Source organism: Psychrobacillus sp. NPDC096623, from assembly GCF_044762655.1.
Lineage (GTDB): Bacteria > Bacillota > Bacilli > Bacillales_A > Planococcaceae > Psychrobacillus.
The window spans coordinates 1-57,671 of sequence record NZ_JBIWER010000008.1 but is presented as its reverse complement, the minus strand read 5'-3'; the positions used below and the strand labels follow the sequence as shown (position 1 = coordinate 57,671).

The window sequence follows — 57,671 nt, the reverse complement described above, 5'->3', positions numbered from 1 at the left end:
CATAAATTATCTAGATGACATGTTATTTTTTATAGGAATCGCATTTCCATTGATCGTCCTTTGGCGTCTGTTTCGTTGGAAGAAGAGAGGCTTTCAGCTGAAAGAGATTTTACATGAGCTTGGAATTTTAGTATTTTTCTCCGTGCTTGTTGGTCTATTTTCCCAAACTATAATACCTAAACCTGGTGACGTGCCTGCCTATACGACAGGTGTTAATTTGGAGTTATTTCGTGTGGTCGAAGAAACATATAAAGCAATTGTGTATCTAGGGTTTTGGCAGCCATTTTATATTAATTTTCTTGGTAATATTCTTCTTTTCATGCCGATTGGTTTTCTGTTACCGCTACTTTTTAAAAGGATGGAGTTTTTTATATTTCCTGTAGTTGCTGGATTGTGTATATCGTTATTTATTGAAATTATGCAGATTCCACAAAGCAGAAGTAGTGACGTCGATGATTTATGGTTGAATACACTTGGAGCTTTGCTTGGCTATATATGCTATTACTTTGTTCGTAAAGCTTTCCCATCTTTTACAGCTGCTTTCAAAAGAATAAAAAAGCAAGTTTATGAAAAATAGAAATGGGTAAATATAGGATGGAGAAAACTTTGCAAGGAGACATGAAATGATGATTATTAAAGAATCACAAACAGAGCAAAAACGTGATGTTATTATCGAAGAGTTTGTTAACAAAGGTGTATTTAAAATTGATGGAAGACAATTATATGAGTTAAACTTTTATGAATTAATGAAGGAATATACAACTGAAGAAGAAAGTAAATAAGTGCCTTATTAAAGGGCACTTATTTTTGTGTTGTTTAGAAAGTTATATAGTCTTTGGCATATTGATAACTTTCTACAAGTGATTCTCCGTCCAGACTCCAGTACTTGTCGGAGCTGACATAGGAACTTATGATTTTGTTCTATAAACCTCTATTATCTATAAATAATAGTCGATATAAAAAATATGGTACACTTGACTTAAATACGGATAAGGTGGAAACAAACTTGACTTTCATAACTAATTTAAACGAAACTTTACAAAAAAAATGGCAGGATGCAAATTTTGCAACTCCAATGCCAATACAAAAAAAACTAATCCCACATATGCTTGATGGTGCCGACGTCGTTGCAGAATCTCCAACAGGTACAGGGAAGACACTTGCTTACGTGCTGCCTATTTTGGAGAAAGTGGATCCGACTAAGAAACAAATACAAGCAATGGTTATTATTCCTTCACAAGAGCTTGGAATGCAAATTGTAGAGGTGTTCCGTGAATGGGTGAAGGATACAAACATTACGGTTGCACAGTTAATTGGTGGTGCAAATATTAATAGACAAATTGATGTGCTTAAAAAGAAGCCAACAATTGTCGTTGGAACCCCAGGTAGATTGCAGGAGCTAGTGAAAACGAAAAAACTTAAAATGCATGAGATAAACATCGTTGTATTAGACGAAGGGGATCAACTTCTAAGCAGAGAGCATCGCACAACTGTGAAAAGCTTGGTTGATGCAACAGTGGAAAGCCAAATAGTAGTTACATCAGCGACAATTACAGAGGAAATAGAGTTAGTTGCGGAGCGTATGATGAAAGATCCTGTTCGAATTCAAGTATCTGCAGAGGATGTTCCTTCACAAGGCGAAGTTGTACACAGTTTCGTGAAGACAGAGCCTCGTGATAAAACCGAATTGCTACGTAAAATCTCTTATTTAAAAGGAATGCGTGGTCTTGCATTTGTAAACAGTCTTGATCAGCTGCTTATGAAAGATGCAAAGCTTGCATATAGAGATGCACCGATCGTTTCTCTTCATTCAGAAATGAAAAAAGATGAACGGAAGAAAGCATTGGATGATTTTAAAAGCGGTAAGGTGAGTTTACTAATCGCAACAGATGTGGCAGCTAGAGGTCTAGATATTACCGGACTTACACATGTTATCCATGTAGATGTACCGCATTCAATTGAACAGTATTTACATCGTTCAGGACGTACTGGACGTGCTGGAGCAGATGGAGAGGTAATGACTTTATTAACTTATTCCGATGAAAAGACATATAAAAAATGGACAAAAGAGCTTCCTAAAAAGCCAGTTCAAAAAGTATGGTATCGCGGAGAATTAATCGAAGGGTCATCTAAAACAATTAATCAAAAGGGGAAATAAGGATGGATTTTCAACAAAAGCTGGAAGAGTATGCAGAATTAGTAGTAAAGGTTGGACTGAACATTCAGCCGAACCAACCACTTCTTATAAATACAACGACGGACACAATCGAATTTACGCGATTAATAGTGAAGAAAGCTTATGAAGCAGGAGCAAAACGAGTAGATGTAAACTATACGGATGAAGTAAACGCACGTGCATTTTATGATTTGGCTCCTGATGAAGCATTCCATGAATTCCCCAAATGGGCTGCTATGCAACGCGATGAGCTTATTGAAAATAACGGTGCACTATTATGGATTGATGCTGATAATCCTGACCTATTAGAGGGTGTTTCGATTGATCGTATTTCAAGCTTTCAGAAAGCAAGCGGCAAAGCGTTGGAGAACTATCGTAAAGCAGTGATGAATGATGTTATTACATGGTCAATCGTTGCGATGCCTTCTGAAAAATGGGCAGCCAAAGTATTTCCTAATATGAAGCCAGAGGAGCAAATGGAGGCACTTTGGGATTTAATATTCCAGGTTGTACGGATTGGTGACGGGACAGCTGTTCAAAAATGGAAAGAGCATATTGAAAACCTCGATAGCAGAGCAGCACTTCTAAATAATAAACGCTTCAAAAAAATACACTATAAATCGGAAGGGACAGATATTCAAGTCGAACTTCCAAAAGAACATATTTGGTTGTCTGGAGCGAGCAAAAATGGTCAAAACGTTCCGTTTATAGCAAATATGCCGACAGAGGAAGTATACACTGCGCCACTTAAAACAGGTGTAAATGGCTATGTGAAAAATACAAAGCCATTCGTTTATCAAGGAAATGTCATAGATGATTTTACTTTGACCTTTGAAAATGGAAGGATTACTTCAATAAAAGCAGCTACTGGTGAGAAACTATTGCAAGAGTTAATTGAAACGGATGAAGGAGCAAAGTATTTAGGGGAGATTGCTTTAGTGCCACATGAATCGCCTATTTCTGCTTCAAATGTTTTATTCTTTAATACGTTATTTGATGAAAATGCCTCAAACCATTTTGCAATTGGAGAAGCTTATCCAACATGTGTGGAAGGTGCACGCGGCTTAACACATAGTGAATTAGAGGACTTAGGCCTTAACACATCACTCGTACATGAAGATTTTATGATTGGTAGCGGTGATATGGATATTATGGGAGAACTAGCAGATGGGACAATGGAGCCAATATTCACAAAAGGTGCTTGGGCTTTTTAAGGGGTGATCAGCTTGAAAAAATGGCTATGTACTTTAATCATGCTAGTTGTTTCGTTTGGTACAATTACAGTAGAAGCTAAGGGATCAGAAGTTTATATAGCAATTGGGGATTCCTTGGCAGCCGGTCAAACGCCGAATCGGGCTATAGATACTGGTTACAGCGACTTAATTGCGCAGAAGCTAACTAAGTCTGGACAGCTTGCTTTTTATTCAAAAGCATTAGCCTTTCCTGGATATACAACAGTGGATGTTCTTGCTAGCGTTCAGACCGAAGAAGCGAAAAAACTTTTAAAGACCGCTAGTTTAATCACTATTTCGGCGGGAGCAAATGATTTACTGCAAACGGTGCAAGTGAATGCAGCAAATGGTTCCATTGCTTATCGTCAAATGAATGCTGATTTTGCGTTAAATAATGTTCGAAAAAATATAGAAGAAATTATTAAAGAAGTACAGACAATAGCACCACAAGCAAAAATCTATGTAATGGGCTATTATTTTGCCTACCCTCATGTGAGAGCATCTCAAAAGGAAGGTATTAAAAGAGAGTTAGATCGATTGCATGCTATTTTAAAAGCGCAGTCTGAGGTTAATGGAGCGCTATATGTGTCAGTGGAGGAATCATTTGGGTTAAATGCAACGACACTATTACCGAATCCCGCCGACGTACACCCAACAATGGAAGGCTATCGTGTCATGGCAAATGCATTCTTTTCGCAATACAACAATGGCATATTCGTAACACAAAGTGAGTTGCCAGCACCTAATCCACTTACTTTTGAACAGATATTAAATGCAAACAAAGAACAACAGAAATCCCCTGTTTCAAGAGTAGAAGGGTTGGACAATTTCTACTCGTTAACTGAATGGAAGGCATTAATATAGCATTGACTTTTGATATTATTAATGTTGATCAAACGACGTTAGATGTTGCGAATAAAGTGTCTGATGGTTCGCTAAGCACAACAATATAAAAAAGCTGTCCCCTACCAGGAGGACAGCTTTTTAGCGTACGTTTTTTTTAGATTTAAATACTTTGCGTATTATTGGATAAACGATTGGTGCCCATTTTATTGCTGTTTTAACTAAGTTTTTTACTTTCATCCTAATCGCTCCTTGGCTTCCGATATAAATAATTAAGTACCCGCAATTACCTAAACATAAACGTTACCGTAATACTTTAATGCCTTGGACGATATTCCAAATCATTACAATCACATACACTAGCATATAAGTAGCGATCAAGAGGAGCGGTCCAATTGCTATCCATAACGAAGGCTGATCATTAAACCCTAATGTAAGAGGAGTAAAACTTGAGAAGACACTAATGAATAAAATAACTAACAAGATGACAGGTATGATATGAGATATAAGCGATTTTTTTGCATGATATTTAACATTCGAATCCTGCGATATAAAATAAACGATTATGGGCAATAAAAATGGTGCAAACAATACACTGAAATAAGAAAGTGCTGATAAAATTTTAGGATTATCCAATCTTTTTAACTCCTGTCCTGTTTATATATAACTAAGCTATACATTTCATTTTCTAACTAGGGAAACTAAAATATTTTTGAAAGTTTCAGTTGAAGTAATAGATACATACTCTTTTTCACCATGCCAATCTCCTCCGCTCGGGCCAAATTCAATGGCACCTGCTCCGGTTTCTGCATAAAAGCGAGCATCTGCAGCTCCATGCTGTCCAAATAATACAGCAGGCTTTCCGATAAATTGTGAGGTGACCTGCGCAATACGTACTATATAAGGGTTTACCGCTTCTGTTGTAACGGCAGGGGCGGTCGTCTGAATTTTTAGCTCACTTTTCGGAAATTTATTTGCCAACTTTGTGAGATCCGCGATAATACCTCGCATATCCTGTCCAGGCACGTAACGAAGATCATAGCTAACTATGCACTCGTCAGGCACTACATTATAACGTTCACCTGCTTGTATTTTCGCCAAGTTTAAAGAAGGATAATCATAGAACTCATTGCTTGCAGTTAAAAAAGAAAGTGTACGGAGCTGTTGGTCAAAGAGAAATGACTGCTCAATCGCATTTATCCCTTCCCATGGACGACTTCCATGGCTAGGTTTTCCTTTTAGGATCACATCAAACTGAATAATTCCTTTTGCTTGTAAGCCAATTTTTAAGTGGGTAGGCTCACCACATATAACAAAGTCACCAGTATACCCTTGATCTACTAAAAATTGTGAAGTCTCACCGTCAGTTTCCTCATCCGTAACAATATGTAATTGAATTTTTTTAGTTAGATTTTCAGGTTCCTTAGATAGCTCATAAAACGCTTGCATCATCCCAGCGACACCAGCTTTCATATCAGCTGTTCCTCTACCGTATAAAAAATCACCTTCTATAAATGGCTCGAACTGCTCAGGATTTCCTGGAACAATATCTACATGACCATTCCAAATCATGCACTCATCCCCATCACCTATTTCAGCCACTAGCATTAGTTTTTCTTCATGCTTTAACACAGTGGTGATAATTCCTCTTTCCTGTAACCAATTTTCACAAAATAACAAAGCATTGTTGGCTCCTTCGATTGTGTCACTTTTAATTCTTACTAAATCTTTTAATAATGCAATCATGTGAACATCCCCTTGTGAATATAGTATTTTTACAAGTATAACAAAAGAATAAAAGAAGGTTGCATTAGTTATTTTATTGGGCTACAATGAATTCGAACTTAATAATTCAAACCACAAGGGGCGCCGCTTATGCGGCTGAGATAGTACCCTTCGAACCTGTAAGTTAATACTTGCGTAGGGATGTGGATGGAAACTGACAATCGCGCGATGTCTGGGTCTATCCCGGGGTCGTTTTTTTGTGGTCAAAAAAGGGGATTGTCATGAAAAATCAACGAGTATTAATATTAATGGAAATTGCTATTTTTGCAGCGTTAGGATATGTGTTAGATATGATTGGCTTTGGAATGCCACAAGGTGGATCTGTAACATTCGTTCTTGTACCAGTTATTTTAATGGCTTTTCGCCGTGGTGTTGTAGCTGGGCTAGCTACGGGTTTTCTAATAGGTGTGTTACAAGTGGTAACAGGTCGTTTTTATGCAGCACCATTATCATTTGAAATAGTTATCGCACAGGTAGCAATAGATTATTTTATCGCATTTATGGTTGCAGGATTCGCTGGCTTCCTAAGACCTGCATTTATACAAGCTTATGAACAAAAAGACAAGATGAAAATGATTAAAGCAGTTGTCCTTGGTGCACTTATCGCAGCTTTTCTTCGCTACTTAGCTCATGTGGCATCAGGTATACTATTTTTCGGAGAATTTGCTGGTGATAAAAATCCAATCTTGTATTCTTTAGTCTATAATTCTACTTATATGATACCTGTATTTTTATTAGCTGCTTTTATTTGCTCTGTTTTATTTGTTAAAGCTCCGCGCCTTGCACTGCCGAATTCTCACTAAATATGATATGATTAGAATACATTTAGTGAAGAAGGGATCTTGTTAAGATGATTGTACAAACTGACGAAGAGTTAGTCGCATTAAAAAAAATAGGGCGTATTGTTGCAGAAATTCGTGATGTGATGAGGGCTTCTACTAAACCTGGTATTACAACGAAAGAACTGGACGAAATCGGTGGGAAGCTTTTTAAAGAACATGGTGCGATTTCAGGACCAATGGGCGAATATGATTTTCCAGGTTATACTTGTATTAGTGTAAATGAAGAAGTAGCTCATGGAATGCCTGGCTCTCGAGTTATTAAAGATGGCGATATAGTGAATATAGATGTTTCTGGGTCACTTGATGGTTATTTTGCAGATACTGGGATTTCTTTTGTTGTAGGTGAGGGTTATGAAGAGAAAGAAAAGTTATGTGCAGTGGCAGAGAGTGCGTTTAACCGGGCTATGTTGAAGGTTAAAGCCGGTTCCCGATTGAACCAAATTGGAAAAGCAGTAGCTAGAGAAGCTAAGGATAATGGCTTGCATGTTATTATGAACCTAACTGGACATGGTATTGGAAAATCTCTACATGAAGCTCCTCAGCATGTTTTGAATTATTATGATGCTTGGGATCCGACCATATTAAAAGAAGGAATGGTTTTAGCAGTAGAACCGTTTATTTCTGAAAAAGCAGAGCATATTGTGGAATCTGGAGATGGCTGGACATTTGTAACTCCAGATAAATCATTAGTAGCACAAATTGAGCATACAATTGTTGTGACAAAAGGTGCTCCTATTTTATTAACTAAATTAGATTAAAATAAAACGCCATCGAAAGTTTACTCTTTCGATGGCGTTTTGTTTAAAAAAGAAGAAAGTATAAAAAATGTACCGTGAACACTGGGAATGGGAATGGGAATTGAAGAATGAATAATACTGTAAATTTCCATTACAGAGGTGGAGTACAAAAGAGAAAAGTAGTAAGTGTTTACTAATTAAAGTAATTAAATAGCGAATGAAATTGCATCTTGGAGAGCTTCCTCTATGAAATAGAAAGTATCTTTCCTCTAGTTATCCAAAAATGCATAAGGCTGTTTATTGAAGTTGTAGGATGGCGCTGAACTGACCAACACCATAAGATTACCTAAAAAAGTGATATTGGTTGTGACGTCTGTCATAACCAATATCACTGGTAATAATATAGCAAAACGTCTGTTCAAAGTCCTTCGAAAACATTTGAAACAGTTTTGACCTTAAAGGGTTTTCGCGCTTTTCTTTAAGAATATAATACCTACAATCAGGACACAGCTTAAAAAAAGAGAGGCTGTGGTTAGGAGTAGTTGACTAAAGTTATGGTGAATTGCTACTCCAAGGAAAGTCCAGATAAAAATAACTAACATAAGACGGTCGGAATAATGATAACGAAAATGAAGAGCTATGGCTGTCGCAATAGTTAAGAAAATAACTCCCCAAAGAGATTTTGTCATTCCAAATCCATCAAATTCATAAAACGTTAGGAGATAAGATAGATTTATGAAGAAACTGATAAATGTCCAACTCAAAAGGAAAGAGATTGGTAAACGATTTTTTCGATTTATATCATCTAAAGGATAGGTTAAATACAATATGAACAAACACCCAAGTAAAAGTGTGAGTGTAACAAAAGTATATAAAAAATGCTCATAATGCCAACTATATACACACAAAATATATAATATAGAGGCTACCCCAAATAAAAGAATGCGCTTTGAGGGTATGGGACGGGAGGATTTATAATCCATCGTCATATTCCAAATCCACCATGCTAATGATGCAAAAATAGCTATCCATATATAAAATACATAATTTGCAGGAGTGAAAAATACGGGAAGTCTTTTGAAAATCTCGCCACTAGTTTGATCATTTATAGGAAGAAAAGTAGATAATAATTTTACGATTACAGTAGAGATGAAAAATACCATTAAGAGGATTATTTTAAACATTCATCTGCCTCCTTCTAATTAATAAGTATACCTTTGAAATAATGCTACAACCAATTAGATTTTGAATGTTATGTGACGAAAATCGAACAATCTGCAATAGAAAACATGATATACTAGAATTCTAAAATAATTTTCAATATAGGAGGAATATTTAGATGATTGAACAAACTTATCCGGTTGTCTGGAATCTTGATCGCTTTTTTGAAGGAGGCAGTAGCTCACTATCCCTAAGAAGCCATTTGGATGAAGTAAAAGAAAAATTGAGCAGCTTTGAAGCTAAACTAAAAAACTTTGAATCACCAACATCTATTGCAGATGTCTCTAAAATCGAGCAAACAATTAATGAGCTAAAAGATATAGCAACTAATTTATCAGAAGGAGGAGCAGTAATAGGTTGTTTTTTAGCACAAGATACAACGGATAAGCAAGCAACGTTATTACAAGGAGAGGTAGGTTCGCTATATGCCAAGCTTTCTTCTCAAATGCTTACGATTCAACAAGTGCTAAGCAAAACAGAGGAATCTGTGTGGACAGAGCTACTTCAAACAGCTGAGCTTTCTCCATTTGCCTTTGTGTTAAATGAATGGAGAGATGAAGCAAAGAGAATGCTCTCTGAAAAAGAGGAAGACATTATTACGACACTTGGAGTAGATGGTTATCATTCATGGGGACAGCTTTATGATTTATTAGTAGGTGACATTCGCATTAAACTCACATTAGATGGGGAAGAAAAAGAACTGTCGGTTGGTCAAGCAAATAATCTTAGTTCCCATGAGGATGCACTGATTCGTAAAGAGTCATTTGATGCATTAGAAGCTGCTTGGACAGAAAAAGAAGAGTTCTTTGCGAAAACATTGAACCATATAGCGGGCTTCCGTCTTGCAATTTATGAAAAAAGAGGATGGAACTCCGTTTTAGAGGAGCCTCTACATATTAATCGCATGAAAGAAGAAACACTTCAGGCAATGTGGGGGGCTATATCCAAAAATAAGGCTCCTTTCGTCGAATACTTAAATAAAAAATCGGCAATGCTAGGCGAAAAGCAAATGCAATGGTATGACTTAGATGCACCAGTTAGCGCTTCTACACAGAAAATGGATTATCAGCAAGGTGCCGAGTTTATCTTAAAGCACTTTAAAGAATTTGGGTCAAAATTAGAATCATTTTCAAGAAATGCATTTGAAAAGGGTTGGATTGAAGCAGAAGATCGTCCAAACAAACGTCCAGGAGGCTTTTGTACAGGTATGCCTGTATCACAGGAATCACGGATTTTCATGACATATAGTGGGTCGATGTCGAATGTTTCTACCTTAGCGCATGAATTAGGCCATGCCTTCCATTCATATGCTTTAAGACCGGTACACTGGATGAATCGCCAATATGCAATGGGAGTTGCTGAAACTGCATCTACATTTGCTGAAATGATTGTAGCGGACGCGGCAGTAAAAGAAGCAAAAACAGATGACGAAAAAATTGCTTTACTGGAGGACAAAATCCAACGTAGTGTAGCATTTTTCATGAATATCCATGCTCGTTTTTTATTTGAAACTAGATTCTATGAGGAACGTAAAAAAGGAATTGTTTCTGCTACTAGATTAAATGATTTAATGGAAGCAGCTCAACAGGAGGCATATGGAGATGCATTAGACACAACACACCCACACTTTTGGGCATCAAAACTGCATTTCTATATAACGGAAGTTCCATTTTACAACTTCCCATACACATTTGGTTACTTATTCTCTTTAAGTATTTATGCAAAAGCTATAAGCGAAGGTGCAAACTTTGAGGAAAAATATATTGCGTTATTGCAGGATACAGCAGTAATGTCAGTAGAAGATTTAGCGATGAAGCATTTAAATGAAGACATTACTCAGGAAGCATTTTGGATAAAAGGTATTGACCTTTGTATTCAGGATGTGAAAGAGTTTATCCAATTAACTAATGCAAAAGGGTGAAGGTGCTTGATTTATCTAGAAGGGGATACATGCTATATACGAACATTAAATACGAAGGATGCACCAGCCCTAGCTGATCTAACTTATCGCAATAAGATGTATTGGTCCGTCTATGAACCGTTACATCGTGATGACTATTATACGACTTCTGTGCAACGTGAGAAAATTCGAGAATCTCTCATGCTATCGAAGGAAAAAAGAGAGTATAGCTTCGGTATTTTCGAGCATCACACTGATCGAATGATCGGTAATGTATCGCTATACAGTATCAAAAGAATGCCTTTTTCAAGTGGGCTAATTGGGTATTCTATGGATGAATTTTATATCGGAAAAGGAATTGCTTCCGAAGCAGTACACCTAGTAAAAATGTTTGGATTTGAGCATGTTCAATTAAATCGTATTGAAGCATATGTATCACCACAAAATAATGGCTCTATCAAAGTGTTGGAAAAAAATGGGTTCATACAAGAGGGACTGCTACGTAAACTTCTTTATATTAATGGTAAATGGCAAGATCATTTTATCTATGCAGTGTTAACAGATGAGCAATGAAAGATTAAGAGTGTAATCGACAAACTAAAAGAGGATGTACAAAACAACTTATAGGCATCCACTACAGTTGTTTTCCGTTCCGGCGACGTTTTCCGTGGGCACGGCTTGAGCCTGTACTCGTGCTGTTCGCTCTGGAGTCGCCGCCTGCACTTCAAACAAGTAGAATATTAATATTCTATAATTAATCTACTGGCTATATATTACCATAATAAAAAAACGTGAAATCAAATGACTGATTTCACGTTTTTAAATTTTAACACCAGTTATGACCCAACTTCTATTTAAAAAGATATGAAGTAATAAAAAATGTCACATGAACCCTAGGGAAGTAGCTTTTCACTAGTTATCCAAAAACGTCACTTACCTGCCTTTTAAGAATCTATCAGTAATAATATAGTAAAAAATCGGTCCAAAGCACTTCGAAAAAAATCGAAACAGGATTTACCTTAAAAGGACTGGGCGTTTTTTGTCCGGTTTTTTTATAATATACTGTCGATTTCCCAGGAAATAAATTATTTTTTGTCGATATTACCGTCAGTTACTAAATCTAAACGACCAGTTTCTGGATCAATAATTAGTCCATGCACTGGAATATCTGGAAGCATAAGTGGATGATTTCTAATCATATCTACACTATGTAATACACTAGATTCTACGTTTGAAAAACCTTCTAACCATTTTTCTATATCTACACCAGCATTGCTTAATACATCTAATACGCGCGGGTGTACGCCACGAGAGATCATCTTATCTACAATTTTGTCCGTTTCAATTCCACTCATTCCACAATCATGATGACCAATTACATATATTTCATCGGCCTGTAGCTCATAAACAGCTACAATCAGACTACGCATAATTCCACCAAATGGATGGTTGATGACTGCTCCAGCACTTTTAACAATTTTAACATCTCCATTTTTAAAATTCATGGATTTTGGAAGCATCTCCACTAAACGTGTATCCATGCATGTTAAGATAACTATACGTTTGTTTGGAAATTTGGTCGTTAAAAATGGTTCATAAAGTTTATTTTCCACAAAGTAATCATTGTATTTTAAAATCTCTTGTAAACTTGGCATCGTATTCCCCCTTTATGTTCTAATTATATTTTAAAGGAAATGAAAGAGAAATGCTTTATTTAACCCTTGAATCTGTTAAAAAAAGCATTGTCACTTACTTACAGATTAAATTCACATTATTTTGCTAGTTTTTGTTTTCGGTCTGCTATAAAAAAAGCTTTACCTGTTCCGATAGCTACTGATTGTAATGGTTCTGGGGCAATATGAACTGGTACTTCGATGACCTGAGTCAACCACTCAGAAATGTCTTTTAATAACGCTCCACCACCAGTTAAAATAACGCCGTGGTCAACTATATCACCTGCAAGCTCAGGAGGACAGGTTTCCAGTGTTGCACGAATAGCTTCTAAAATAGTTTCAAGAGATTCAGTAAGTACACCTTGAATTTGAGTAGAAGATAGATGAATTGTCTTTGGTAATCCAGTCACTACATCTCGTCCAGTTACTTGCATTTGCTCTACTGCATGAGGCACTAAAGCATGTCCGATTGTCATTTTAATAATCTCAGCTGTTGGTTCTCCGATTATGACATTATACTCTTTTCGGACAAAGTGAATAATAGCCTCATCCATGCGATCACCAGCAGCTTTAACGGTATTAGAAGCTACTACTCCACCGAATGAAATAATCCCCACTTCAGTAGTCCCTCCACCTATATCAACAATCATACTAGCTACGGGCTCGTCCACAGGAAGACCTGCACCGATTGCAGCAGCTACTGGTTCTTCCATTAACTGAACATCCTTAGCTCCACTTTGTCTCACTGCATCCTGAATCGCTCTTCGTTCAACAGACGTTGCACCAGAAGGGGTACATACGATGACAGTTGGTTTTCTCAAGGAAGTACCGAGTTTTTTTGCTGCTTTTTGCATAATAAGTTTCAATAATTGTGTGGTAATATCAAAATCGGCAATTACTCCATCCTTTAATGGACGAATTACCTCGATAGATGTTGGTGTTTTGCCAATCATTTTTTTAGCTTCTTCTCCAAAAGCTACAATTTCTCTTGTTCTTGTATTTACTGCTACTACTGTAGGCTCATTTATAAGTAATCCCTTGCCTTTTGTATAAACTAACGTATTTGCGGTACCTAAATCTATTCCAATATGTGAGTTTGAAAACATTTGTCTTCCTCCTATTCCAATCATACTTAGTAATTATAATAGATAAATTGGAGGTTGCCATTTGTAACATAATGGTAATTTACATATGTTTCAACGAAGTTTAGGAAATTTGTTATGGATCGAAGTGAAAAAATGAGTTAATAGTAACGGTTTGTCATCTAAATGTAATAGAATTGAAGTCTAATTGAAAAGAAAAAGAGAAGAGATAACATATAAAAAAACAACCGTCCAAGTGCTAGACGGTTGTTTTGTGAATTATTAAAAAGGTTTTGGATCAATTGTAGTTGAATCTTTTGAATTCATCGCTTTTCCAAAATAGTGTAAAATCGTATATCCAACGATACCCAACGCACCAGAAAATCCAAGTACTGTAACTGTGAATAAAGCCATTATAAAACACCTCACTAGTCTTGTTTGTATTCATTATAACCCAAATTTGAAAGAATAGTAACTAGTAATATATAGAATTTCCGTTAACTATTAAAATGCCCAATTTCCATTACGGAATATTGGCTCTGAAGTTCCGTCTTCTTTAATACCATCGATATCCATTTTATCAGAACCGATCATGAAATCTACATGCGTTATACTTTCGTTTAACCCGTTTTCAGCTAGTTCTTCTCGAGTCATTTTCTTGCCACCTTCTAAACAAAAAGCATATGCACTACCAATTGCTAAGTGATTAGAAGCATTTTCGTCAAATAATGTGTTGTAAAATAATAAATTCGAGTTAGAAATTGGCGAGTCATGTGGTACAAGTGCTACTTCGCCAAGATAATGAGAGCCTTCGTCCGTTGCAACTAAGTTTTCTAAAACTTCTTGCCCTTGCTCCGCTTCAACTTTAACGATTCGTCCATTTTCAAATGTGATTGTGAAGTTATCAATAATATTCCCGCCATAGCTTAAAGGTTTAGTGCTCGCTACATAGCCGTTTACACCAGTTTTTAATGGCACAGAGAATACTTCTTCTGTTGGCATGTTAGCCATGAAAGAAAATCCTTTTTCGTTTGTACTACCAGCCCCACACCATAAATGTCCTTTTGGTAATTCAATCGTTAAGTCCGTTCCAGGAGCCGTATAATGAAGCTTTTGATAATTTTTTTCGTTCAGATAATCTACCTTTGTGTGTAATAGGTTATCGTGTTCAACCCATGCTTCTGTTGGATTTGGCACATCAGCACGAACTGCTTGGAAAATTGCCTCCCAAAGTGCAGGTACTTGTTCTTCCTGGGATAATTCTGGGAACACTTTATTAGCCCAATCTTTAGATGGAGATGCAATTACGGACCAACTAATTTTATCCGATTGTACATATTGGCGATATTTGTTTAGAGCTTGACCGGCAGCCTTTTGGAACGCCGAAATTCTAGCAGGGTCCATTCCTTTTAATAGGTCTGGGCTTTGGCTAACAACGCTTATAAAAGCAGCGCCGCCTTCAGCTAATAACTCTTTCTCCTGAGCCTTCCAGGAAGGGAAAAATTCGAATGAGTCAGCAGGTGCAAGCTCATAGCGTAAGCGCGTGATTTCATCATCTGCAAAATCTACAAATACTTGTTTAGCCCCAGCAAGATAAGCTTTTTTTGTTATTAAACGAACTAACTCAACGCTATCAATGGAAGCAGCGATAAATAAATTTTGACCAGGTTGAATATTTACTCCTACTTCTACAGCAAGTGAAGCATAGTTTTCTAGTTTTGTATGGAATGATGTCATTGGGATACTTCCTTTCTATTATTAGTTCCATATTATCAGTAATGAGCTAGTCTTATCAATATTCAAGTTAGTATAAAAGTTAAAATTTGTTCATAATTCGGATACTTTATTAAATCATTTGGTAGAAATTTATTAAAAAAATCTTATTATAGCCGAAATAAAGTACAGAAATAGAATGTGGGGGAAATTGAATGGATAAGTCTACAATTTTTGGTTTAATAATAGGTTTTGTATCATTATTAGTCGGGATGGTGTTAAAAGGTGTTACAATGAGTGCATTATTAAACCCTGCGGCAATCTTAATAATCATCTTCGGTACAATTGCTACAATAGTTATTGGGTTCCCAATGAACGAGTTAAAAAGAGTACCTAAGTTATTTGGGGTTATTTTTAAAGAAGAAAAACTTGTTCCTGACGTGGAAGTTATTAAAATGTTCTCAAGCTTGGCAGACTTAGCAAGAAGAGAAGGATTATTGGCGCTTGAAAGTAAAACAACTGATGTAGAAGACCCTTTTTTAAAGAATGGTCTTACGTTAGCAATTGATGGACAAAATGCAGACTATATTCGAGATGTACTAACAGAGGAAATTGAGGCATTAGAGGAAAGACATTCTGGTGGTGCTCAAATTTTTACTCAAGCGGGGACATACGCTCCAACACTTGGTGTACTTGGAGCGGTAGTAGGGTTAATAGCTGCCTTAAGTGATATGAATGATATTGATAAACTAGCTCATGCTATTTCTGCAGCCTTTGTAGCTACTCTTTTAGGTATCTTCACTGGGTATGTTTTATGGCATCCATTTGCAAATAAATTAAAACGTAAATCTAAGCAAGAAATTAGACAAAAGACAATGATGCTAGAAGGTATACTTTCGGTATTAGAAGGAGATGCTCCACGAGTCATTGAACAAAAACTAGCTTCCTATTTATCTATGTCAGAACGTAAAAAAGTATTAGATGAAAGCGGGGAGGCTGACCTTGGCAAAGAAGCATAAAAAACATAAGCATGAAGAGGAAGTAAGTGAAGCATGGCTACTTCCATATTCAGATGTTTTAACCTTATTGTTAGCATTATTTATAGTATTATTTGCGACGAGTTCCGTAGACCAACAAAAATTGGAAAAAATGTCTCAAGCATTCAACGAAGTCCTTAATGGCGGAACTGGTATTTTTGAACAGCCCTCTCCTGTTGAGATCCCAGATGCACCTAACGATTCTGGTCAGGGTGAAGAGGGGGATAGCACTGCATATATGGAAGATCAACAAGCTCTTGCAGAGATTCAAGACAGTGTGGACGAATATATAGCAGTAAATGCACTCGAAAAACAATTCCTAACTAAATTAACAGACGAAGGATTACTCGTAACGATAAGAGACAGCATATTATTCGATACTGGAGAAGCAGAGGTAAAAGGAGAGTATCGTCAAATAGCAGAAGATATCGCCGATTTGCTTGTGTTTGATCCTCCAAGAAATGTAGTAATAACTGGTCATACTGATAATATTCCCATCTCTAGTAGTGAGTATTCTTCTAATTGGGAGTTAAGTGTTATGCGTTCAGTGAACTTCCTGAAAATATTAGCAGGAAATAATACGATTGATCCGCTATATTTTAGTGCAAAAGGTTACGGTGAATTCAGACCTGTAGCTTCGAATGATACTCCAGCAGATCGAGCGAAAAATAGAAGAGTTGAGGTACTAATTCAACCACTTGTTTTAGAAGATGGTACTTTAAACGATCAACCTGAATAAAAAGAAAAACTGACAACATTTTGATGGTTGTCAGTTTTTCTTTGACTTTTCAAAACAAAAGTTTATAATTAAAACAAAAGTTCAAAGTAATGGGAGGTGTAAGTAAGTTGAATGCAAAAGAAACTAGTATTTTAAAGTACTTGAGAGAAAATCCATATGCTACCCAAATGGAAATAGCAAATGAACTAAAAATGTCTAGACCAGCCGTGGCTAATATTATTTCCCAATTAATTAAAAGTGGATACATCACAGGAAGGGCATATATTTTACCCGAGAACAAAGAAATCGTCTGCATTGGTGGAGCGAATGTTGACAGAAAATATACGTTGAACAATAAGCTCCAAATGGGTACATCCAATCCTACATCAAGTTTACAAAGTGTAGGAGGGGTAGCAAGGAATATTGCAGAAAACTTAGGTAGATTAGGGCATACTGTGCGTTTGTTATCTGTTGTTGGAACCGATATGGAATATGAGGCCATTGAAAAGGTATCAAGTAATTGGATGAATTTATTTTCCATTGAAAAGCTACCAAACTACACAACAGGAACATATTCAGCAGTGCTAGATTCAAGTGGAGAGATGCTTCTTGCTTTAGCGAATATGGATATTTATGAGCAGTTGACTGTAGAATATTTAAAAAAACAAGAATCGCATTTGACGAATGCTCAGTTGATTATTATAGATATGAATTGCTCGAAAGAAGTGATTGAATATATCCGAACTGTTTCGATCGGACATAATATACCGATGGCTTTAATACCTGTGTCTTCTCCAAAAATGAATAGAATGCCTGAATCATTAGAGGGGATAGAATGGTTAATCGCCAATAAAGATGAAGCAGAAACGTATTTAGGTGTGAGTATTAAAGATAAAGAATCATGGGAAGAAGCAACAAGGCTATTTGTACAAAAAGGTATTTCACATGTAGTTATAACCTGGGGTAGTGAGGGCATAATGTATGCAGGCAGTGACATGGGTACTTCCTATTTCCCAGCAATACAAGTAGAAAACGTAATTGATGTAACTGGTGCAGGGGACGCATTTGTTTCCGCTACTTTATATGCTTGGTTGAATGGTGAGGAGATTCCAATTACCATACAAACAGGTATGATGAACGCAAGTAAAACCATTCGCTCAAGTGAAACTGTACGTACAGAGCTTTCCAAAAATAATTTAACTATCGAGATGGAGGAAAATACACAATGAAACAATACATCACTTATTCAGAAGAAGTAGCAAAAGGAATGCAAGAAGGGAAGGCTATCGTTGCGTTAGAATCGACGATTATCTCCCATGGTATGCCATATCCCCAAAACGTTGAAACAGCTAGAAAAGTAGAGCAAATTGTGCGTGATAATGGTGCAGTACCAGCAACAATTGCTATTATGGATGGGAAGATTAAAATTGGTTTATCCGATGAAGAATTAGAAACTTTGGGAACAAGCAAGGATGCTAGAAAAACATCTAGAAGAGATCTTGCTTACGTTGTATCTTCCAAAGAAATTGGTGCAACTACCGTAGCTACAACAATGATTTGTGCTGAAATGGCGGGCATCAAACTATTTGTTACGGGAGGAATTGGCGGTGTGCATAGAGGCGCAGAAACGACAATGGACATTTCAGCTGATTTAGAAGAACTAGCAAATACAAATGTTGCAGTAGTTTGTGCAGGAGCAAAATCTATTTTAGATATTGGTTTAACATTAGAATACCTAGAAACGAAGGGTGTGCCAGTAGTAGGCTATCAAACAGATTCGTTCCCAGCATTTTATACAACTTCAAGTGAGTTCAGTGCAAACTTCCGTTTAAACAATGAAAAAGAAGTTGCAGAAATGCTAAAAGCTAAATGGGAGCTTGGGTTAAATGGTGGAGCAGTAATTGCAAATCCAATTCCTACAGAGCACTCATTGGAGGATTCTTATATTAATAACATTATCCAATCTGCACTGCAGGAAGCAGAACAAAACGGCATTAAGGGAAAAGACGTAACTCCATTCTTACTAGGAAAAGTAAAAGAGCTGACAGAAGGTAAATCGTTAGATGCGAATATCGAACTTGTGTATAATAATGCTCGAGTTGGATCTAAAATTGCCGTTGCATTAAATAATCTATAAAAGTAAGTAAAGGCTATCTATTGTCAGTAAGTGACAATAGATAGCCTTTTTTTAACTCGTTTTCCAAAAGAATATGCAAGAAAATGGATAAAATTTTCGTTTCGCAAGTAGACCACGGTGGAGAGCAAGTAAACTCATTATTCATAGAGGAAGCTCTCGAAGATACAATTTCGTTCGCTATCTCGCTTCTTTAATTAGTAAACACTTACTATTTCTCTTTATTTCCACTAGTTTTAAAGAAATTTAACTTTTTTCATCCTTCCTTAAAGAGCAGTATCCCTAATACAACAGATGGATTAATTACTATATTAACTTTGCCTACTCTTATCATCAAAGCGTTAGACTATGCAATATCTTAAAGTTGAGTACCACTCACTTAATTGATTGGAGTGTAAGATGGCGACTCCAGCGGGAATAGCGTTAGGCGAAGACCACGCAGCGAAGACATTGGCCAAACTTTGGTTTGCCAATGTCTTTGCGACGAGTAATCGCAGGAGCATATGTTTTCCAGCGAGGAGGCTGAGGCAACGCCCGCGGAGGCCAACAGGAGGTTGGTTACGAAGGCGTTGCCACACGAGGTGGCGCTCTTAGCCTTTGTACTCCACTTGAAACGGAAATCAGTAGTATTATTTATTTTCAAGTTCCATGAACATAGTGTACAAGATACATTCTTAAATATTTTCTATTAATAAAAAAGTTGGTCCTGAATTTATTCAGGACCAACCAGTAAAATATTTATTTTCTTAAGTTTCCTAGTTCTGATGCAATTGCTTGCATTTCACTTGGACTAAAAGTATCTCGTTTTTTTACCATTTCGTATAAGTAAACAAGATCTTCATATTGTGTTGCATTGAAATCTTCTGATCTCATTGCGTCTACGTTGACCATACGAAGTTTCTCTTTTATAGTCTCAATCATAAACGTTATATTTTCTGCTGAGGGTTGTGATAGATTCATCCGTTGTAACCTGCCTTTCCTACATTAGAATTAATCATTTCACGCTACGCTCGCATTGTCAAACACTAAATAGATTTTTCAGCCTCTTTTTCTTCTTTTAACTTCTCTTGAATTTTTTTCGTTTCATAAATAATTACACCAGAAAGTCCGAGAAGACCGATTAAGTTAGGAATAGCCATTAATGCATTGGTAATATCAGAGAAAGTCCAGATTAAATCTAGTGAAATAACAGAGCCGATAAATACCATTATTACAAATGCAATACGGTAAACAATTAGAAGCGAAGGATTTTTGAATAAATATTGGAAACATTTCTCCCCATAATAAGCCCAACCGATAATCGTTGAAGAAGCAAAGAATATCAATCCAATTGCTACTACTATTGGTCCAAAGTCGCCTAAGAAGTGACCAAATGCACCTGTTGTCAATTCATTTGCTGCTAAACTTTTATCTGTATAGATTCCAGACATTACGATTGTAATACCCGTAATCGAACAAATGATAAATGTATCAAAGAATACTTGAGTCATTGAGATAAGTCCTTGGCGACCTGCAAGATCCGTTTTTGCCGCAGCTGCAGCAATAGGAGCAGAACCTAAACCAGCTTCATTGGAGAATACCCCACGAGCAATACCATATCTAATTGCAGCCCCTATAGCACCACCTGCAGCTGCTTCACCAGAAAATGCCATTTTGAAAATAGTAGCAAACGCTTCAGGAATAGCTGTAACGTTTATAATCATTACTATTAACCCAGCAGCTACATAGAAAATCGCCATGACAGGCACAAAAACTGCTGTAACTTTACCGATAGATTTAATACCACCTAGAATAACTAGTGCAGCAAAAACAGTTAGTACAATTCCAGTTATCCAAGTTTCAATCCCAAAAGTTGCATTAACTACACCAGCAACCGAATTTGACTGTGTTCCGTTACCAATACCGAATGCTGCAATTGCTCCGAAAATGGCAAATAACACTGCTAACCATTTTTGTTTTAAACCATGCTCTAAATAGTACATAGGTCCGCCGGCCATTTCACCGTTTGCATCTTTCACACGATACTTAACAGCTAGTACAGCTTCTCCATATTTTGTTGCCATTCCGAAGAATGCAGAAACCCACATCCAAAATATTGCCCCTGGACCTCCCAAAACTACGGCAGTAGCTACCCCAACAATGTTACCGGTACCAACTGTGGCAGCTAATGCTGTCGTTAAAGCCTGAAACTGTGATATATCTCCTTCAGCAGACTTATCATGGTTTTTGGAGAAAACTTGCTTTAAAGCAGCAGGTAACAAGCGTAATTGTAAAACTCCTAAACGCACTGTCAAATAAATACCTGTACCTACTATCAATACTAGAAGCGGAATACCCCATAAAAATGTTGAAACAGAACCTAAAAACTCATTCAATTTTTCCATCCACAATTACCCCCAAGTTTTTTGTCTATTGTCGAATAAAAATCTATCATCCTCTCAAATTATTTAACCTAATTACAATATTCGTAAAATTCAGAGTGTTAGTCAAGCCTAATTTTAAAAAACTAAAAAATTGTTTGATTCTATTTGAGTGAGGGTATAATTAAATCATCTATATAGTTGAACTTGGAGGTAATTTGGATGAGTGAAAATAAATTTGTAAAAGGTATAATATGTGGTGCAGTTGTTGGTGGAGCTTTAACGATGCTCGATAGAAAAACGAGAGATTCAGTTATGAACAAAACAAGATATGTTCGAAATGAAATTCAATATTATAGTAAAAACCGAGAAGAATTGAAAACAAATATCGAGCATCAAATAACAAAATGGAAATCTGTCTATGATCAGTTTTCGTCTGATGCGATGTATTTAACTGAAAAAGTGAATGAAGCAAAGGAAATTACGCCTCAGGTCAAAACATTATTAACAGATACAAAAGATGCATTCTCTCAGTCAAAAGAGGAATACAAATCAATCGTAGTTCCTGAAAAGGAAGAAAAAAGTATTTTTGAACCAAAAAAGCAATAACTGTTCAGAAAGGAGAGGGTGGAGTGAAAGAATTCCATGACATAAAAGATAATAAAAAAACTTCATCCTCCAAAAACAGCTGGTATGAAAAACTGAAATTTCTTAATGTAAGGAAGAAAGAGAAGAAAGAAGTAGACCATGATCTTACTACATGGTCAGGTTACATAAAGCATTTAATACTACATATTCAGCAAACGGATATTGCGGGTTTTGCAGCTCAATTAGCCTATTTCTTCCTACTATCGCTTTTTCCATTATTAATTTTCATCATAACCTTATTGCCTTACTTAAACATAGACGAGGCACAAGTCTTCCGTCTCTTAGAAAATTATGCTCCACTGGAAGTATATATTCTTATTGAAGATACATTATCTGAGGTTTTAGTAAATAAGAATGGTGGGTTACTATCCATCGGGATTATTGGTACTATTTGGTCTGCTTCAAATGGGATGAATGCAATTGTAAAGTCGTTAAACCGTTCATACGAGCTCGAAGAAACTAGACCATTTTTTATTGTTAGGCTTTTGTCCATCGTGTTTACATTACTAATGATTTTGTTATTTATGGTTGCGCTAGTTTTACCGGTATTCGGTCAACAAATTGGAACAATTCTATTTTCATACTTTGGTTTTGAAGAGAGCTTTGTGAAACTTTGGAATAGTTTGAGATGGACGATTAGTCCGTTAATCATGTTTATTGTATTAATCGCCTTATACTGGATTGTACCCAATAAAAAACTTTTCTTGAGAAGTGTACTCCCAGGAGCTGCTTTTGCGGCATTTGGTTGGATTATCGTATCATTAGGATTCTCCTTCTATGTTAGTAATTTCGCTAATTATTCTTCGACGTATGGAAGTATCGGAGGAATTATCGTACTAATGTTGTGGTTGTATATTTCAGGTATCATCTTGTTGGTTGGTGGTCAAATAAATGCAGTGATGCAGGAACGTAAAATAGCATTAGAAAAAAAAGAAACGGAAGGACATGCCTAATCGCAGTCCTTCTGTTTCTTTATATATTTCTATTTAGCATTCGCAAGCCATTTAGGATGACTAATATAGTACTTCCTTCATGCCCAATAACTCCTAAAGGCAGGTCAACTACTTGAAGGAAATTGGAGACAATTAAAAATGCGATGACCGATATGGAAAATACGATATTCTGTTTAACGATACGACGCATCTTACGCGACATTTTCACTGCATACGCAATTTTCGATAGATCATTTTTCATCAAAACGATATCAGCTGTCTCTAAAGCGACATCTGTTCCTTCTCCCATTGCAAAGCCTGTTGTTGCTGTTGCTAGTGCAGGAGCATCATTGATACCATCTCCCACCATTCCAACAAATTGATGTTCTTTTAGTAATTCTTTCATATGCATAACTTTCGTTTCTGGTAAGCATTCGGCAATATATTGATCGATTCCAGCCTCTTTAGCAATAACGCTTGCTGTCTTTTCATTGTCACCAGTTAGCATTACTGTTTTAATGCCTAGAGATTGGAGCTGTTTAATCGCGGCTTTTGCTTCTTCTCGAACTGTATCCTTTAATGCAGCGACAGCCGCAATTCCTTTGGCATCCCGCATAAAGATAACCGTTTTTCCTTCTTCTGTGAGGGATGAAGCAATTCCGTTATGAAAGATAAATGCATCATTTTTATTAACAAAATCTGGTTTTCCTACTAATACTGTTTCTCCATCAATGGATGCCTGTATTCCAAATCCAGGTTTATCTTCAATATGGATTAGAGGGAGGTTTTCTACACCTTCTTTCTTTGCAAAAGCTGTAATTGCCTGTGCAAGAGGGTGATTGGATTGCCCTTCGATTGTAGCAAGCTTCGTTAAAGTTTCTGTTCTATCTAAATCGGATCTAACTAAAAAATCTGTAACGATAGGTTTACCGTTTGTTAACGTTCCTGTTTTGTCTAAAGCAATTGCTTTCATCTCGCTGATGTTTTCTAAATGTACTCCGCCTTTAAATAATATGCCAACTTTAGCTCCGTTCGAAATTGCTGCTAAAGTGGCAGGCATAATCGATGCAACAAGAGCACAAGGAGATGCCACCACCAACAAAACCATCGCACGATAAAATGTAGTGTTCCAATCCCAACCAAGTAAAAAGTGAGGAAGGAACAGCATAAATGCTACCGTAATTAAAACAATTTTCACATACGTACTTTCAAAGCGTTCAATAAACTGTTGAGCAGGAGACTTTTCATCCTGAGCTGTTTGAACGAGATTAATAATCTTTTGAAAAAGAGAGTCCTTGTTTGCCTTCGTCATTTCCATTGTAATAGCACCGCTCATATTAACAGTTCCTGCAAAAAGTTCATCATTTACCTGTTTAGTTACAGGAATTGACTCACCACTAATGGCAGATTCATCAATTGCAGTCGTGCCAGTTATTATTTTGCCGTCTGCCGGAATACGTTCGCCTGGCTTAACAACAAGCTGATCGCCTACAATTAGGACACTCACTGAAACACGCGACGTAGTGCCATCACTGTTTAATCGTAAAGCCTCGTCTGGCTGAAGCTCCATCAAAGCAGAAATTTCTTTTTTGCTTTTATTCATCGTGTAGGTTTCTAGAGCACCACTGACGGCGAATATAAATATTAAGATTGCGCCTTCTGTCCAATAGCCGATGATGGAAGAGCCAATAGCAGCTAGTATCATTAGCAATTCTACGTTTAACTCTTTTTCTTGAAATGTTTCTATTAGACCTTCTTTGGCTTTTGCATATCCACCTATTACAAATGCTAATAAATAGAAAATAATTGATGCAGTTTCTTGCTGTGCATTGCCTAAAAACCAAGCAATGAGGATCAAAATACCGGAAAAGAGGGCAGCAAGTAATTCAGCGTTCGCCAAGAAGCCTGAAATAAATAGAGGGTTTGATTTCTTTTCAGTAATGGTTGTCATATAAAGACCTCCTTGATAATGAATTTCAATATTAATAGTCTGTATAAATGAAAGAAAATGGACTTCCAATAGGAAATCCATTTTACATTGATTACTAATTTATAATTATTATAATGTAGAGGTTTTTATAAGTCAACTAATTACCTTAGTTAAAAACTTTTTCTTTATATGCAGATAGCTTTTCTAGTGAAGACTTATCTACATCAGCATGTAGGCTGTTGCCATGGGAATCCATTGTTACTACTGCAGTGAATTTCTCTACACGAAGATGCCACATTGCCTCTGGAATACCAAATTCCATCAAATCCACACCTTCAACGCCTTTAATGCAATCTGCATAATACTGAGCAGCACCGCCAATTGCATTTAAGTAAACTCCGCCATGTTCAGAAAGAGCAGCAAGTGTTTTTGGACCCATTCCACCTTTACCGATGACTGCACGGATACCGAATTTTTTCATGATATCGCCTTGGTAAGGCTCTTCCCGTATAGATGTAGTTGGACCTGCAGCACGTACATGCCAGTCTCCAGCTTCATCTTTTTGCATTACGGGGCCGCAGTGATAAATAATCTGTCCATTTAAGTCAACCGGTGCATCGTGGCTCATTAGATGATGGTGTATTGCATCGCGACCAGTATACATGCGACCAGTGATCGATACGACATCTCCAACCTGTAGATCACGAATCTGTTCTTCTGTAATAGGAGCTTGTAATTCTACTACTTTTTTAGGAGCTTCTTCTGAAGATTGATCCTTGAATTCAATTTTCTCTCCATCTTGATAATGCCATTCAATAATTTCTCCAGTAGTTGGGTTAATATTGATCGCCATACGGCGGTAAGCCCAGCAGTTATAAGCAACTGAAACATAGAAGCTTGCAGGGATACGGTGCATTACACCAATTTTACAGCCAAGTAGAGTAGCTTCACCACCGAAGCCCATAGTTCCGATACCAAGTGTGTTAGCTTTTTCAACTATATATTGCTCTAATTTTGCTAGGTCAGGATTTGGATTTGTATCTTCCACATGACGGAATAATTGTTCTTTTGCTAAATCATAGCCAGAAGAACGGTCTCCACCGATTCCTACTCCGATGAATCCAGCTGAACAGCCTTGTCCCTGTGCCTGATAAACAGAATGTAAAATACATTTACGAATTCCATCTAAGTCACGCCCAGCACGACCTAATCCTTCTAATTCAGTTGGTAAGCTATATTGAATATTTTTGTTTTCACAGCCGCCACCTTTTAGAATAAGCTTCATTTCAATATAGTCTTTTTCCCATTGCTCAAACTTTACGACAGGAAGGCCATCCCCTAAGTTATCTCCGCTGTTAGCGCCAGTTAAAGAGTCGACTGCATTAGGGCGAAGCTTTGCATCTTTGGTAGCCGTAGCTATAGCACGCTTAATAGCAGCTTTAATTTCTAATTGGTTTACGCCAATGGGGGTTTTAATCTTGAACGTAGGTAAGCCGGTATCTTGGCAAATAGGAGACACATTATCATCTGCCATTTGAATATTATTTGTGATTGTATCTAGACTCATCGCAGCACGCGTACCAGCATTTTCTGCCGCTTTTGCTTTTTTGATCGCGCGACGAACATCCTTCGGTAAATTTGTAGAAGTTTCGGTAATCAAATCATAAATACTTTTTTCTAATCGCTCCAAGTGCATGATGCAAACGCTCCTTTTATATATATGTAGGTAACAAACATTACAAGTATACTATTTTATTAGCTTGAAAAAAAGAGTCGTTGAGGGAATAAATAATTGAGTAATTTAATGCGTACGAGAAAATCAATCTTCTGCCAACAAAACGTCGAACGCTCGAGGAGCAGGCGTACCGACCAGAGCACAAGAGCTATGCGCTAAAGCACACCCGCCATCCGCCCACAAAATAAAAAAAGTTCGGAATGAAATCATTCCAAACTGCTCGATTATTCATTTGTGTTTTTAAATTGCTCCATTTTTAACTCAAGATCATCCATCATTTGAATCAGGCGATCTATATCTTCAAGTTCTGTTGTTTCTGGCTCAATTGTGTCTAGTACTTCTAAAAACATCTGTAGTCGATCTTTTAAATAAGATACTTGTTGTTCTGGATTTGAAATCTGTTTACCCACAGAAAAACACCTCACTTTATAAGTATAGGATAAAGGAAATTGTAAAGAAAAGATAGGTCTAAAGAGTTAATTTAATGATTCGTATATTTACAATCTTTACAATATTCAGTTTACATGTTAAAGTATCAATAAGATACATAGAAGGGAGGCCGTAGTGAATAGTCGACCATTCTAATAGTTAGAAGGAGGGTGTTAAGACATTTCACCGGCAGATTGGCCGAAAATGCAGTTATGAATATACAAAAGAATAGTAATTATATGTAAAGGCTCAGTCATTATCTTACAGAGATATCGGCTGAGCCTTTTGTTGAGCAAAATTATCTATAAACGAACCAAGTTGTCTGCTAAACTAAAGCTATTAGCTATTAAGTTTAGACAAAATGAGGTATTGTTATGCATGAATTTACAATGGAAGAAAAAAGACGTTTTAAAATTCTTGTTATTATCGTTTCTATATCTGGATTTTCACAAGGGATGCTACTTCCTTTAATATCGGTTATCTTTGAACAGGATGGTGTTAGTGCAACATTAAATGGATTAAGTGCAACTGGATTATACATAGGTACGCTATTAATATCCCCGTTTATGGAACCACCTTTACGAAAATTTGGATATAAGCCGATTATTATAGTAGGCGGTCTTCTTGTAATTGTGTCCTTAATGCTATTTCCCTTATGGAAAAGTGTAGCCTTTTGGTTTGTTTTACGATTATTGATCGGAATTGGTGATCACGCTCTTCATTTTTCGACCCAGACTTGGATTACTAGCTTTTCTCCACAGCATCGATTGGGTAGAAATATAGCAATTTATGGATTGTCGTTTGGTGTAGGTTTTGCGGTAGGACCATTATTCGTTCAGTTGGTAGAAGTCTTTGAAGGTTTACCTTTCATCATTTCTAGCATTCTTTGTTTATGTGCTTGGGTACTAGTATTTTTCATCAAAAATGAAAAGCCAGAAGTTATTAGTGGTACTGCTTCTTTGGTAGGGACATGGAAACGTTTTGGAGCAGCATTTACTGTTGCTTGGATAGCGTTTATACCACCTTTTAGCTATGGTTTTTTAGAATCCTCACTAAATGCGATATATCCTGTATATGCACTACGCAATGCGCTAGATGTTACAGACCTTTCTTATATACTAGCCGCCTTTTCCATCGGTGGTGTTGCTTCGCAGCTTCCTTTAGGGGTATTAAGTGACCGAATTGGCAGACGAAAAGTGCTGATTTTCGCCTTAGCATTGGGTTCTGTGACATTTGGAGTCGGTAGTATGTTCGAAACCTCTGCGATCATTATCGGCAGTTTGTTTTTTATAGCAGGTACATTTGTAGGCTCTACATTTTCGCTTGGCATTTCGTATATGACCGATTTAACACCAAAACAATTACTCCCAACAGGCAATCTTCTGTGCGGAATTTTCTTTAGTATGGGAAGTTTATCTGGACCATTTTTAGGCGGTCTTTTTATTCAACTATTTGAAGGTCTAAGTTTCTTAATACTTATAGCTCTATTGTTGGGGTCATTGGCCATTGTTCTATTCATCTCAAATCCACAGAAAAAAGGTCGATTGGTTAGAAAGTAATCATTTTCTTGATTATGTATCAATAATAAAAGCACTATGCTATTTCTTATTTGGAATAGCCTTAGTGTTTTTTTTGTGTGAGTAGTGTAACTTTTCTGTGAATTATTCGTATGACAATGTGATGAACAATTTCGAACGAAAAGTAGGGGGAGGTATATTGGAACTTACTAAAAACCAGAAGTATAGAAATGTGCTTATATATTTGCTTATTGTAGTATTTGGTTTAGTAACTTATTCCTTTGATTTATATCCAGGTGGACATCAACTTGATCTTTTTAGTGATGAACAATCCTTTACATTAACCAAGAAAGAAATTCTTAACTCTGAGCACTATAAAATAGAAAGAACTGATGAATCTATATTAAAAGTCCTTTTGATAGATAATGAAATTAGTTTTCTAAAAGGACTTTGGCTGATGGGTATCAGTTTATATGCCTTTTGGTTTATTAACCTTTCTAATTTACTTAAAAATAAGAAAATAAAAACAGCTATTATTACATCAACTATATATACTATAATTTTTGTTATCGCTATTTTTGTCTATATGGAGAGATTAAATTTTATGAAGTCAGTAATTGAGGAGTTAATAGGATGAAAAAAACGTTTAAATTTATATTTTTAACAACCATTCTTATAATATTAGCTAGCTGTTCTAATGATACAGATAAAATTGAAAACGCTCCTATACCTATTATTAGTAGTCCGGAAATTTATAAAGAGAAAGAGCAGGAATTTGAAATCTATTCCTATTATCAACCATTCCTAGATTTTTTAGAGCAAGCGGAAAAACAACCAGATAATAGAGAAGAAATTTATCGAGAAACTGTACTGAACTCTTTTAAAGACAACGGATTTAGTTATACGGATTTTAATCAGTATATTTTTTATACTCCAAGTGATTTGGTAGAGCTTAGAAAAACTATTGAAGTATTAATCGATAAGCAAGTTGAACTGAATACATCTATTAAAGAAGCTTTAGCGACATCGGTTGATAATCTTCAAGGAGGAGACAAAAAGGTTCATATTATGCCATACCCTATGAATGATATGGGAGATACGTCAGGATACGCCTGGAATAAAAATAATATCGTTCTTTTAGTAGGACCATCTTTTCAGAAAGTCGATTTACAATATACAGTTGCTCATGAGTATCACCATGTTGTTTACATGGAAACTGCAGGTAGCAGTTGGTACACGTTGTTAGAACAAAGTGTATTGGAGGGTAAAGCAGATACTTTCGCAAGTATGTTATATCCTGAAGTGGAAGCACCGTGGATTGAACCATTTACAAGCATAGAGAATGAAAAAGTAATGACGATTTTCAGTGCTAATTTAGATTCGACTAACACGGATCTCACTCTAGATTTTCTTAATGGAAACCAGTGGAAGGGGATACCATTGTGGTCAAGATACAAAATTGGCTATCAAATTATGAAGGCATTCCGGGCAAATTATCCAAATATGGCAGTAGAAGAATGGACAATAATACCAGCGAAAGAAATACTGGAAAAAAGTAATCTTTTGAGTATGGAGTAGGAATGAAAGGAAAATGTGGACAGACATATCATCAAAGTCTGTCCACTGAAAACCTCAAAACTATTAAGGCTTCAGCACAAATTTAATGCTTTCCTCTTCATGATCATGAAATGTTTTGTAAGCATCACTTGCTTTATCTAGCGGCATACTATGTGTAATAATTTCTTTTGGATCGAATTCACCGTTCGTAATTTTATCAAACAAAGTAGGCATATAATGAATGACAGGTGCCTGACCCATTTTTAGAGTGACATTTCGTTCGAAAATATTACCTAATGGGAACATATTATATAAGGAGCCATAAACGCCAGTCAATTGAATCGTGCCAAACTTTCTTACTGCGTTTATCCCAATATCCATTGCACTTAGCGTTCCACCTTGGAGTTTTAGTTTTTGCTCTACTTTTTCGACCATCGACATTTTACCGTCCATTCCTACACAGTCAATGACAACGTCTACTCCGCCGTTTGTGATTTCTTTAATATGTGAACCCATATCTTCATATTGCTCAAAGTTGTACACTTCTACGTTATTCATCTTCACAGAGTGCTTTAAACGATAATCTAAGTGATCGACTGCGATTACTCGTTTTGCTCCTTTCATCCACGCAAATTTCTGCACCATCAGACCAATCGGTCCAGCCCCTAAAACTGCAACTGTGTCTCCTTCTTTCATGCCTGAGTTTTCAACACTCCAATAGGCAGTTGGAAGCACGTCCGAAAGGAATAACAAGGACTCATCCTCAAGTTCACATGACTCTGGTATTAAAAATGGCATGTAATTTCCATAAGGTACTCTCAAATATTCGGCCTGTCCGCCTGGGAAATTACCATAACGTTCGGTGAAACCGAAGTAAGCACCGGTGTCTAAAGCAGGATTATCATTTGAATTATCACATTGACTTTCCATCTCATTATTACAATAAAAACATTCCCCACATGAAATGTTGAATGGAATAACTACGCGATCTCCTTTCTTCACTTTCGTTACTGCTGGACCAACTTCTTCCACGATACCCATTGGTTCATGTCCGATAACATAGTCCTTTCTTGTGGGCATGGCGCCTCTATAAATATGAAGATCTGATCCGCAAATAGCTGTTGTCGTTATTCGCACAATAATATCATCTTGTTTCTCCAGTTTTGCATCGGGAACTTCTTTCACTTGAATATCCTTGGCTCCTTGAAATGTGACTGCTTTCAAATAATCTCCTCCTCCAATAATATGTTCACCTTTAATAATTCCCTCAAGGTCTTCAAATAAAACACAATATGATATTTTTAGATAAATGGATTGACTCTGTGGTGCACCCCGCAGTTTATACTAAGAAAAGGAGGCACAAAATGTATAAAATTAGTGAATTTGCTGATGTAACTGGGTTAAGCAAAGAGACCTTACGATACTATGCAGAAGTTAAATTACTCGAACCAGCCTACATTGATCCGGTCAATAATTACCGGTAGTTCGCTAACCTTGAAAAGCTATTGCAACAAAAAAGAAATACTATTTTGCTTCAAATAGATAGTCTAACAACCAAATTGGAAGAGCTAGATGAATTTTTAGTATCAGGAAGGGAGAATGAAGAATGATTAAGTGGAATGAAGAATTAGTAGTAAAGGCAAATATTGAAAAAGTATGGAGCTTATTCATGGATAAAAACATTCATAAAATAATGGATAAAGTGGAGGATCACGTTCTTATAGAAAAGCAGGAAAATGAATTAGGCGCGAAGCATAGACAAAGTTACCGGGAAGGGAAGCGAGTAGAGACATATATCGTGGAAACATTGGCATATTTGGACCGACCAATTAATTCCTGGATTAGTTCAAATACTGGGAAATTATTTATTTCTCGAAAAAGGTCGGAAGCAAAGGTTTCTTTGCTTCTTTTTAGTACATGTCCTTTGAAGTAAGTGAACCGTCCCTCCGTTTCATAATATTAAGTCAAATTTGATAGGATCTATTAAAAATAGATAAACAATCGGTTTCACTTGACTATTCATTAACATAAGATGTTAGGGAGAGGTTTGTTATCTACTCAATAAATATTATTGGAGAGTGATTCAATGGCGGGAAGATCAAAACTTATTGTAGAAGTAGTTCCATTTGGACCAGACCAAGAAACAATGAATCAATTAAAAAGTATCTGTGACAATCATCCTTCTATCCAACCGTTTTTACGTGGAACCAGGCATCTGTTGCTATCGTTTGAATTGCTTGATCTTGAGGATATTCCAGGAAACAGATCCATAAACCGCCCGAAAAGTTCTAAACCTACACCTCCAAGTAATTTTTTAGCGACATACTATGACTACACCAACAATCGTACAGTAATAGCCACCGGACCCATTCATGATCCTGGATGTATCAGTGCCTCCCAGTTAGATACGCAGCCGTTGCCAAGTACTGAGGAGTTTAAGTTAGCTGTAAATATTGTTCGAGATCACCCTGAGCTCGGCTGCTTAATTCGGGAAAATCTTGTGCGTCCTTACAGAGCAATGCCAGCACTCATCGATACAGAGCTTCCAGACGGCCGTATTGAAAGGACCCTCGCGGTTGGACTTCTCCCTGTTGAGGAAAATTCAGAGGATAGAACACAGAATAACGGAGAACCTCTACATCAAATTGTCGGAGTTAATATGATTAGACGTGAAGTAATCTTATATGAAACTGGTGCACCGCCATTTTCAACAGTAAGTGATCAAATCTGTGAGCCCCCGCCTGATGCCAATCAACCCACGGCAAGAAGAGGAACTTTGGGCCAATACCAAGTAAGAGTGTTGCAAGGTGATACTGAGATATGGAGTTTCCTTGCAGTGAGACCTGCTGCTTCTTCGGGTATAGTTGGTTCAGGTATCGAGCTTCGAGATGTGCTGTATCGTGGAAAAAAAGTATTATCCCGTGCTCATGTACCAATCCTTAATGTTCGCTACGATAATGATGTTTGCGGCCCTTACCGTGATTGGCTGTGGCAGGAAGGTAGGTTTGAAGCTATTGGAACAGATATTGCGCCAGGATTCCGTATGTGTTCCACCCCTGCACGAACCATACTTGATACTGGCTCTGATACTGGTAACTTTTTCGGTGTAGCGATCTATGTGGATGGGGAAGAAATAGTATTAGTTAGTGAATTGGAAGCTGGCTGGTATCGGTATATTAGTGAATGGCGTCTCCATAACAATGGTACGATTCGCCCACGATTTGGATTTAGTGCAATAGCCAATTCGTGTACATGCAACCCTCATACTCACCACGTATATTGGAGATTTGATTTTGACATTCGGACTAAGGGTAACAACGTTGTACAAGAGATTAACGAACGGCCAAGTACCGGAACTTCGATTTTTCGAACTTTGAATTACGAAATTAGAAGGTCCCGTGATTCTTTTCATAATAGACAATGGCTAATTTCTAACAAATCAACGGGTGAAGGATATACTTTGATCCCAGGTAAGAACGATGGTTCAGCAGATAGTTTTGGAGTTGGGGATGTATGGTTTCTTCGCTACCATAGTTCTGAGTTAGATGATGGACAGGGTTTCACAACAGATTTAAATAAAGCAAGAGCTAATTTAAACAAATTCCTTGATAAGGAGTATATTAACGGACAGGATATAGTGGTTTGGTATGCAGCACATTTCAGACATGATGAAACGAGTGAAGAGGATGTTGTGCACATTCTTGGTCCAGAGTTAAAACCTCGAAACTGGTAGTGATTGACAGTATGTAGCTGAATTTAAACTGGAAAAAGTAGGGCATTCAGCACTTGCACCTTTCCTCCTAGACAACCAATATGCGATAAGCTATTGTGTAGGAGTCAGGTGCATATTTTTGATAGAGCCTTTCTTATTTAAACATTTTTGCCATACCAACGATTTTAGCCCGATTCATACGTAAAATAATAGTAAAAGCAGACGGCCAATTAGAGATGCATTTTCGCGCTTCTAAACCGTCTGCTTTTTATGTTTCAACCAATATTAAATTTAGTACACATAAGTTGATATGATTCATTTTTTCTCTAATTTTTTAATCAACTGTATCTTTTAAAACAAGTTTCACTACTGCTTCTACATGAGCAGTTTGAGCAAACATATCAATAGGTTGGATGTACTTGATGTTGTAAATTTCTTTTAGTGCTGCTAAGTCTTTTGCGAGTGTGGACGGGTTACATGATGTGTAAACAAAACGTTTTGGCTTAATATCTAATATCGTTTTTAACAGCTCATCATCTAAACCAGCACGCGGTGGATCTACTGTTAATACGTCCGGAACAAAACCTTCGCTTCTCCACTTTTGTAACCAATGCTGTGCAGTGCCGTGTACATATTGTGTATTTTTAAAGCCATTACGTTTTGCGTTCTTTTTCGCATCTTGTACAGACTCCTGGACAATATCCATACCGCGAACCTCTTTTGCATTTTTTGCAAGCCACAGTCCAATTGTACCTACTCCGCAGTATGCATCTACAATTGTTTCTTCTCTAGTTAAAGCAGCAGCTTTTTCAATTTCATTGTATAAATGCACAGTTTGTTCAGGATTCAGCTGGAAAAATGCTCGAGCAGATAAATCAAAAGCTAGCTCTCCAAGTTTTTCGTGAATTGTTTCTTTGCCATGTAAGTTAAATGTCGTGTCACCAAATATTAGGGAAGTATCCTCTGCATTGATATTCTGACTAATGGACACAATATTAGAGTCAATTGCTCTGATTTTTTGTACAAGCTCTTCTTTATGTGGCATTTTCTTTTGAGTTGTCACAAGAGTAACTTGAATTTGTCCTGTTCTCATACCCGTACGAACAACAATTGTACGGACAATTCCTTTAGAATTTCTGCCATCGTAAATAGAAATTTTAAGTTCTTCCAGGAATTTTTTTATCTCATTTGTAATATGGGTTGTGATTGGATGTTGAACCGAACAATCGTTAATATCGATTAACATATTAGATTCTTCTGCATATAACCCAGCAATAACTTTATCGCCTAATTCTCTCACCTGGAATTGGCTTTTGTTACGGTAGTTCCAAGGATTGTCCATGCCTATTGTAGGTCGCACATCAATCGATGGAGCCAATTCTTTCACGTAACGCTCTAGTGCTTGTAGAACTAAATCTCTTTTGACTTGCAGCTGACTTTCATAGGTCATATGCTGTAATTGACAGCCACCACATGCTTCATATACCGGGCAGGGAGGATTCACACGATTTGGAGAAGGTTCTCTCAATGATTTAATCTCCGCCTGAGCGTACTTAGGATTTGCTACTGTCACTTTTGCAGTAATAACCTCTCCTGGAAGCGCACCTTTTACAAAGACAACATTGCGTTTAAAAAAACCTACACCCTCTCCGTTAATACCAATTCGTTTAATCGTAAGAGGGAATTCCTGTCCTGCTTCTATAATTGTTTTTTCACTCATATATTCACGTCCTTTATAATCTTCTTTCTATTATAAAGGAGATTATTCAGGAAGCAAAGTAAGCGGAATATCCAGATTATTCATGATTAAATCGTCTAGAGTTCCAAATGTATATCCCATTTTTTTAGCATCTTTGATAAACATCGGTAAGCCTTCCGCATTATCAGGAGATACTGTATGCATTAAGATGATGGCACCAGGATGGATTTGTGACATCAGTTGATCATAGGCATATTTGCCACCTTTTTTCTGATCCCTATGCCAATCAATAAATGCTACAGACCAAAATATATGCTGATGGCCTATCTCATTGGCAGCCTCTAGCACTTGTTCGTTAAAAATTCCCTCAGGTGGTCGAGTGACAGTAGTTCTTGTTAATGAAGTTAATTCACTTAGACGTTTATCAAATTTTTGTAATTCTTTTTGAACCCCTTCCTTTGAAAGCTTAGCTAAGTTTGGATGTCCATAAGAATGGTTGCCGATTTGATGTCCATCGGCGATCATTCGTTTTACTAGAGGGGTTGCACTTTCTAAGTAATGGCCAGTCAAAAAGAATGTAGCCTGAATATTCTCGGCTTTCAAAGTGTCTAAAATACTTTCGGTGTAGCCGTTTTCATAACCATTATCAAATGTAAAATATAGTATTTTTTTATCTGCCGGGCCTTTATATATCGCCCCATGCTTTTTCAGCATAGCATCCATTTCTCCGCCAGCTTCTGCTTGCTGCTGATTTGTCGCCTTTTTCAATCCCCAATGGATTTCTTCTGCTTGTGCAGAAAAAGGTTTATACATTAACCCAATACTTAAAATGATTGTAGCGATTAAAATTCCTACAAAATGAGATTTCCACATAAAAACGCAACCTTTCTTTTTTAGTAGGTTGCGCCAATAAGATTCAGTTATTCATCTATAAATATCGCGTAATGCACTTTCCAAATTTGGAAAATGAAAAGAGTAGCCAGCATCCAATAATACTTGCGGAATGACATGCTGCCCTTCTATTACAAGCTGACTTTTTTCTCCTAGTGCAAATTTCAAAGCAAAAGAGGGAACCGGGAAATAATAGGGTCTCTTTAAAACGTTTGCTAAAGTTTTTCCAAATTCATTCATCCTTTTGGCATGTGGAGCAGTAATATTGAAAGGTCCGCTAATAGGATGCTCTATTGCGAATAATAATGCATTAGCTACATCTGTCACATGCACCCAAGACATCCAATTATTTCCGGAACCAATTGGTCCACCGACAAAAAGCTTATATGGAAGTGCCATCAATGGAAGTGCTCCTTCTGACTTACCTAAAATAATGCCGAATCTTCCACAAGCAACTCTAAGCTGAAGCTTTTCGGCGCTTTGGGCTTTAAGCTCCCAATCTCGCACTGTTCTAGCTAAAAAATCGGTTCCTGTTTCTTTCGATTTCTCTGTATATCTCGTACTAGTCGAGGCGGGATAAATGCCAATTGCACTTGCATTTAAGAGCACTTTTGGTTTTACAGTTAAGGCTTTTATGATTCGAAGCACCTCATCGGTTGCTTTCATCCGACTATCATAAATTTTTTGTTTTTGCATTTCTGTCCATCGTCCATTATTAATGGACTCTCCAGCTAGATTTACAATAGCATCGATGCCTTCTAACTGTTTTTCCGGATTTGCAGTACCTGATAACCATTGTACATATGTGATGCCTCGATCTGTACCTTCTTTCGAACGAGATAATATAAATACTTCATGCCCTTTTTGCAAAAGTAAATCATATAATTCGCTTCCTACGAAACCAGTTCCTCCAGTAATTGCAATTTTCATTTTCACCAACCTCCTTCTCACAATTATCATAACAGTTCAATCATTTATCACCAACCAAGTTATACGTTATAATTGAAGAAAGACGAATGGAGAGAGGCATGCATGCCGGTTATTACAAAAATAGCGCGACAAAAGAATAATAATGAACGGTATAATATATATTTGGATGAAAAGTATGCATTTAGTATAGACGAAGCAGTACTGATCAAATACCAATTAACCAAAGGAAAAGTTATTGAAGAATTCACACTGGATGAAATTGTATTTGATGATGAAGTAAGGAAGGCATTTAATAAAGCAATTAACTTTTTGAGCTACCGTATGAGAAGTGAGCATGAAGTAAAACAAAAACTGTTGCAAAATGAAATTGGTGAAGCAGTTATATTGGAAGCCATTCGGAAATTATATGAGTATGGCTTTCTTAACGATGAAAGCTTCACAAAAGCATTAGTAGAGACGCAAAAGAAAAATAGTAAAAAAGGACCTACGGCAATTCGTCAGGAATTAAAGAAGAGAGGAATTGAAAAAGATCTTCAAGAAGAAGTGCTAGGCAACTATTCTGAAGAAGAGCAGGTTGATATTGCGAAAACGTTGGCAGAGAAAATTATCCATCAACATCAAGATAAAACACCGAGACAAATCAAACAAAAAGTTCAAGATACACTTCAAAGAAAAGGGTATAATTTTTCTATAATCTCTCAAGCACTTTCCACATTCGAATTAGAAAAGAATGAGGAGGAGTGGATTGAAATTATTGCTACACAAGGAGATAAAATTTGGCGAAAATATTCCTCTAAATATCAAGGGAATGATTTACGTAGACGTATAAAGACAGCATTGTATCAAAAAGGATTTCCCGTAGAACAAATTGATCTTTATATTGAAAAGAAGGAGCTGGAAGAGCAAGATGAGTGAAAAAAAGTATGGTGACATGACTATTTCAGAATTACGAACAGAAATCGCAAACCTAAAAGAAAAATCACGCAAGGCCGAGCAGCTTGGCATAGTAAATGAGTATGCTGTTTACGAGAGAAAAGCATTGATGGCACAAGCATTTTTAATAGATCCTGCAACTATAAAACCAGGAGAGATGTATCGTATTATTGGGGATCCGGGTGTATTCTTTCAAGTGGAATATTTAAAGGGAAGATTTGCATGGGGCTATAGATTAGGTGGAGATAAATATGAAGAAGCTCTGCCAATCTCGATGTTAGAATCGCTGGAGGAAGGTAAATAATATGCAAACTAAAATTGATGAACTAACTTACGCACTACTTGAAAAAAATGATAAATTATCAGCTGCAAAAGCAAGAGCATGGATAGAGCTTTTATGGTCGGACTTTGAATCCTCCTATGCAAAAGCAGGTTATGACTACAAAGGCTCTGCTGTCACAGAAATGGTCATTCGAAAATGGATAGATGGCTACGGTGAGCAATTGCATGAATTTGCAAACACGAACGAGAAGTACAAGCATTTACTAGAAACCGACGATTTTACTAATTAAAAACGCTAGGAAATACATCCTAGCGTTTTTCTTTAAGACATAAGAAAGTGTATGCTTTTTACTCATTTTCTGTTTAATCCAACACCTAGCTCTTTGAGTCGCTTCAGGATTTCGGAAAAGGTAAAGGATGCCTTTCCATAAAATCCGTCTAGAGCTTTTCAGGGCTGACATTGGTGCTTGCATTTTCCTTTTTATGCGGGAAAAAGTGAAGCTTCAATCAGTGATGGGTTTTCATGAATTGTTAAATGGAACTTAGGCAAAAAACGCCGCGTCCTGCGGCTATGCCTGAGTGATCCATCCTGTTGCCCCAACTATTCGGGCAATAACGGGTAGTTATTCTTTTCTTACTGCTCGTTAATGAGGGATGAAATCTAACTTTTTCCGAAGCTTGTCCTCACTGAAGATCCAACCAGTGTAAGAATTGACTATCTCAAGGTCTTCATTCAAATGCGCTACAGCTACAAATGGATAATAATCATTGCTGCGATAACGTAGATCAATTAGCCTTACTTCATAAATATGTTCAAATTCAGTGATCTCCCAGCGATAAATTGGAGAAAACGAAGTAAAGGCACTTAAATTATGATCCTTCATGGCCGCTTTTACTAAGTCAGATTTCGGCAGTGGATTACGTTCAAACTTATCATAAATAGTGATGGATCTCCCATAAGCTCGCCCTACATAATGATGTGTTTTAGAAATTGCTGCTACTCTCCACTGGAGGAATTTTATCGTCGGTGCAACGATAATTTCATGCGCATCGGGAATAGTATGCTTGACCGAATTTTTTACCGCATGCTGGACGGCAAAACGTAAAATATAATATAGGAAAATGATGGAGTACATCGTAAGAAAGGTCGGAACGGGATTTAAACCTAACATCCATAATAGTAAACCTACCACATGTATGCCGAATATAATCGGATCAAATGTATTAATAACTCCTAATGCAACCCATTTCCTTGAAAATGGCCTTAATGCTTGAGTTCCGTAAGCATTGAAAATATCCACAAAAACATGTACAAAAACGGCTAAAAAGGTCCATAACCATAAATGTAGTAAATTGGCTTCCGGCATAATAAGCCATAACACACCTGCTATTAAAATTGGCCATAAAATAACCGCAGGAATTGAGTGGGTAATCCCACGATGATGTCGGATATAAACCGCATTGCTGCGTAATTTTAAAACAGTATCTATATCAGGGGCTTGTGAGCCAATGATTGTACCTGCTATGACTGCAGTCGTTGTAAGTGTACTCCCTGCAACTACGGGGTCAATAAGAGATAGACCACCTAGTGCAATACCCATAACGACATGTGTACCTGTGTCCATACAACCAGCTCCTTTTAGGATTACAGCTAACTACATCTTAAAATAGATTTCTTAAAAAACAAAGCTACTACTATTCATATACCCATATTTCATGTCAATAATCGCAAGAAAGGATTTTACAGTGAACGAATTATATAAAGAAAAGGTTAGAAATGCCCTAGTTTCATGGTTTTTAGAAGAAAAACGTGATTTACCTTGGAGGAAAACAACAGATCCATATAAAATTTGGGTTTCTGAAGTGATGCTACAGCAGACGAAGGTTGATACAGTTATCCCTTATTATGAAAGATTTATCGCAAAATATCCTTCGCTTGAATCACTTGCTAATGCGGACGAAGGAGAACTATTAAAAGAATGGGAAGGATTAGGTTACTATTCCCGTGCTCGAAACCTGCAGGCTGGTGTTAAAGAGGTAGTCGAACAATATGGAAGTGTTATTCCTTCTACTCGCAAAGATATTTCCAAGCTTAAAGGTGTAGGTCCTTATACAGCAGGTGCTGTTCTTAGTATTGCATACGGAGTTCCAGAGCATGCTGTAGATGGAAATGTCATGAGAGTATTATCTCGATTATTATTAATAAAAGAAGATATCGCTAAACCGAAAACGAAGAAAATATTTGAAGAGGCGGTAATGGATTTAATTGACCAAGAAAATCCATCAGCATTCAACCAAGGTCTCATGGAGCTAGGTGCATTAATTTGTACTCCAACTAAACCAAAGTGTCTATTATGTCCAGTACGTGAAAATTGTTCTGCATTTTTTGAAGGTATGCAGGATGAGCTGCCAGTAAAAACAATCCAAAAGAAGTCGAAGCTACATAAAGTAAAAACAGTAGTAATACGCAATATGTGTGGGCAGGTTTTATTAGAAAAAAGAGCTTCAAAAGGTTTGCTTGCGAATATGTGGCAATTCCCAATGGTCGAACTGCCAACCCATAACCATACCGTTGAAGAGGTGGTTGAACATGATTATGGGGTAGAAATTACAAAAGGTCCGTCCATAACTGAATTTAAGCATGTGTTCTCTCATCTAGTATGGGAAGTAGAAAGCTTTGAAGCAGCTTTAGTGAAAGAAAAAGAACTCCCATCACAATGTGCTTGGCTCACGATAGAAGAAATAAACGAACAACCGATGCCGGTCCCAATGATAAAAATATGGAATGCATGGAAAGAAAGGAAGATTGAAAATGACAACAAATAAAGTTGCACTAGTAACAGGTAGTAGCAGAGGATTAGGGAAAGCTATTGCTATTGAACTTGCCAAAAATGGTTATGATATCGTTGTAAACTACGCAAGAAGTAAATCTGCTGCTCTTGAAACAGTGACGGAAATAGAAGCTTTAGGAAGAAAAGCATTACTAGTAAGAGCGAATGTAGGGGATGTAGAAAAACTACGAGCTATGTTTGAAACAATAAAAGAAGAATTTGGTCGATTAGATATATTTGTTAGCAATGCAGCGTCTGGTGTTTTACGTCCTATTATGGAATTAGAAGAAACACACTGGGACTGGACAATGAATATTAATGCAAAAGGAATGCTCTTTGGCGCTCAGGAAGCTGCAAAGCTAATGCCAGAAGGCGGCAAAATATTGGGAATCAGCTCACTAGGATCTATTCGTTATTTGGAGAACTACACAACAGTAGGAGTTTCCAAGGCAGCGATTGAGTCACTTACAAGATATTTGGCAGTAGAACTAGCTCCTAAGGGAATTGTAGTAAACACAGTTTCTGGTGGTGCGCTAGATACAGATGCACTAAAGCATTTTCCAAACCGTGAAGAATTACTAGAGGATGCTCGCATTAACACTCCAGCTGGACGTATGGTAGAAATCGAAGACATGGTAAAAACTGCTATGTTCTTACTATCAGATGATGCTTCCATGATTCGTGGTCAAACTATTATTGTTGATGGCGGAAGATCAATCAAGATGTGAGTGCAATACATTGTTTAAGCTTTGTCATACAAAGTATCGCCAATCTAGTTGCATTCATGCAGTTTGGAAGGCCGAATGCAGATGTAGAAAGTTATTTCTTGAACAATAGTGCTGTTTAGGATTGCGCCTCCCAAGCCACAGGAGCGAAGCGTATCATCCTTGAGGGCTGATGCGTAACGTGTGGCAGTACACACACGATTGGATTCTTTTATTGCCATTACTTTATTATGGAATTGACTCGTATATCAAAAAAATGAATAATAATTCGCCAACTGCACATGATACATATGTACGGAGGTGAAACATCCATGAAGAATAACAGAAAACAGCAGAACCAAAACCAAGAGTTTGCTTCTGAAACTGATATTCAAAAAGTTAAAGAACAGAATCGTCAAGCGGAGTTGAAAAAGCAACAAGCTAGCGGTCCACAAGCAAATCGTTCTTCTAACCGAACTAAATAACATGGATTCACCAAAAATCAGCGAGGGTAAAATACCCTCGCTGATTTTTTTACTATAGTTTTTTACAGTGAATTGTTATAATAAGAAAATAAGTATATAAAATCTAATTTTGCTCCAAAACAATGCGTGGGAAAACAGTAGATACCCACGGATTAAGTTTCACTTTATGAAAAGGTGGCTAAATCATGGCGATTCCAAACGAAGGAGAAACTATTCAAATTCACAGCTACAAGCATAATGGCCGAATCCACCGTGTCTGGCAAGAAACGACGGTTTTAAAAGGAACCAAAAATATTGTAATTGGTGCAAATGAACGAACGTTGGTCATTGAATCAGATGGTAGAACTTGGATTACTAGAGAACCTTCAATTTGCTACTTTCACGCCGAATATTGGTTTAACATTATTTGTATGCTACGAGAAGATGGTGTATACTATTACATCAACATGAGTTCTCCATTTGTCTATAACAATGGAATGCTAAAGTACATTGATTATGATTTAGATGTGAAGGTATTTCCTGATATGACCTACACCATTCTAGATGAGGACGAATACGAGCAACATAAAAAGGAAATGAAGTATCCAGAAGAAATTGATGGCATTCTAAATCGGAATGTGGAAAAGCTTATTTCCTGGATCAAACAAAGAAGAGGTCCATTTGCTCCTGATTTTATCGAGGCTTGGACAAGTCGTTATCATTTTCAAAAACAGTTGAATGAGTAGTTGGAGAAACCTGTTGAAAACATGCAACAGGTTTTTCTCATGGTAGAAAGGAGTTTTAACATGAGTTCGATGAAAAGATATATGCAATTTGTAAAACCGTATAACTTTCAAATTTTCTTAACGATCGTAATTGGTATTATTAAATTTGCGATTCCATTATTTATTCCGATTCTTATCAAAATTGTCATCGATGATATTATCGGAGCAGAAGCTTTAACAAATGATGAAAAAATAACGCAGTTAGTCTATTGGCTAGGAGGGACTGCGTTAGTGTTTTTAGTCGTCCGTCCACCAATTGAGTATTATAGACAATATTTAGCGCAGCTAGTAAGTAACAAAATATTGTTTGATATACGTAAAAACATGTATACACATCTGCAAAAACTAAGCTTGAAATATTATTCCAACACTCGTGCTGGCGAGGTTATTTCTCGTGTTATCAATGACGTGGAGCAGACGAAAAACTTTGTCATGATCGGTTTGATGAATGTTTGGCTCGATTTAGCAACTATTTTAATCGCTATCGGAATTATGTTAACGATGAATGTAAAGCTTACTTTAGTAACGTTACTTGCTTTCCCATTTTACGCGGTTAGTGTCAAATACTTTTTCGGAAGATTACGTGAGCTAACTAGGGAGCGGTCGCAGGCGCTAGCAGGGGTTCAAAGCTACTTACATGAACGTGTCCAGGGCATGAGTATTATAAAAACGTTTACGTTAGAAAAGCATGAACAAAAATTATTTGATGAAACAAATGGAGAGTTTTTAGATGCGGCCGTAAAACAAACCGTTTGGAATGCAAAAGCATTTGCAGTAGTTAATACGATTACCGATATTGCGCCTTTGCTTGTTATTGCATATGCAGGCTATGAAGCGATCAATGGAAGACTTTCCGTAGGAACGATGGCTGCATTTATCGCATATATTGAGCGTTTATACAGTCCGTTAAGACGTTTAGTCAATTCATCTACCACTCTAACACAGTCATTTGCTTCCATGGATCGTGTATTCGAGTTGATGGATGAAGAATACGATATTGTCGATAAAAAAGGAGCTTCTACTCTAGGGGTAGCAAGCGGTGAAGTGACCTTTTCAAATGTTTCGTTTCAGTATGAAAAAGACGGTCAAATGATTTTAGAGGATGTTAACTTCCGAGTGAACGCGGGGGAAACTGTCGCTTTTGTAGGAATGAGTGGTGGTGGTAAGTCTACTATTATTAGCTTAATCCCTAGATTTTACGATGCTTCAAATGGACAAGTCCTAATTGATGGTAAGGATGTTAAAGACATCACGATAGAGTCCTTGAGAAAGCAAATTGGTATAGTGCTGCAAGATAATATTCTCTTCAGTGATTCGGTGAAATCCAATATATTAATGGGAAAACCAGGTGCTACCGACGAAGAAGTAGTGGAAGCTGCTAAAGCTGCAAATGCACATGACTTCATTATGGAACTACCTTACGGATATGACACAAAGGTGGGAGAACGTGGAGTGAAGCTTTCAGGTGGTCAGAAGCAACGCGTTGCAATAGCACGAGTATTTTTAAAAAATCCGCCTATTTTAGTTCTAGATGAAGCAACTTCTGCATTAGATTTAGAGAGTGAATCTTTAATACAAGATTCGTTAGAGAAACTGGCTTCTAATCGTACGACTATTATTGTTGCTCATAGGTTATCTACAATAACACATGCAGATACTATATTTGTTATTGAAAATGGTAAGGTGATGGAAAGCGGTTCACATGTACATTTAATGAAACAAAAAAATATTTATTATAATTTATTTCAAATCCAACAACTTGATACAGAATAGACACCAAACATCTTATAAGTGATACGTCAGCTTATAAGGTGTTTTTTTAACTTAGAGAAAGGATAGTCGTATGACTTTTCAGAAAAGTATTGCATCGTAACGATATTTGTGTAGAATAATTATTAAGTTAGAAATTTTCGATTATTGTGAAAAGAGGGAACTTCATGGGAGAGCGACAAACAATTTTGGAAGTGAAAGATCTTCAAACGTCCTTTTTCACAGATGACGGTGTTATTCCATCCGTTGATCATATTGATTTTCATGTAAGAGAAGGGGAAATTTTAGGTATTGTAGGGGAATCTGGTTGTGGAAAAAGTGTAACGTCTCTTTCTATTATGGGACTAGTTCCAAGTCCACCAGGAAAAATTACTAGTGGTCAAATCATGTTCGAAGGAAAAGACTTAACGAAGTTTTCGGAGAAAGAAATGCGTAAAGTTCGTGGTAACGATGTTGCGATGATTTTCCAAGAGCCAATGACATCATTAAATCCTTTATTTACTATTGGAAATCAGTTGCTTGAAGCAATTACCTTACATAAGAAAGACTGGAGTAAAAAGAAAGCACATGCAAGAGCGGTAGAAATGTTAAAACTAGTTGGATTACCGAGAGCAGAAGAGCTTATGAATGACTATCCACACCAGCTCTCAGGAGGTATGAGGCAACGTGTAATGATTGCGATGGCCTTAGTCTGTGATCCAAAGCTTCTAATAGCTGATGAACCAACTACAGCTCTAGATGTAACAATTCAAGCTCAAATATTAAAACTTATGCGTGAGTTAAATGAACGACTTAACACAGCAGTAATTTTAATAACGCATGATTTAGGGGTAGTGGCTGAAACTTGTGAAAGAGTTGTAGTAATGTATGCGGGAAAAGTAGTAGAAGAGGGAACTGTGGATACAATTTTTAATAACCCACAGCATCCTTATACAAAAGGCTTGATCGCATCTGTTCCAGATATGCGCTATAAAAAACAACGACTTTATTCTATTCCTGGAAGTGTTCCAAAACCTGGGTCGATCAATCAAGGCTGCAGATTTGCTGCTCGCTGTGAATTTGTATTTGGAAGATGTACCGAAGAAAATCCTTCACTATATGAGACATCGGAAGGTCATAAAACAAGATGCTTCTTATACGATGAGAAGGAGGTTTTGGCAGATGACAGAGCCGTTGTTAAAAGTTGAAGGTTTAAAAAAGTATTTTCCCGTACGCACTGGATTATTAGGTAAGCACACTGGCAATGTGAAGGCAGTAGATGATATTTCCTTTTTCGTAAATGAAGGAGAAACTTTAGGCATAGTAGGGGAATCTGGCTGTGGTAAATCTACTACCGGTCGAATGCTTATGAGATTACTAGAGCCGACCGAAGGAAAAGTGACCTTTAACGGAAAAGAGCTAACGAATGTTTCCAAGGACGAGATGAGAAAAGCAAGACGTGAGATTCAAATGGTGTTTCAAGATCCTTATGCATCCTTGAATCCTCGGCATACAATCGAAAAGATTCTAATGGAGCCTTTAATTGTCCATAATATTGGAGATCCAAAAAGTCGTAAAAAGAAAGTACATGACTTTTTAGAAATTGTTGGGTTAAGTAGCTATCATGCTAAACGCTATCCCCATCAATTTAGTGGCGGTCAACGTCAGCGTATTGGGATTGCACGAGCGTTGATGACTAATCCTAAATTGATAATAGCGGATGAACCAGTTTCAGCGCTTGATGTTTCTATCCAAGCACAGGTATTGAATCTCATGCAGGATTTACAGAAAGAACTAAAGTTAACCTATATTTTTATTGCGCATGATTTAGGGGTAGTTCGCCATATTAGTGATCGTGTAGGGGTTATGTATTTGGGGAGAATGGCCGAGCTTGCGACAAGTGAATCATTGTACGCTGAGCCTTTACATCCTTATACGAAAGCTTTACTTTCAGCGGTACCAGTGCCGGATCCGGAATTTAAACGAGAGCAAATCATTCTAGAAGGAGACATTCCAAGTCCCTCAAATCCACCTACGGGATGTACCTTCCATACAAGGTGTCCATTTAAAATGGATATTTGTTCGAAGGAAATTCCGCAATTACAAGAAGTGAAAACCGGTCATTTTGTTGCCTGCCATTTATATAATGAGCAAATGCAACATTGATAATAAATTTTATGGAGGGGTCCAAATGGGGAAATCGAAAATATGGTCATTTTTGCTGCTGATGTTCGTTGCAATTACTTTAGTTCTTGCTGCTTGTTCATCTGACGATTCATCAGACGGCGATACAAAGAAAGATAATGATAAGGGAAATTCAGATTCTGCTGAAGAAAAAGTTCTAATCTTTGGTCGAGGCGGAGACTCTGTTTCACTTGATCCAGCCGCAGTAACGGACGGTGAATCATTTAAAGTTACACAAAACGTGTTAGAAACGCTATTAAACTTTGGTCCGACAGATACAACGATCAACGAAGGATTAGCTACAAAATGGGAGCCATCTGAAGATGGACTTTCGTATACATTTACACTTCGTGAGGGAGTAAAATTCCATGATGGAACGGACTTCAATGCAGAAGCAGTAGTTAAAAACTTTGAACGTTGGGCTAGCGGTTCCGAAGATCTATTTCCATATTACGGGTCTATGTTCGGTGGATATGCTGGTGACGAAGGTCACGTAATCGAATCGGTTACTGCTGAAGGAGATTACACGGTAGTATTTAAGCTTACTCGTGCACAAGCACCTTTCTTAAAAAATATTGCAATGAGTCCATTCGCTATAGCAAGTCCGACTGCATTTGAAGCAGCTGGCGACAAATTTGGTGATAGCCCAGTTGGTACTGGACCATTCAAATTTGTAGAATGGAAACGTAATGATTCTATTACTATTGAAAAAAATAAAGAGTATTGGAATTCAGATGAGCCTAAATTGGATAAAGTTGTTTTCCGCGCAATTCCAGATAACTCTGCGCGTTTGAACAATCTTCTAACTGGAGAAATAGATTTAGCTGATGGTGTAAATCCTTCAGATGGTGCAACAGTTGAAGCAGAAGCAGCGCTACAGTTATTCGAACGTCCATCAATGAATGTTGGATACCTTGGTTTAACAAGCACACGTCCACCATTTGATAACCAAAAAGTTCGTCAAGCCGTAAACTATGCAATCAACAAACAAGCAATTGTCGACGCTTTCTTTGAAGGTCGCGCAGAAGTAGCTAAAAACCCAATTCCACCATCCATAAGTGGATACAATGAGGATGTTGCTGGATACGAGTATGATCCAGAAAAAGCGAAGCAATTATTAGCAGAAGCTGGTATGGCTGATGGTTTTACAATGGACCTATGGGCAATGCCTGTTCCACGTCCATATATGCCAGATGGTGCTAAAGTTGCGGAAGCCATTCAGAAAAACTTAGCTGATGTTGGCATCACTGCTAATATCGTTTCTTATGAATGGGCTACTTATTTAGAAAAAGCTCGTAACGGAGAAGCAGATGCTTTCTTGTTAGGTTGGACAGGTGACAATGGAGATGCTGATAACTTCCTATACGTATTACTTGATGAGGATAATATCGGAAGCAATAACTACAGCTATTACAGCAACCCTGAAACACATAAAATTTTAATAGAAGCACAAACAGAAGTTGATGAAGACAAACGTAATGAACTATATAAACAAGCACAAGAAATTATATCTGAGGATGCACCGTGGGTGCCACTTGCTCACTCAACACCATTACTAGCAGGTGATGCAAAAATCATTAATTTCTTACCACATCCGACTGGTTCTGATAGATTAAACAAGGTCGACTTTAAGTAATATGCTTAAGGGGGGGGAGGTCTTCGTGATTTCTCCCCTTTCTTTATTTAAAAATTAGAGAGGTGAAGAAAATGCTTCACTATATCGGTAAACGATTATTACAATTGATACCCGTATTACTAGGTATGACATTCGTTGTTTTCATGATCATACGGGCAATTCCTGGTAACCCAGCTCAAGTAATATTAGGACAATTAGCATCTAAAGAAGCGATAGAAGCATTAGAGATTAAACTAGGCTTAAACGAGCCTTGGTATACACAATACTTCAACTATTTATTCGGTCTCTTAAAAGGTGATCTAGGTGAATCTATGCGAACAGTTCAACCAGTTGCAGAAGAGATTTGGCCATATTTAGCAGCTACAATTGAGCTAGCTTTCTTTGCAATTATTATTGCGGTTATCATTGGAGTGAATGCAGGTATCATTTCCGCTTGGTTCCAAAATTCATGGTTCGATTATATGGCGATGGTTTTAGCATTAATCGGTGTATCGATGCCAATCTTTTGGCTAGGTCTGATGGAACAATGGATTTTTGGTATTGAATTGCAATGGCTTCCAACGACTGGTCGAGAAGAGGTCCGAGATCCCGTCAATTCTATTACTAGCTTGTATATTGTAGATACAATTATACAGGGCAGATTCGATCAGCTAGGTACTGTTTTGAAGCATTTAGTACTTCCCGGGATTGCATTAGCTACAATTCCAATGGCAATTATTGCTCGTATGACTAGATCTAGTATGCTGGAAGTAATGAGAGCAGATTATGTTCGTACTGCTAGAGCTAAAGGTCAGAAAATGTTTTGGGTTGTCTACAAACATGCTTTAAAAAATGCAATTATTCCTGTATTAACCGTAATCGGACTGCAAACTGGACTCTTACTTGGAGGCGCTATCTTAACAGAGACTATTTTTGGTTGGCCAGGAATCGGAAGGTATATTTACGAAGCTATTTCATTCCGTGATTATCCTGTTATTCAGTCTGGTATACTGGTTGTCGCTTTTATATTTGTCATGATTAATTTATTCGTAGATATTTTGTATGGGTTAGTAGATCCAAGGATCAAATATGATTAAAAGGAGGAATAGATATGTCCGAAAGGCTTCCGAATTCGACAAGTAATCAAGTAACAGCAGCTAAAGAAAAGTCGACCGGTCCTTGGCGAGATGCATGGCGTAGCTTCCGTAAAAATAAAGGAGCGCTGATAGGAGCAGGGATTGTCTTATTCTTCGTTTTTTTAGCATTTTTTGGTTCTTTGTTTGCCCCACAAGGTATTAATGATCAGCTCTTAACGGATCGCTTACAACCACCATCAGCTCAGTACTGGTTTGGTACGGATGATTTTGGTCGAGATATATTTTCTCGAATTATTCATGGAGCTAGAATTTCCTTATGGGTAGGATTTTTCTCCGTAATTGGTTCTGTTGTAGTTGGTAGTATTTTAGGTATTATCGCAGGGTACTATGGAAAATGGGTAGACATGATTATTTCAAGAATTTTCGATATTATGTTGGCTTTTCCCAGCATTCTATTGGCAATTGCAGTAGTATCTGTTTTAGGACCATCTTTACAAAATGCTTTAATCGCAATTGCGATTATTAATATTCCTAACTTTGGTCGCTTAATACGATCGAAAGTTCTAAGTATAAAAGAAGAGGAGTACATAACATCTGCTAAAGCTATAGGGATGAGAGATATCCGAATTTTGTTTTCTCATATTCTACCTAATTCAATGGCACCGGTTATTGTTGCAGGCACACTTGCAATTGCGTCGGCCATTATTGAAGCAGCCGCACTAGGATTTTTAGGATTGGGTGCTCAAGCACCAGCTCCTGAATGGGGAAAGATGCTAGCGGATGCTCGTATATACTTAAGGAATGCTCCGTGGACGATGATTTTCCCAGGGCTTGCCATAATGCTGACAGTTATCGGATTTAACCTGATGGGTGATGGACTCCGAGATGCACTCGATCCGAAGATGAAAAATTAACAAACAAGCCACCTAGCAATTTGTTGCTAGGTGGCTTTATGTATAAATCGGTTGAATATTAGTGATAATCGGTCGAATAAGTGGAAGAATCGGTTGAATACTAGTAATTATCGGTCAAAACTTTTTACGGTCTAAAAAACTGGTTGACCAAGTGAAAACTCACGGTCAACCAGTTTTTAATAAGGCGATTCTTCCATTTGAACAGTCAGTTCCTCACTATGAAAGTTTTGATAGGACGTAATCAGTTTATCCACATGCTCCAATTGTTCCTCGTACTTTAACAATGACGATATTAAATGCAGGAGGTGGTAAGACGAAAACTCTTCTTCCATTTGAGTAATGGTTATTTGCTTGACGAAAATATCCATTACCTCTTGCCTTTGTATAAATGCCTCCGAATCGTTCTCTTCAACATGCTCAGGTTTTAACTTACCTATAAACTTCAAATGGAGCTGTTCATGGTAGGTTAATAGAGCATCTAATCTTTCCTGTATCATCATCCGAAAATGTTCCGGTAGGTGAGTCAATTCATGTTCATGGAGATGTAATTTTTTTAGTACATCTAAACTTTTATAAGATGTGGATATTAATTCACGGTAAACGACCAATTTTCTACCCTTTGTGTACATTGTTCTTTTCGTATATCCACGTTCTTCTTGAAAGAAAGAATACAGTTGATCGACTCGAGAAAGTCTTTCCTTTAACTGATGAATTGTTTGTTTAGTCGATTTATGATCTGACGCCTGTCTGACTGTTATTCGTAGCCAACGGATTATTTCATCCTGCGTATAGTGAATTGCATTGAAAAGCTTCTTTTCAAACTTAGGAGGCAAAAATACTAAATTCACTATAAATGCTGAGATAACTCCGACTAAAATGGTTGCAAAACGTAATACGGCAAATACTAAAAAGTCATCGCCCTGTATTTCCATAATCGCTATAACCGTAACAAGGGCAAGTGTTAAGGCTTTTTCTAGCTTAAATTTAAGCATTATAGTAATCGTGATAATCGCGGCAAATCCTACTATCACAAAATCTTTTCCGAAAACTAAGGAGAATATAACTGCAATAACTGCTCCAATTATATTTCCTTGAATTTGTTCAGTTGCTGTTTTATAAGACCTATAGATAGAAGGTTGAATGGCGAAAATAGCCGCTATTCCTGCAAATACAGGATTAGGAAGCTGAAGTAGATCGGCTAGGAATAATGAAAACACAATAGCTACTCCAGTTTTAAAAATTCGAGCTCCTAATTTCATTAAATCCTATCCTTTCGTAAAAAACAGTGTGACTGATTATGAGAGCTGCTCAAAAGCGTTATTAACTGCTCTAAGCGTTTCTTGAATATCCTCTTCTGTATGGGCAGTCGTGATAAACCAAGCTTCATATTTAGAAGGTGCTAAGTTAATACCTTGGTTTAGCATTAGCTTAAAGAATTTGGCAAACATTTCTCCATCACTAGCTTCTGCTTGGTCATAATTTTCTACCTTCACGTCGGTAAAGTAAACAGAAAGAGCTCCTTTAATACGATTAACAGTAATAGTTACATTATTATTCTTGGCAGCTTCTAGAATACCAGTCTCAAGAATCGCACCTAGTCTATCTAGTTCTTCATATAGCCCTGGAGTTTGTAGGACCTCTAAACAAGCAATCCCTGCTTGCATAGACGCTGGGTTACCTGCCATTGTTCCCGCTTGGTACGCAGGTCCCAAAGGAGCAACTTGTTCCATTATTTCTTTTTTACCACCATAAGCACCAATCGGAAGTCCACCACCGATGATTTTACCTAACGCTGTTAAGTCTGGTGTTTGCTCTAACATGGTAGATGCGGCCCCGTAATGGAATCGAAATGCTGTAATTACTTCGTCGTAAATGACTAATGCACCTTTGTCTTTAGCTATTTTATGAACTAATGGAAGGAAGCCTTCATTTGGTTCTACCATACCGAAGTTTCCTACGATTGGTTCTACTAAAATACATGCTAGTTCATCACCCCATTTATCCATTGCTTCTTCATAAGCCTTTGGATCGTTGAATGGAATAGTAATCACTTCTTTTGCAATAGATTGGGGTACCCCCGCGGAATCTGGAGTACCAAGTGTGGCTGGACCAGAGCCTGCAGCAACGAGTACTAAATCGGAATGTCCATGATAGCAACCAGCAAATTTCATTACTTTTGTTCTACCTGTGTATGCGCGTGCAACTCGAATTGTTGTCATCACGGCTTCTGTTCCTGAGTTAACAAAGCGAACTTTATCCATAGATGGAATAGCATCCTTTAACATTTTTGCGAATGTCACCTCATGCTTTGTTGGGGTACCATATAATAGACCGTTTTGTGCAGCTTTTGTAATGGCCTCTGTTATATGGGGGTGAGCATGACCAGTAATAATAGGACCATATGCAGCTAGATAGTCGATATATTTGTTGCCATCAACATCATAAAAATAAGCGCCTTCTGCTCGTTCCATAACGATTGGTGCTCCGCCTCCTACAGCTTTATAGGATCTTGATGGGCTGTTTACACCGCCAACTATATGTTTTAATGCTTCTTCTTGTATTTTTTCTGATTGTGTTTGTTTCAATATAATAGCCTCCACTCAGTTTGTTTGCAGATAGAAAGTATAACGTTACTATCCATTTATTGTCTAGTATATCAAGTCTTGAAGTTCTTCTTAATTGTAGACAATAATAAAGGAAATTGCTAAGAAAATTGAACATAATGACTAACTTCGATACGATATAAATAGGAGGGATTATGATGGAAAAACTAGAAGGTATGATAGCACCAGACTTTTCATTGAAAAATGAAAAAGGAGAAATTGTTTCACTAAAGGATTTTGCAGGTAAGAAATATGTAGTTTTGTACTTTTATCCGAAAGATGCTACACCAGGATGTACAACAGAAGCATGTGATTTCAAAACTGCTTTTACAAGTTTTACAGAATTAAATGCTGTTATTCTTGGAGTTAGTGCAGATGATGAAAAGGCTCATACAAAATTTATAGCCAAGCATGGTTTGCCATTTTCTCTACTAGTAGATGATACGCATGAAGTTTCCGAAGCATATGGAGTATGGAAACTGAAAAAGAATTTTGGAAAAGAATATATGGGTATTGAACGTTCTACATTTCTAATTGATCCAACAGGGACTGTTGTAAAACAATGGAACAAAGTTAAAGTCGATGGACATGTTGAAGAAGCATTACAAACATTAAAAACATTAGTGACAGAAGGGTAACAAGTATGAAAATATTGTTTTCTTTTTTACCAAAACAGGAGCAACAAGATGATTTAATAAGAAAGTTCCCAGATGCGGAATTTGTTTTTCAAAAAGGTTTGAATGAAGAACTATTAAATTCATCGCAAATTTTAGTTACGTACGGGGAAGACTTACATGCCAATCATCTCGAAACGGCCGAGGAACTTAAATGGATTATGGTGGCTTCGGCTGGGCTAGAAAAAATGCCACTCCAGGAAATTGCAAAAAGAGGAATTGTCGTTACAAATGTACGAGGAATTCACAAAACTCCGATGGCAGAAACGATTTTAGCACATATACTTTCTATTAAAAAGTCACTCCCATTGATCCTGGAGAACCAACGTAACGGGGAATGGTCCAAGCGAGTTTTTCCTGTTGAATTACTAGGTTCAACTGCGATAATATTAGGTCCCGGTGCAATAGGAGGGGAAGTTGGGCGAATACTTCAAGCTTTTGGTGTGCATACGATAGGATGTAATAGCGGTGGACGTACTGCTCCATATATGGACGAAATGGTGGCCTTTGATAATTTGACTGAAGTATTACCGAAAGCTGATATTGTTATTTCCATTCTACCTAGCACAGAACAAACAAAAGGATTAATCACATACGAGCATTTACAGTGTATGAAGCAAACAACAATCTTTATGAATTTTGGTCGTGGTGATTTAGTGAAAGAAGAACACTTACTACGTGCATTAGAAGAAGAGAAAATTGCATATGCTGTACTTGATGTTTTTGAAAAAGAACCACTTGCAGAAGGGCATCCATTCTGGAACATGAACAATGTTGTCGTTTCCCCGCATGTTTCTAGTCACTCTTCTCAGTACTTGGTCCGTGCATTGCAAATTTTCTCAAGAAATTTAGAGGCTTGGGTCGAGCAGAAGCCATTGGAAAATGAAATCGAATTAAATAAAGGCTACTAATCTATGTACTTCTATCGTTAAGGTGTAATAAATTTGACAGTTCATATCTTTTTTATTTATACTTATTGTAACAATTATAATCAAAGAATGAATATGAAAAGAGGTGCATTGCGATGACGGAAGTACATTTAAGAGATGCTTTAGATACATTGAAATCAACTGGTGTACGTATTACGCCTCAACGCCATGCGATACTGGAATTTATTATCCAATCTATGTCACATCCCACAGCGGACGATATATATAAAGCACTTGAAAGTAAATTTCCTAGCATGAGTGTTGCAACGGTTTACAATAACTTACGTGTTTTTAGAGAAGCAGGACTTGTGAAAGAGTTAACATACGGCGATTCTTCTAGCCGTTTCGATTTTGTTACAAATGATCATTATCATATGATTTGTGATGCGTGTGGAAAAATAGTTGATTTTCATTATCCAGGATTAGATGAAGTGGAACATTTAGCTTCTCATTTAACTGGGTTTGATGTAAGTTATCATCGAATGGAGATTTACGGTGTTTGTCCAACATGTAAAGAACATGCAACCAAAGTTCAATAAGTAAAACCGAGCGCAGTATATACGCTCGGTTTTTTTGTTTTTTAGGAAATTATAAAATTCTGGACCTGTGGATACCTACTTACAAGTGATTCTCCGTATAGACTCCAGCGCTAGCCCACCTGAGTCGCTTCAGACTTGCGAATAAAGGCAAAGAACGCCTTTATTGCAATTCTTCCAGCGCCTTGCAGGGCTAACATAGGTGCTTGCGCATTTGTTCTTTTATTTTTTCTTGTTCAATGCTTCATTAAACTCTTGCCCTTCAAGATTAGGGTCAAGTGTTAACGGCTCCTTACAGTACATACACATATCTACTCTACCTAAAACTTTAGTATGCTTGCCACAGTTTGGACATACAACCGGAACTGCTTTGGTAGATAATAATCCTATCCACCCATAGACTGCAGTACTTGCTATAATAGAGAGTAGCCCAAGCGTCACAAAAATAGTAACTAAGATACCGTTATCTTTAAAGAATATTGCACCGTACATTATGATAAAACCAAAGAATATAAGTCCCAGTGCAAAGGAACGTATTCGATTTATTTTATTTTTATAGGGTTTCATTTTCAACCTCCTAATTTCTACATACACTATATCATATTTTAATATAAAATTAAGTTTTGAATTAATCTCTAGAAGGAAAAATAGAAAATTTGTCGAAAATTTATTAGAAGAAGGAAATAAAGGAGGCTTCATTTTTGGAAGCATTATTGAGACCAATTTATCAAGAAAGAGCTAGTGAACCGAATACACTAGGTATTATATTAGTAGAGAAGCGGGCAGAATTTAGCCCTATTACAGATATGTTGGATTCCATATTATTTATCATAACTAAAGAATCCTCTGTCCCGGTATTTACAAAACATTATACATATGGGGATAAAAAAACTGCACTTCATATAATAACAGAGAAGCAACTCAGAAAATGGTTGCTATTAGGGACTAATCCTAAAATGGTAGATTGGTTAATCAATGGTCGTGTGGTTTTTGATCGAAATGAATATGTAGAAAGTTTGAAACAGGAGCTTTACGTATTCCCGGTAAGTGGCAGGAAGGCTCGTATGGGTATTGAGTTTGCTAAGCTAACTAGAAGATATCTAGAAGGTAAATTATTTTTTGAACAACGCAATTTCCTAGATGCTTATAATCATATGGTAGATTCTCTGCATCATTTAGCGCGTTTAGCTGTTTTTGAGAATGGCATGCATCCAGAAGTAATGGTTTGGAAGCAAGTAAAACAATTAGATCCTTCTATATATAAATTGTACGATGAGTTAATCTCTAGTGAGGAATCATTAGAGAAAAGATTAGAGCTACTATTTTTAGCGAGTGATTTCTTAATCCATTCACGTACAAAAGATGGAGCACAGCATATTATAGAAGTGTTAGCTTCAAAAGAGTTTTGGACTATCCAAGAAATCCATGAGCAGGAAGAGCTAAAGAACTATTCGGTAGATCTAGAGGTTTTCATCGAGTTTCTAATAGATAAAGGATATATTTTAATTGAAAAACAACATACGAAAAGCAATGAAATCATGCATAGATATTACAAAGTGATTCGATAGAAACGATACATAAAAACGAACAATTAATTTTGTTCGTTTTTATTGTTGACATATGAAATTAATGCGTGTTATTATAATAAGCGTCGTCAAAAGCAAAACAAACTATTTAACTAAATAATAGTAAAAAAAGTTTTTGAAAAAACTTCTTGACACTTACTGAGTACGATGGTAAATTAGAGAAGTCGCAAAAAACGACAACGCAAATTGAACATTGAAAACTGAACATGCAAAACGTTAAGGAATATAGCTTGAAAGATTAACTTAGTTAGTCTGATAGCAAACAAATTTGACATCATTTAATGATGATGCCAGCAAAACAAAATGAGCTTTTTAAGTTCTCTATTATGGAGAGTTTGATCCTGGCTCAGGA

58 protein-coding genes and 1 riboswitch (1 of these 59 running past the window's edge) are annotated in these 57,671 nt (G+C 37.0%); of the genes, 38 read left to right on the top strand and 20 right to left on the bottom strand.

Going from position 1 to position 57,671, the window contains the following annotated elements; all coding sequences use genetic code 11:
* From ACIQX2_RS17715 to ACIQX2_RS17695, 5 genes are all read left to right on the top strand, one after another.
* On the top strand, positions 1-577 hold the 3' portion of the coding sequence (locus tag ACIQX2_RS17715) for a VanZ family protein (RefSeq protein ID WP_402853467.1). The gene continues 11 nt to the left of window position 1, outside the view; the window shows 577 of its 588 coding nt (coding positions 12-588); its start codon lies beyond the left edge, outside the window; the stop codon is at positions 575-577.
* A 46-nt stretch (positions 578-623) separates the two neighbouring features.
* Positions 624-782 carry a Fur-regulated basic protein FbpA gene (locus ACIQX2_RS17710; protein ID WP_093062788.1) on the top strand — a complete coding sequence of 53 codons (159 nt, stop codon included), beginning with the start codon at positions 624-626 and terminating at the stop codon, positions 780-782.
* 224 nt (positions 783-1,006) lie between these two features.
* Positions 1,007-2,158: a DEAD/DEAH box helicase gene (locus ACIQX2_RS17705; RefSeq protein WP_402853463.1), complete on the top strand. Its 1,152-nt coding sequence runs from the start codon at positions 1,007-1,009 to the stop codon at positions 2,156-2,158.
* 2 nt (positions 2,159-2,160) lie between these two features.
* Entirely contained in the window at positions 2,161-3,390 is a 1,230-nt protein-coding gene (locus ACIQX2_RS17700; protein ID WP_402853460.1) for an aminopeptidase, read from the top strand.
* A 3-nt stretch (positions 3,391-3,393) separates the two neighbouring features.
* Positions 3,394-4,272 (top strand): SGNH/GDSL hydrolase family protein, encoded by an 879-nt coding sequence (locus ACIQX2_RS17695; protein ID WP_402853457.1) that lies wholly within the window; start codon positions 3,394-3,396, stop codon positions 4,270-4,272.
* A gap of 282 nt (positions 4,273-4,554) precedes the next feature.
* Here ACIQX2_RS17695 and ACIQX2_RS17690 read toward each other — a convergent pair whose 3' ends face one another.
* Together ACIQX2_RS17690 and ACIQX2_RS17685 are read right to left on the bottom strand one after the other, a co-directional pair.
* Complete coding sequence (locus tag ACIQX2_RS17690) at positions 4,555-4,887, bottom strand: magnetosome magnetite crystal formation protein family (protein ID WP_402853454.1); 333 nt, start codon at positions 4,885-4,887, stop codon at positions 4,555-4,557.
* A 45-nt stretch (positions 4,888-4,932) separates the two neighbouring features.
* Positions 4,933-5,997 carry a M20 family metallopeptidase gene (locus ACIQX2_RS17685; protein ID WP_402853451.1) on the bottom strand — a complete coding sequence of 355 codons (1,065 nt, stop codon included), beginning with the start codon at positions 5,995-5,997 and terminating at the stop codon, positions 4,933-4,935.
* Positions 5,998-6,103: 106 nt separating this feature from the next.
* Positions 6,104-6,195, top strand: a riboswitch (TPP riboswitch).
* 62 nt (positions 6,196-6,257) lie between these two features.
* Here ACIQX2_RS17685 and thiT point away from each other — a divergent pair.
* Together thiT and map are read left to right on the top strand one after the other, a co-directional pair.
* Positions 6,258-6,839, top strand: coding sequence for an energy-coupled thiamine transporter ThiT (gene thiT / locus ACIQX2_RS17680; RefSeq protein ID WP_402853448.1), 582 nt, complete (start codon positions 6,258-6,260; stop codon positions 6,837-6,839).
* Positions 6,840-6,886: 47 nt separating this feature from the next.
* The gene (gene map / locus ACIQX2_RS17675; RefSeq protein WP_402853446.1) at positions 6,887-7,636 is read left to right on the top strand and encodes a type I methionyl aminopeptidase; all 750 of its coding nucleotides are present in this window, start codon (positions 6,887-6,889) and stop codon (positions 7,634-7,636) included.
* A gap of 434 nt (positions 7,637-8,070) precedes the next feature.
* Here the strand turns inward: map and ACIQX2_RS17670 are convergent, their stop codons facing one another.
* Entirely contained in the window at positions 8,071-8,799 is a 729-nt protein-coding gene (locus ACIQX2_RS17670; protein WP_402853443.1) for a tryptophan-rich sensory protein, read from the bottom strand.
* A gap of 155 nt (positions 8,800-8,954) precedes the next feature.
* On the opposite strand from ACIQX2_RS17670, the gene ACIQX2_RS17665 reads away from it, so the two are divergent.
* A complete protein-coding gene (locus ACIQX2_RS17665; RefSeq protein ID WP_402853440.1) occupies positions 8,955-10,757 on the top strand; it encodes a M3 family oligoendopeptidase in 1,803 nt (600 codons plus the stop codon).
* Positions 10,758-10,763: 6 nt separating this feature from the next.
* The gene (locus ACIQX2_RS17660; RefSeq protein WP_402853437.1) at positions 10,764-11,309 is read left to right on the top strand and encodes a GNAT family N-acetyltransferase; all 546 of its coding nucleotides are present in this window, start codon (positions 10,764-10,766) and stop codon (positions 11,307-11,309) included.
* Positions 11,310-11,821: 512 nt separating this feature from the next.
* Here ACIQX2_RS17660 and ACIQX2_RS17655 read toward each other — a convergent pair.
* From ACIQX2_RS17655 to ACIQX2_RS17640, 4 genes are all read right to left on the bottom strand, one after another.
* The gene (locus tag ACIQX2_RS17655) at positions 11,822-12,391 is read right to left on the bottom strand and encodes a beta-class carbonic anhydrase (protein WP_402853434.1); all 570 of its coding nucleotides are present in this window, start codon (positions 12,389-12,391) and stop codon (positions 11,822-11,824) included.
* A 116-nt stretch (positions 12,392-12,507) separates the two neighbouring features.
* A complete protein-coding gene (mreBH, locus tag ACIQX2_RS17650; RefSeq protein ID WP_402853431.1) occupies positions 12,508-13,515 on the bottom strand; it encodes a rod-share determining protein MreBH in 1,008 nt (335 codons plus the stop codon).
* A gap of 258 nt (positions 13,516-13,773) precedes the next feature.
* Positions 13,774-13,905 (bottom strand): hypothetical protein, encoded by a 132-nt coding sequence (locus ACIQX2_RS17645; RefSeq protein WP_402853428.1) that lies wholly within the window; start codon positions 13,903-13,905, stop codon positions 13,774-13,776.
* A gap of 90 nt (positions 13,906-13,995) precedes the next feature.
* Positions 13,996-15,228 carry an aminopeptidase gene (locus ACIQX2_RS17640; RefSeq protein ID WP_402853425.1) on the bottom strand — a complete coding sequence of 411 codons (1,233 nt, stop codon included), beginning with the start codon at positions 15,226-15,228 and terminating at the stop codon, positions 13,996-13,998.
* A gap of 191 nt (positions 15,229-15,419) precedes the next feature.
* Here ACIQX2_RS17640 and motA point away from each other — a divergent pair, with 191 nt between their 5' ends.
* From motA to ACIQX2_RS17620, 4 genes are all read left to right on the top strand, one after another.
* Positions 15,420-16,223, top strand: a complete 804-nt coding sequence (gene motA, locus ACIQX2_RS17635; RefSeq protein ID WP_402853422.1) for a flagellar motor stator protein MotA — start codon at positions 15,420-15,422, stop codon at positions 16,221-16,223.
* Complete coding sequence (gene motB, locus ACIQX2_RS17630; RefSeq protein ID WP_402853419.1) at positions 16,207-16,980, top strand: flagellar motor protein MotB; 774 nt, start codon at positions 16,207-16,209, stop codon at positions 16,978-16,980. The genes motA and motB overlap by 17 nt, the downstream gene beginning before the upstream one ends.
* 107 nt (positions 16,981-17,087) lie before the next feature.
* Positions 17,088-18,188: a carbohydrate kinase gene (locus tag ACIQX2_RS17625; protein WP_402853416.1), complete on the top strand. Its 1,101-nt coding sequence runs from the start codon at positions 17,088-17,090 to the stop codon at positions 18,186-18,188.
* Positions 18,185-19,096 carry a pseudouridine-5'-phosphate glycosidase gene (locus tag ACIQX2_RS17620; RefSeq protein WP_402853413.1) on the top strand — a complete coding sequence of 304 codons (912 nt, stop codon included), beginning with the start codon at positions 18,185-18,187 and terminating at the stop codon, positions 19,094-19,096. The genes ACIQX2_RS17625 and ACIQX2_RS17620 overlap by 4 nt, the downstream gene beginning before the upstream one ends.
* A gap of 735 nt (positions 19,097-19,831) precedes the next feature.
* Here ACIQX2_RS17620 and ACIQX2_RS17615 read toward each other — a convergent pair.
* Both ACIQX2_RS17615 and ACIQX2_RS17610 read right to left on the bottom strand, forming a co-directional pair.
* Positions 19,832-20,053, bottom strand: coding sequence for a DUF1128 domain-containing protein (locus ACIQX2_RS17615; protein WP_402853410.1), 222 nt, complete (start codon positions 20,051-20,053; stop codon positions 19,832-19,834).
* A gap of 65 nt (positions 20,054-20,118) precedes the next feature.
* Entirely contained in the window at positions 20,119-21,477 is a 1,359-nt protein-coding gene (locus ACIQX2_RS17610; RefSeq protein WP_402853408.1) for an alanine/glycine:cation symporter family protein, read from the bottom strand.
* 198 nt (positions 21,478-21,675) lie between these two features.
* On the opposite strand from ACIQX2_RS17610, the gene ACIQX2_RS17605 reads away from it, so the two are divergent.
* On the top strand, positions 21,676-22,062 hold the full coding sequence (locus tag ACIQX2_RS17605) for a YtxH domain-containing protein (protein WP_402853405.1): 387 nt from the start codon (positions 21,676-21,678) through the stop codon (positions 22,060-22,062).
* A gap of 23 nt (positions 22,063-22,085) precedes the next feature.
* Positions 22,086-23,054 (top strand): YihY/virulence factor BrkB family protein, encoded by a 969-nt coding sequence (locus ACIQX2_RS17600; protein ID WP_402853402.1) that lies wholly within the window; start codon positions 22,086-22,088, stop codon positions 23,052-23,054.
* 19 nt (positions 23,055-23,073) lie between these two features.
* Here ACIQX2_RS17600 and ACIQX2_RS17595 read toward each other — a convergent pair whose 3' ends face one another.
* The 3 genes from ACIQX2_RS17595 to ACIQX2_RS17585 all read right to left on the bottom strand — a co-directional run bounded on the left by ACIQX2_RS17595 (position 23,074) and on the right by ACIQX2_RS17585 (position 27,108).
* Positions 23,074-24,984 carry a heavy metal translocating P-type ATPase gene (locus tag ACIQX2_RS17595; protein ID WP_402853399.1) on the bottom strand — a complete coding sequence of 637 codons (1,911 nt, stop codon included), beginning with the start codon at positions 24,982-24,984 and terminating at the stop codon, positions 23,074-23,076.
* Between the two features lie 145 nt (positions 24,985-25,129).
* A complete protein-coding gene (locus tag ACIQX2_RS17590; protein ID WP_402853396.1) occupies positions 25,130-26,659 on the bottom strand; it encodes a fumarate hydratase in 1,530 nt (509 codons plus the stop codon).
* 263 nt (positions 26,660-26,922) lie between these two features.
* A complete protein-coding gene (locus ACIQX2_RS17585; protein ID WP_402853393.1) occupies positions 26,923-27,108 on the bottom strand; it encodes an SE1561 family protein in 186 nt (61 codons plus the stop codon).
* A gap of 393 nt (positions 27,109-27,501) precedes the next feature.
* On the opposite strand from ACIQX2_RS17585, the gene ACIQX2_RS17580 reads away from it, so the two are divergent.
* The 3 genes from ACIQX2_RS17580 to ACIQX2_RS17570 all read left to right on the top strand — a co-directional run bounded on the left by ACIQX2_RS17580 (position 27,502) and on the right by ACIQX2_RS17570 (position 30,222).
* On the top strand, positions 27,502-28,686 hold the full coding sequence (locus tag ACIQX2_RS17580; protein WP_402853390.1) for an MFS transporter: 1,185 nt from the start codon (positions 27,502-27,504) through the stop codon (positions 28,684-28,686).
* Positions 28,687-28,843: 157 nt separating this feature from the next.
* A complete protein-coding gene (locus ACIQX2_RS17575) occupies positions 28,844-29,281 on the top strand; it encodes a hypothetical protein (protein WP_402853387.1) in 438 nt (145 codons plus the stop codon).
* Positions 29,278-30,222, top strand: a complete 945-nt coding sequence (locus ACIQX2_RS17570) for a DUF2268 domain-containing putative Zn-dependent protease (protein WP_402853385.1) — start codon at positions 29,278-29,280, stop codon at positions 30,220-30,222. Before ACIQX2_RS17575 ends, ACIQX2_RS17570 begins: the two co-directional genes overlap by 4 nt.
* Before the next feature lie 63 nt (positions 30,223-30,285).
* Here the strand turns inward: ACIQX2_RS17570 and ACIQX2_RS17565 are convergent, their stop codons facing one another.
* Positions 30,286-31,425 carry a zinc-dependent alcohol dehydrogenase gene (locus tag ACIQX2_RS17565; RefSeq protein WP_402853382.1) on the bottom strand — a complete coding sequence of 380 codons (1,140 nt, stop codon included), beginning with the start codon at positions 31,423-31,425 and terminating at the stop codon, positions 30,286-30,288.
* Positions 31,426-31,493: 68 nt separating this feature from the next.
* On the opposite strand from ACIQX2_RS17565, the gene ACIQX2_RS17560 reads away from it, so the two are divergent.
* The 3 genes from ACIQX2_RS17560 to ACIQX2_RS17550 all read left to right on the top strand — a co-directional run bounded on the left by ACIQX2_RS17560 (position 31,494) and on the right by ACIQX2_RS17550 (position 33,934).
* The gene (locus ACIQX2_RS17560) at positions 31,494-31,685 is read left to right on the top strand and encodes a MerR family DNA-binding transcriptional regulator (protein ID WP_402853379.1); all 192 of its coding nucleotides are present in this window, start codon (positions 31,494-31,496) and stop codon (positions 31,683-31,685) included.
* 122 nt (positions 31,686-31,807) lie between these two features.
* Positions 31,808-32,134, top strand: coding sequence for a hypothetical protein (locus ACIQX2_RS17555; protein WP_402853377.1), 327 nt, complete (start codon positions 31,808-31,810; stop codon positions 32,132-32,134).
* A gap of 153 nt (positions 32,135-32,287) precedes the next feature.
* The gene (locus ACIQX2_RS17550; protein ID WP_402853374.1) at positions 32,288-33,934 is read left to right on the top strand and encodes a copper amine oxidase; all 1,647 of its coding nucleotides are present in this window, start codon (positions 32,288-32,290) and stop codon (positions 33,932-33,934) included.
* Between the two features lie 313 nt (positions 33,935-34,247).
* Here the strand turns inward: ACIQX2_RS17550 and rlmD are convergent, their stop codons facing one another.
* The 3 genes from rlmD to ACIQX2_RS17535 are packed head-to-tail and all read right to left on the bottom strand — an operon-like array spanning position 34,248 to position 37,433.
* Positions 34,248-35,633 carry a 23S rRNA (uracil(1939)-C(5))-methyltransferase RlmD gene (gene rlmD, locus ACIQX2_RS17545; RefSeq protein WP_402853371.1) on the bottom strand — a complete coding sequence of 462 codons (1,386 nt, stop codon included), beginning with the start codon at positions 35,631-35,633 and terminating at the stop codon, positions 34,248-34,250.
* Between the two features lie 42 nt (positions 35,634-35,675).
* Positions 35,676-36,485, bottom strand: coding sequence for a polysaccharide deacetylase family protein (locus tag ACIQX2_RS17540; RefSeq protein WP_402853369.1), 810 nt, complete (start codon positions 36,483-36,485; stop codon positions 35,676-35,678).
* A 51-nt stretch (positions 36,486-36,536) separates the two neighbouring features.
* Positions 36,537-37,433 carry a TIGR01777 family oxidoreductase gene (locus ACIQX2_RS17535; RefSeq protein WP_402853367.1) on the bottom strand — a complete coding sequence of 299 codons (897 nt, stop codon included), beginning with the start codon at positions 37,431-37,433 and terminating at the stop codon, positions 36,537-36,539.
* A 102-nt stretch (positions 37,434-37,535) separates the two neighbouring features.
* Here ACIQX2_RS17535 and recX point away from each other — a divergent pair, with 102 nt between their 5' ends.
* Genes recX through ACIQX2_RS17520 form a run of 3 tightly spaced genes read left to right on the top strand, consistent with a single transcriptional unit; the run spans position 37,536 to position 38,938 of the window.
* Positions 37,536-38,348: a recombination regulator RecX gene (gene recX, locus ACIQX2_RS17530; RefSeq protein ID WP_402853364.1), complete on the top strand. Its 813-nt coding sequence runs from the start codon at positions 37,536-37,538 to the stop codon at positions 38,346-38,348.
* The gene (locus tag ACIQX2_RS17525; RefSeq protein WP_402853362.1) at positions 38,341-38,670 is read left to right on the top strand and encodes a YfhH family protein; all 330 of its coding nucleotides are present in this window, start codon (positions 38,341-38,343) and stop codon (positions 38,668-38,670) included. Before recX ends, ACIQX2_RS17525 begins: the two co-directional genes overlap by 8 nt.
* Position 38,671: 1 nt before the next feature.
* Positions 38,672-38,938: a YfhJ family protein gene (locus ACIQX2_RS17520; RefSeq protein ID WP_402853359.1), complete on the top strand. Its 267-nt coding sequence runs from the start codon at positions 38,672-38,674 to the stop codon at positions 38,936-38,938.
* A gap of 354 nt (positions 38,939-39,292) precedes the next feature.
* Here the strand turns inward: ACIQX2_RS17520 and ACIQX2_RS17515 are convergent, their stop codons facing one another.
* Complete coding sequence (locus ACIQX2_RS17515) at positions 39,293-40,273, bottom strand: metal-dependent hydrolase (protein ID WP_402853356.1); 981 nt, start codon at positions 40,271-40,273, stop codon at positions 39,293-39,295.
* A 121-nt stretch (positions 40,274-40,394) separates the two neighbouring features.
* Here ACIQX2_RS17515 and mutY point away from each other — a divergent pair, with 121 nt between their 5' ends.
* From mutY to nikC, 10 genes are all read left to right on the top strand, one after another.
* Positions 40,395-41,474, top strand: coding sequence for an A/G-specific adenine glycosylase (gene mutY, locus ACIQX2_RS17510; RefSeq protein WP_402853353.1), 1,080 nt, complete (start codon positions 40,395-40,397; stop codon positions 41,472-41,474).
* The gene (gene fabL, locus ACIQX2_RS17505) at positions 41,461-42,207 is read left to right on the top strand and encodes an enoyl-[acyl-carrier-protein] reductase FabL (protein ID WP_402853350.1); all 747 of its coding nucleotides are present in this window, start codon (positions 41,461-41,463) and stop codon (positions 42,205-42,207) included. Before mutY ends, fabL begins: the two co-directional genes overlap by 14 nt.
* 308 nt (positions 42,208-42,515) lie before the next feature.
* Positions 42,516-42,668, top strand: coding sequence for a gamma-type small acid-soluble spore protein (locus ACIQX2_RS17500; protein WP_245762747.1), 153 nt, complete (start codon positions 42,516-42,518; stop codon positions 42,666-42,668).
* A 185-nt stretch (positions 42,669-42,853) separates the two neighbouring features.
* The gene (gene ntdP / locus ACIQX2_RS17495; protein ID WP_402853345.1) at positions 42,854-43,393 is read left to right on the top strand and encodes a nucleoside tri-diphosphate phosphatase; all 540 of its coding nucleotides are present in this window, start codon (positions 42,854-42,856) and stop codon (positions 43,391-43,393) included.
* Positions 43,394-43,453: 60 nt separating this feature from the next.
* Positions 43,454-45,205: an ABC transporter ATP-binding protein gene (locus tag ACIQX2_RS17490; protein WP_402853342.1), complete on the top strand. Its 1,752-nt coding sequence runs from the start codon at positions 43,454-43,456 to the stop codon at positions 45,203-45,205.
* Positions 45,206-45,369: 164 nt separating this feature from the next.
* A complete protein-coding gene (locus ACIQX2_RS17485) occupies positions 45,370-46,389 on the top strand; it encodes an ABC transporter ATP-binding protein (protein WP_402853340.1) in 1,020 nt (339 codons plus the stop codon).
* Positions 46,364-47,347 (top strand): ABC transporter ATP-binding protein, encoded by a 984-nt coding sequence (locus ACIQX2_RS17480; protein ID WP_402853337.1) that lies wholly within the window; start codon positions 46,364-46,366, stop codon positions 47,345-47,347. The genes ACIQX2_RS17485 and ACIQX2_RS17480 overlap by 26 nt, the downstream gene beginning before the upstream one ends.
* A 25-nt stretch (positions 47,348-47,372) precedes the next feature.
* Positions 47,373-49,001: an ABC transporter substrate-binding protein gene (locus ACIQX2_RS17475; protein ID WP_402853334.1), complete on the top strand. Its 1,629-nt coding sequence runs from the start codon at positions 47,373-47,375 to the stop codon at positions 48,999-49,001.
* Between the two features lie 71 nt (positions 49,002-49,072).
* Positions 49,073-50,077 (top strand): ABC transporter permease, encoded by a 1,005-nt coding sequence (locus ACIQX2_RS17470; RefSeq protein ID WP_402853331.1) that lies wholly within the window; start codon positions 49,073-49,075, stop codon positions 50,075-50,077.
* A gap of 14 nt (positions 50,078-50,091) precedes the next feature.
* The gene (nikC, locus tag ACIQX2_RS17465) at positions 50,092-50,991 is read left to right on the top strand and encodes a nickel transporter permease (protein WP_402853328.1); all 900 of its coding nucleotides are present in this window, start codon (positions 50,092-50,094) and stop codon (positions 50,989-50,991) included.
* A gap of 176 nt (positions 50,992-51,167) precedes the next feature.
* Here the strand turns inward: nikC and ACIQX2_RS17460 are convergent, their stop codons facing one another.
* Positions 51,168-52,250 (bottom strand): FUSC family protein, encoded by a 1,083-nt coding sequence (locus tag ACIQX2_RS17460; protein WP_402853325.1) that lies wholly within the window; start codon positions 52,248-52,250, stop codon positions 51,168-51,170.
* A gap of 36 nt (positions 52,251-52,286) precedes the next feature.
* Positions 52,287-53,576: a glutamate-1-semialdehyde 2,1-aminomutase gene (locus ACIQX2_RS17455; RefSeq protein ID WP_402853322.1), complete on the bottom strand. Its 1,290-nt coding sequence runs from the start codon at positions 53,574-53,576 to the stop codon at positions 52,287-52,289.
* Positions 53,577-53,752: 176 nt separating this feature from the next.
* Here ACIQX2_RS17455 and bcp point away from each other — a divergent pair, with 176 nt between their 5' ends.
* The 3 genes from bcp (at position 53,753) to perR (ending at position 55,736) form a co-directional block, all read left to right on the top strand.
* Positions 53,753-54,232, top strand: a complete 480-nt coding sequence (gene bcp, locus ACIQX2_RS17450; protein ID WP_402853319.1) for a thioredoxin-dependent thiol peroxidase — start codon at positions 53,753-53,755, stop codon at positions 54,230-54,232.
* Positions 54,233-54,237: 5 nt separating this feature from the next.
* A complete protein-coding gene (locus ACIQX2_RS17445; protein WP_402853316.1) occupies positions 54,238-55,179 on the top strand; it encodes a D-2-hydroxyacid dehydrogenase in 942 nt (313 codons plus the stop codon).
* Positions 55,180-55,292: 113 nt separating this feature from the next.
* Positions 55,293-55,736 carry a peroxide-responsive transcriptional repressor PerR gene (gene perR / locus ACIQX2_RS17440; RefSeq protein ID WP_139185114.1) on the top strand — a complete coding sequence of 148 codons (444 nt, stop codon included), beginning with the start codon at positions 55,293-55,295 and terminating at the stop codon, positions 55,734-55,736.
* Between the two features lie 219 nt (positions 55,737-55,955).
* On the opposite strand, the gene ACIQX2_RS17435 is transcribed toward perR, so the two are convergent.
* Positions 55,956-56,300: a YgzB family protein gene (locus ACIQX2_RS17435; RefSeq protein ID WP_402853312.1), complete on the bottom strand. Its 345-nt coding sequence runs from the start codon at positions 56,298-56,300 to the stop codon at positions 55,956-55,958.
* A 134-nt stretch (positions 56,301-56,434) separates the two neighbouring features.
* Between ACIQX2_RS17435 and ACIQX2_RS17430 the strand changes: the two genes are divergently transcribed.
* Positions 56,435-57,301 (top strand): nucleotidyltransferase-like protein, encoded by an 867-nt coding sequence (locus ACIQX2_RS17430; RefSeq protein WP_402853310.1) that lies wholly within the window; start codon positions 56,435-56,437, stop codon positions 57,299-57,301.
* The last annotated feature ends 370 nt before the right edge of the window (positions 57,302-57,671 follow it).

Bases quoted from the DNA above. Each gene is read 5' to 3' on its own strand.
- ACIQX2_RS17710 (WP_093062788.1), top strand. From the start codon at position 624: ATGATGATTATTAAAGAATCACAAACAGAGCAAAAACGTGATGTTATT.
- ACIQX2_RS17700 (WP_402853460.1), top strand. From the start codon at position 2,161: ATGGATTTTCAACAAAAGCTGGAAGAGTATGCAGAATTAGTAGTAAAG.
- ACIQX2_RS17685 (WP_402853451.1), bottom strand. From the start codon at position 5,997: ATGATTGCATTATTAAAAGATTTAGTAAGAATTAAAAGTGACACAATC.
- thiT (WP_402853448.1), top strand. From the start codon at position 6,258: ATGAAAAATCAACGAGTATTAATATTAATGGAAATTGCTATTTTTGCA.
- map (WP_402853446.1), top strand. From the start codon at position 6,887: ATGATTGTACAAACTGACGAAGAGTTAGTCGCATTAAAAAAAATAGGG.
- ACIQX2_RS17670 (WP_402853443.1), bottom strand. From the start codon at position 8,799: ATGTTTAAAATAATCCTCTTAATGGTATTTTTCATCTCTACTGTAATC.
- ACIQX2_RS17665 (WP_402853440.1), top strand. From the start codon at position 8,955: ATGATTGAACAAACTTATCCGGTTGTCTGGAATCTTGATCGCTTTTTT.
- ACIQX2_RS17655 (WP_402853434.1), bottom strand. From the start codon at position 12,391: ATGCCAAGTTTACAAGAGATTTTAAAATACAATGATTACTTTGTGGAA.
- mreBH (WP_402853431.1), bottom strand. From the start codon at position 13,515: ATGTTTTCAAACTCACATATTGGAATAGATTTAGGTACCGCAAATACG.
- ACIQX2_RS17645 (WP_402853428.1), bottom strand. From the start codon at position 13,905: ATGGCTTTATTCACAGTTACAGTACTTGGATTTTCTGGTGCGTTGGGT.
- ACIQX2_RS17640 (WP_402853425.1), bottom strand. From the start codon at position 15,228: ATGACATCATTCCATACAAAACTAGAAAACTATGCTTCACTTGCTGTA.
- motA (WP_402853422.1), top strand. From the start codon at position 15,420: ATGGATAAGTCTACAATTTTTGGTTTAATAATAGGTTTTGTATCATTA.
- ACIQX2_RS17620 (WP_402853413.1), top strand. From the start codon at position 18,185: ATGAAACAATACATCACTTATTCAGAAGAAGTAGCAAAAGGAATGCAA.
- ACIQX2_RS17615 (WP_402853410.1), bottom strand. From the start codon at position 20,053: ATGAATCTATCACAACCCTCAGCAGAAAATATAACGTTTATGATTGAG.
- ACIQX2_RS17610 (WP_402853408.1), bottom strand. From the start codon at position 21,477: ATGGAAAAATTGAATGAGTTTTTAGGTTCTGTTTCAACATTTTTATGG.
- ACIQX2_RS17605 (WP_402853405.1), top strand. From the start codon at position 21,676: ATGAGTGAAAATAAATTTGTAAAAGGTATAATATGTGGTGCAGTTGTT.
- ACIQX2_RS17595 (WP_402853399.1), bottom strand. From the start codon at position 24,984: ATGACAACCATTACTGAAAAGAAATCAAACCCTCTATTTATTTCAGGC.
- ACIQX2_RS17590 (WP_402853396.1), bottom strand. From the start codon at position 26,659: ATGCACTTGGAGCGATTAGAAAAAAGTATTTATGATTTGATTACCGAA.
- ACIQX2_RS17580 (WP_402853390.1), top strand. From the start codon at position 27,502: ATGCATGAATTTACAATGGAAGAAAAAAGACGTTTTAAAATTCTTGTT.
- ACIQX2_RS17570 (WP_402853385.1), top strand. From the start codon at position 29,278: ATGAAAAAAACGTTTAAATTTATATTTTTAACAACCATTCTTATAATA.
- ACIQX2_RS17560 (WP_402853379.1), top strand. From the start codon at position 31,494: ATGATATTTTTAGATAAATGGATTGACTCTGTGGTGCACCCCGCAGTT.
- ACIQX2_RS17555 (WP_402853377.1), top strand. From the start codon at position 31,808: ATGATTAAGTGGAATGAAGAATTAGTAGTAAAGGCAAATATTGAAAAA.
- ACIQX2_RS17550 (WP_402853374.1), top strand. From the start codon at position 32,288: ATGGCGGGAAGATCAAAACTTATTGTAGAAGTAGTTCCATTTGGACCA.
- rlmD (WP_402853371.1), bottom strand. From the start codon at position 35,633: ATGAGTGAAAAAACAATTATAGAAGCAGGACAGGAATTCCCTCTTACG.
- ACIQX2_RS17540 (WP_402853369.1), bottom strand. From the start codon at position 36,485: ATGTGGAAATCTCATTTTGTAGGAATTTTAATCGCTACAATCATTTTA.
- ACIQX2_RS17535 (WP_402853367.1), bottom strand. From the start codon at position 37,433: ATGAAAATTGCAATTACTGGAGGAACTGGTTTCGTAGGAAGCGAATTA.
- recX (WP_402853364.1), top strand. From the start codon at position 37,536: ATGCCGGTTATTACAAAAATAGCGCGACAAAAGAATAATAATGAACGG.
- ACIQX2_RS17525 (WP_402853362.1), top strand. From the start codon at position 38,341: ATGAGTGAAAAAAAGTATGGTGACATGACTATTTCAGAATTACGAACA.
- ACIQX2_RS17520 (WP_402853359.1), top strand. From the start codon at position 38,672: ATGCAAACTAAAATTGATGAACTAACTTACGCACTACTTGAAAAAAAT.
- ACIQX2_RS17515 (WP_402853356.1), bottom strand. From the start codon at position 40,273: ATGGACACAGGTACACATGTCGTTATGGGTATTGCACTAGGTGGTCTA.
- fabL (WP_402853350.1), top strand. From the start codon at position 41,461: ATGACAACAAATAAAGTTGCACTAGTAACAGGTAGTAGCAGAGGATTA.
- ACIQX2_RS17500 (WP_245762747.1), top strand. From the start codon at position 42,516: ATGAAGAATAACAGAAAACAGCAGAACCAAAACCAAGAGTTTGCTTCT.
- ntdP (WP_402853345.1), top strand. From the start codon at position 42,854: ATGGCGATTCCAAACGAAGGAGAAACTATTCAAATTCACAGCTACAAG.
- ACIQX2_RS17490 (WP_402853342.1), top strand. From the start codon at position 43,454: ATGAGTTCGATGAAAAGATATATGCAATTTGTAAAACCGTATAACTTT.
- ACIQX2_RS17485 (WP_402853340.1), top strand. From the start codon at position 45,370: ATGGGAGAGCGACAAACAATTTTGGAAGTGAAAGATCTTCAAACGTCC.
- ACIQX2_RS17480 (WP_402853337.1), top strand. From the start codon at position 46,364: ATGACAGAGCCGTTGTTAAAAGTTGAAGGTTTAAAAAAGTATTTTCCC.
- ACIQX2_RS17475 (WP_402853334.1), top strand. From the start codon at position 47,373: ATGGGGAAATCGAAAATATGGTCATTTTTGCTGCTGATGTTCGTTGCA.
- ACIQX2_RS17470 (WP_402853331.1), top strand. From the start codon at position 49,073: ATGCTTCACTATATCGGTAAACGATTATTACAATTGATACCCGTATTA.
- nikC (WP_402853328.1), top strand. From the start codon at position 50,092: ATGTCCGAAAGGCTTCCGAATTCGACAAGTAATCAAGTAACAGCAGCT.
- ACIQX2_RS17460 (WP_402853325.1), bottom strand. From the start codon at position 52,250: ATGAAATTAGGAGCTCGAATTTTTAAAACTGGAGTAGCTATTGTGTTT.
- bcp (WP_402853319.1), top strand. From the start codon at position 53,753: ATGGAAAAACTAGAAGGTATGATAGCACCAGACTTTTCATTGAAAAAT.
- ACIQX2_RS17445 (WP_402853316.1), top strand. From the start codon at position 54,238: ATGAAAATATTGTTTTCTTTTTTACCAAAACAGGAGCAACAAGATGAT.
- perR (WP_139185114.1), top strand. From the start codon at position 55,293: ATGACGGAAGTACATTTAAGAGATGCTTTAGATACATTGAAATCAACT.
- ACIQX2_RS17435 (WP_402853312.1), bottom strand. From the start codon at position 56,300: ATGAAACCCTATAAAAATAAAATAAATCGAATACGTTCCTTTGCACTG.